At 68.6% G+C, this 57,671-nt stretch carries 49 protein-coding genes (1 of these 49 running past the window's edge); 23 read left to right on the forward strand and 26 right to left on the reverse strand.

What is annotated here, in order from left to right; translation table 11 throughout:
* Positions 1-227 precede the first annotated feature (227 nt).
* Positions 228-1,019, forward strand: coding sequence for an SDR family oxidoreductase (locus HWX25_RS27260; protein WP_175911553.1), 792 nt, complete (start codon positions 228-230; stop codon positions 1,017-1,019).
* 282 nt (positions 1,020-1,301) lie between these two features.
* Here the strand turns inward: HWX25_RS27260 and HWX25_RS27265 are convergent, their stop codons facing one another.
* Positions 1,302-2,282, reverse strand: coding sequence for an NAD-dependent epimerase/dehydratase family protein (locus HWX25_RS27265; protein ID WP_175911555.1), 981 nt, complete (start codon positions 2,280-2,282; stop codon positions 1,302-1,304).
* Between the two features lie 99 nt (positions 2,283-2,381).
* Between HWX25_RS27265 and HWX25_RS27270 the strand changes: the two genes are divergently transcribed.
* Positions 2,382-3,281, forward strand: a complete 900-nt coding sequence (locus tag HWX25_RS27270; protein ID WP_175911557.1) for a LysR family transcriptional regulator — start codon at positions 2,382-2,384, stop codon at positions 3,279-3,281.
* Between the two features lie 40 nt (positions 3,282-3,321).
* On the opposite strand, the gene HWX25_RS27275 is transcribed toward HWX25_RS27270, so the two are convergent.
* Together HWX25_RS27275 and HWX25_RS27280 are read right to left on the reverse strand one after the other, a co-directional pair.
* Positions 3,322-3,642: a hypothetical protein gene (locus HWX25_RS27275; RefSeq protein WP_059692167.1), complete on the reverse strand. Its 321-nt coding sequence runs from the start codon at positions 3,640-3,642 to the stop codon at positions 3,322-3,324.
* A gap of 196 nt (positions 3,643-3,838) precedes the next feature.
* Complete coding sequence (locus HWX25_RS27280) at positions 3,839-4,711, reverse strand: LysR family transcriptional regulator (RefSeq protein ID WP_059509127.1); 873 nt, start codon at positions 4,709-4,711, stop codon at positions 3,839-3,841.
* A gap of 137 nt (positions 4,712-4,848) precedes the next feature.
* Here HWX25_RS27280 and HWX25_RS27285 point away from each other — a divergent pair, with 137 nt between their 5' ends.
* On the forward strand, positions 4,849-6,309 hold the full coding sequence (locus HWX25_RS27285) for an MFS transporter (protein WP_175911558.1): 1,461 nt from the start codon (positions 4,849-4,851) through the stop codon (positions 6,307-6,309).
* A 69-nt stretch (positions 6,310-6,378) separates the two neighbouring features.
* Here the strand turns inward: HWX25_RS27285 and HWX25_RS27290 are convergent, their stop codons facing one another.
* Together HWX25_RS27290 and HWX25_RS27295 are read right to left on the reverse strand one after the other, a co-directional pair.
* Positions 6,379-6,576, reverse strand: coding sequence for an oxidoreductase-like domain-containing protein (locus HWX25_RS27290; RefSeq protein ID WP_059819387.1), 198 nt, complete (start codon positions 6,574-6,576; stop codon positions 6,379-6,381).
* Between the two features lie 177 nt (positions 6,577-6,753).
* Complete coding sequence (locus HWX25_RS27295) at positions 6,754-7,467, reverse strand: SDR family NAD(P)-dependent oxidoreductase (protein ID WP_175911560.1); 714 nt, start codon at positions 7,465-7,467, stop codon at positions 6,754-6,756.
* 297 nt (positions 7,468-7,764) lie between these two features.
* Here HWX25_RS27295 and HWX25_RS27300 point away from each other — a divergent pair, with 297 nt between their 5' ends.
* Positions 7,765-8,442 (forward strand): dihydrodipicolinate reductase C-terminal domain-containing protein, encoded by a 678-nt coding sequence (locus tag HWX25_RS27300; RefSeq protein WP_059819389.1) that lies wholly within the window; start codon positions 7,765-7,767, stop codon positions 8,440-8,442.
* A gap of 83 nt (positions 8,443-8,525) precedes the next feature.
* Here the strand turns inward: HWX25_RS27300 and HWX25_RS27305 are convergent, their stop codons facing one another.
* A complete protein-coding gene (locus tag HWX25_RS27305) occupies positions 8,526-9,335 on the reverse strand; it encodes an SDR family oxidoreductase (protein WP_175911562.1) in 810 nt (269 codons plus the stop codon).
* Positions 9,332-10,165 (reverse strand): molybdenum cofactor biosynthesis F family protein, encoded by an 834-nt coding sequence (locus tag HWX25_RS27310; RefSeq protein WP_175911564.1) that lies wholly within the window; start codon positions 10,163-10,165, stop codon positions 9,332-9,334. The genes HWX25_RS27305 and HWX25_RS27310 overlap by 4 nt, the downstream gene beginning before the upstream one ends.
* A 170-nt stretch (positions 10,166-10,335) precedes the next feature.
* Between HWX25_RS27310 and HWX25_RS27315 the strand changes: the two genes are divergently transcribed.
* From HWX25_RS27315 to HWX25_RS27325, 3 genes are all read left to right on the forward strand, one after another.
* Positions 10,336-11,130: an AraC family transcriptional regulator gene (locus HWX25_RS27315; RefSeq protein ID WP_175911566.1), complete on the forward strand. Its 795-nt coding sequence runs from the start codon at positions 10,336-10,338 to the stop codon at positions 11,128-11,130.
* A 213-nt stretch (positions 11,131-11,343) separates the two neighbouring features.
* A complete protein-coding gene (locus HWX25_RS27320; RefSeq protein ID WP_175911568.1) occupies positions 11,344-12,267 on the forward strand; it encodes a DMT family transporter in 924 nt (307 codons plus the stop codon).
* Between the two features lie 151 nt (positions 12,268-12,418).
* Complete coding sequence (locus HWX25_RS27325; RefSeq protein ID WP_059819391.1) at positions 12,419-12,967, forward strand: hypothetical protein; 549 nt, start codon at positions 12,419-12,421, stop codon at positions 12,965-12,967.
* A 90-nt stretch (positions 12,968-13,057) separates the two neighbouring features.
* Here HWX25_RS27325 and HWX25_RS27330 read toward each other — a convergent pair whose 3' ends face one another.
* Positions 13,058-13,192, reverse strand: a complete 135-nt coding sequence (locus HWX25_RS27330) for an entericidin A/B family lipoprotein (RefSeq protein WP_059449563.1) — start codon at positions 13,190-13,192, stop codon at positions 13,058-13,060.
* Between the two features lie 235 nt (positions 13,193-13,427).
* Here HWX25_RS27330 and HWX25_RS27335 point away from each other — a divergent pair, with 235 nt between their 5' ends.
* From HWX25_RS27335 to HWX25_RS27360, 6 genes are all read left to right on the forward strand, one after another.
* Positions 13,428-14,723 (forward strand): aspartate carbamoyltransferase, encoded by a 1,296-nt coding sequence (locus tag HWX25_RS27335; RefSeq protein WP_059819392.1) that lies wholly within the window; start codon positions 13,428-13,430, stop codon positions 14,721-14,723.
* 440 nt (positions 14,724-15,163) lie between these two features.
* A complete protein-coding gene (locus HWX25_RS27340) occupies positions 15,164-17,407 on the forward strand; it encodes a TonB-dependent siderophore receptor (RefSeq protein ID WP_175911570.1) in 2,244 nt (747 codons plus the stop codon).
* 3 nt (positions 17,408-17,410) lie between these two features.
* Positions 17,411-18,166, forward strand: a complete 756-nt coding sequence (locus tag HWX25_RS27345; RefSeq protein WP_175911572.1) for a tetratricopeptide repeat protein — start codon at positions 17,411-17,413, stop codon at positions 18,164-18,166.
* On the forward strand, positions 18,163-18,846 hold the full coding sequence (locus tag HWX25_RS27350) for a Fe2+-dependent dioxygenase (RefSeq protein ID WP_175911573.1): 684 nt from the start codon (positions 18,163-18,165) through the stop codon (positions 18,844-18,846). Before HWX25_RS27345 ends, HWX25_RS27350 begins: the two co-directional genes overlap by 4 nt.
* A gap of 367 nt (positions 18,847-19,213) precedes the next feature.
* Positions 19,214-19,798: a nucleotidyltransferase family protein gene (locus HWX25_RS27355; protein ID WP_059526676.1), complete on the forward strand. Its 585-nt coding sequence runs from the start codon at positions 19,214-19,216 to the stop codon at positions 19,796-19,798.
* A 200-nt stretch (positions 19,799-19,998) separates the two neighbouring features.
* Positions 19,999-20,142 (forward strand): hypothetical protein, encoded by a 144-nt coding sequence (locus HWX25_RS27360; protein ID WP_006752960.1) that lies wholly within the window; start codon positions 19,999-20,001, stop codon positions 20,140-20,142.
* A 64-nt stretch (positions 20,143-20,206) separates the two neighbouring features.
* Here the strand turns inward: HWX25_RS27360 and HWX25_RS27365 are convergent, their stop codons facing one another.
* From HWX25_RS27365 to panE, 8 genes are all read right to left on the reverse strand, one after another.
* Entirely contained in the window at positions 20,207-20,965 is a 759-nt protein-coding gene (locus HWX25_RS27365; protein WP_175911574.1) for an SDR family oxidoreductase, read from the reverse strand.
* Positions 20,962-22,509, reverse strand: a complete 1,548-nt coding sequence (locus HWX25_RS27370; RefSeq protein WP_175911575.1) for an FGGY-family carbohydrate kinase — start codon at positions 22,507-22,509, stop codon at positions 20,962-20,964. Before HWX25_RS27370 ends, HWX25_RS27365 begins: the two co-directional genes overlap by 4 nt.
* A 34-nt stretch (positions 22,510-22,543) precedes the next feature.
* The gene (locus HWX25_RS27375; protein ID WP_059819399.1) at positions 22,544-23,632 is read right to left on the reverse strand and encodes an alcohol dehydrogenase catalytic domain-containing protein; all 1,089 of its coding nucleotides are present in this window, start codon (positions 23,630-23,632) and stop codon (positions 22,544-22,546) included.
* A gap of 46 nt (positions 23,633-23,678) precedes the next feature.
* Positions 23,679-24,686, reverse strand: coding sequence for an ABC transporter permease (locus HWX25_RS27380; RefSeq protein ID WP_175911576.1), 1,008 nt, complete (start codon positions 24,684-24,686; stop codon positions 23,679-23,681).
* Entirely contained in the window at positions 24,673-26,193 is a 1,521-nt protein-coding gene (locus HWX25_RS27385) for a sugar ABC transporter ATP-binding protein (RefSeq protein ID WP_175911613.1), read from the reverse strand. The genes HWX25_RS27380 and HWX25_RS27385 overlap by 14 nt, the downstream gene beginning before the upstream one ends.
* Before the next feature lie 62 nt (positions 26,194-26,255).
* Complete coding sequence (locus HWX25_RS27390; RefSeq protein WP_175911577.1) at positions 26,256-27,197, reverse strand: ABC transporter substrate-binding protein; 942 nt, start codon at positions 27,195-27,197, stop codon at positions 26,256-26,258.
* A gap of 118 nt (positions 27,198-27,315) precedes the next feature.
* Complete coding sequence (locus HWX25_RS27395) at positions 27,316-28,275, reverse strand: AraC family transcriptional regulator (protein ID WP_059819402.1); 960 nt, start codon at positions 28,273-28,275, stop codon at positions 27,316-27,318.
* A 286-nt stretch (positions 28,276-28,561) separates the two neighbouring features.
* Positions 28,562-29,500 (reverse strand): 2-dehydropantoate 2-reductase, encoded by a 939-nt coding sequence (gene panE / locus HWX25_RS27400; RefSeq protein WP_175911578.1) that lies wholly within the window; start codon positions 29,498-29,500, stop codon positions 28,562-28,564.
* Positions 29,501-29,757: 257 nt separating this feature from the next.
* On the opposite strand from panE, the gene HWX25_RS27405 reads away from it, so the two are divergent.
* Positions 29,758-31,311, forward strand: coding sequence for a methyl-accepting chemotaxis protein (locus HWX25_RS27405; protein ID WP_059526701.1), 1,554 nt, complete (start codon positions 29,758-29,760; stop codon positions 31,309-31,311).
* A gap of 28 nt (positions 31,312-31,339) precedes the next feature.
* Here the strand turns inward: HWX25_RS27405 and HWX25_RS27410 are convergent, their stop codons facing one another.
* Entirely contained in the window at positions 31,340-32,017 is a 678-nt protein-coding gene (locus HWX25_RS27410) for a response regulator transcription factor (protein WP_175911579.1), read from the reverse strand.
* Between the two features lie 373 nt (positions 32,018-32,390).
* Between HWX25_RS27410 and HWX25_RS27415 the strand changes: the two genes are divergently transcribed.
* Positions 32,391-32,882, forward strand: coding sequence for a hypothetical protein (locus HWX25_RS27415; RefSeq protein ID WP_059468385.1), 492 nt, complete (start codon positions 32,391-32,393; stop codon positions 32,880-32,882).
* A 98-nt stretch (positions 32,883-32,980) separates the two neighbouring features.
* On the opposite strand, the gene HWX25_RS27420 is transcribed toward HWX25_RS27415, so the two are convergent.
* The 8 genes from HWX25_RS27420 to HWX25_RS27455 all read right to left on the reverse strand — a co-directional run bounded on the left by HWX25_RS27420 (position 32,981) and on the right by HWX25_RS27455 (position 40,040).
* Positions 32,981-34,402 carry a sigma-54 dependent transcriptional regulator gene (locus tag HWX25_RS27420; RefSeq protein WP_059819405.1) on the reverse strand — a complete coding sequence of 474 codons (1,422 nt, stop codon included), beginning with the start codon at positions 34,400-34,402 and terminating at the stop codon, positions 32,981-32,983.
* Positions 34,403-34,514: 112 nt separating this feature from the next.
* Positions 34,515-35,099 carry a hypothetical protein gene (locus HWX25_RS27425; protein WP_175911580.1) on the reverse strand — a complete coding sequence of 195 codons (585 nt, stop codon included), beginning with the start codon at positions 35,097-35,099 and terminating at the stop codon, positions 34,515-34,517.
* Between the two features lie 161 nt (positions 35,100-35,260).
* A complete protein-coding gene (locus tag HWX25_RS27430; protein WP_175911582.1) occupies positions 35,261-36,967 on the reverse strand; it encodes a chemotaxis protein CheA in 1,707 nt (568 codons plus the stop codon).
* A 44-nt stretch (positions 36,968-37,011) separates the two neighbouring features.
* Positions 37,012-37,293 (reverse strand): hypothetical protein, encoded by a 282-nt coding sequence (locus HWX25_RS27435; protein WP_082750668.1) that lies wholly within the window; start codon positions 37,291-37,293, stop codon positions 37,012-37,014.
* Between the two features lie 75 nt (positions 37,294-37,368).
* Positions 37,369-37,959 (reverse strand): hypothetical protein, encoded by a 591-nt coding sequence (locus tag HWX25_RS27440; protein ID WP_175911584.1) that lies wholly within the window; start codon positions 37,957-37,959, stop codon positions 37,369-37,371.
* A 111-nt stretch (positions 37,960-38,070) separates the two neighbouring features.
* Positions 38,071-38,397, reverse strand: a complete 327-nt coding sequence (locus HWX25_RS27445) for a hypothetical protein (RefSeq protein WP_059819692.1) — start codon at positions 38,395-38,397, stop codon at positions 38,071-38,073.
* 1,119 nt (positions 38,398-39,516) lie between these two features.
* On the reverse strand, positions 39,517-39,849 hold the full coding sequence (locus tag HWX25_RS27450; RefSeq protein WP_175911586.1) for a hypothetical protein: 333 nt from the start codon (positions 39,847-39,849) through the stop codon (positions 39,517-39,519).
* 26 nt (positions 39,850-39,875) lie between these two features.
* Positions 39,876-40,040, reverse strand: coding sequence for a hypothetical protein (locus tag HWX25_RS27455; protein WP_175911589.1), 165 nt, complete (start codon positions 40,038-40,040; stop codon positions 39,876-39,878).
* Between HWX25_RS27455 and HWX25_RS27460 the strand changes: the two genes are divergently transcribed.
* Positions 40,039-40,293 (forward strand): hypothetical protein, encoded by a 255-nt coding sequence (locus tag HWX25_RS27460; RefSeq protein ID WP_175911590.1) that lies wholly within the window; start codon positions 40,039-40,041, stop codon positions 40,291-40,293. The genes HWX25_RS27455 and HWX25_RS27460 overlap by 2 nt on opposite strands.
* Positions 40,294-40,305: 12 nt before the next feature.
* Here the strand turns inward: HWX25_RS27460 and HWX25_RS27465 are convergent, their stop codons facing one another.
* Positions 40,306-41,232 (reverse strand): AraC family transcriptional regulator, encoded by a 927-nt coding sequence (locus tag HWX25_RS27465; protein ID WP_059692145.1) that lies wholly within the window; start codon positions 41,230-41,232, stop codon positions 40,306-40,308.
* Between the two features lie 183 nt (positions 41,233-41,415).
* Between HWX25_RS27465 and HWX25_RS27470 the strand changes: the two genes are divergently transcribed.
* The 7 genes from HWX25_RS27470 to HWX25_RS27500 all read left to right on the forward strand — a co-directional run.
* Positions 41,416-41,877 carry a (2Fe-2S)-binding protein gene (locus tag HWX25_RS27470; RefSeq protein WP_059468378.1) on the forward strand — a complete coding sequence of 154 codons (462 nt, stop codon included), beginning with the start codon at positions 41,416-41,418 and terminating at the stop codon, positions 41,875-41,877.
* 2 nt (positions 41,878-41,879) lie between these two features.
* Positions 41,880-44,090 (forward strand): xanthine dehydrogenase family protein molybdopterin-binding subunit, encoded by a 2,211-nt coding sequence (locus HWX25_RS27475; protein WP_175911591.1) that lies wholly within the window; start codon positions 41,880-41,882, stop codon positions 44,088-44,090.
* A gap of 449 nt (positions 44,091-44,539) precedes the next feature.
* A complete protein-coding gene (locus HWX25_RS27480) occupies positions 44,540-44,938 on the forward strand; it encodes a winged helix-turn-helix domain-containing protein (protein WP_059526731.1) in 399 nt (132 codons plus the stop codon).
* A gap of 359 nt (positions 44,939-45,297) precedes the next feature.
* Entirely contained in the window at positions 45,298-46,476 is a 1,179-nt protein-coding gene (gene sctQ / locus HWX25_RS27485) for a type III secretion system cytoplasmic ring protein SctQ (RefSeq protein WP_175911592.1), read from the forward strand.
* 3 nt (positions 46,477-46,479) lie between these two features.
* Positions 46,480-47,154 (forward strand): type III secretion system export apparatus subunit SctR, encoded by a 675-nt coding sequence (gene sctR, locus HWX25_RS27490; RefSeq protein ID WP_044847619.1) that lies wholly within the window; start codon positions 46,480-46,482, stop codon positions 47,152-47,154.
* Positions 47,151-47,945, forward strand: coding sequence for a lytic transglycosylase domain-containing protein (locus HWX25_RS27495; RefSeq protein ID WP_175911593.1), 795 nt, complete (start codon positions 47,151-47,153; stop codon positions 47,943-47,945). Before sctR ends, HWX25_RS27495 begins: the two co-directional genes overlap by 4 nt.
* A gap of 234 nt (positions 47,946-48,179) precedes the next feature.
* Positions 48,180-57,671, forward strand: partial view of an LWXIA domain-containing protein gene (locus tag HWX25_RS27500; protein WP_175911594.1) — the 5' portion only. The gene runs 3,948 nt beyond the window's last position; 9,492 of the gene's 13,440 nt are visible here — the first part of the coding sequence; it begins with the start codon at positions 48,180-48,182; its stop codon lies off the right edge, out of view.

Genomic DNA, 57,671 nt, shown 5'->3' on the forward strand with positions numbered 1-57,671 from the left:
ACGCCCTTCACGGCTTCCCCTTCGCAACCGAGACTCCCCGTACCCTAAAATGCAGCTTCCTTTAACGACCATCCAGCTCCAAGTACTCCGCTCCCGCCAGGCTCCTTTTGGTTTTGGAAAGTACTGATCCGGCCAGTCGCCCCGGTGCGCGTTCATCCTTTCGGCGGATACCGGCGTGCGTCGGTGCCGCCTAAAGTGACCGGAAACGACACCTTCCGGAGAACGCCATGACGCACCCGCAACCCCGCACGATCGCCATCACCGGCGCCGGCACCGGCATCGGCGCCGCGTGCGCGCGCCGCTTCGCCGCCCGCGGCGATCGCGTCGTGCTGATCGGACGGCGTCGGGCGCCGCTCGACGCGCTCTCCGCCGAGACGGGCGGCCTCGCGCTCGCCGGCGACGCCGCGAGCACGGCCGACTGGGCCCGCTTCCTGCCGGAGATCGCCGCACGGTTCGGCTCCGTCGATGCGCTCGTCGCATGCGCGGGCGGCCACGGTCTCGGCCGCGCGGACGAAACCGACGACGCGCAATGGCGCGACGCGCTGCATGCGAATCTCGACACCGCGTTCGTCAGCGCACGCGCGTGCCTGCCCGACCTGATCGCGCGGCGCGGCAGCATCGTGCTGGTCGCGTCGATCGCCGCGCTGGCGGCCGGGCCCGGCGTATGCGGCTACACGGTCGGCAAGCATGCGCTGCTCGGGCTCGCGCGTTCGCTCGCACGCGACTACGGGCCGCACGGCGTGCGCGCGAATGCGGTGTGCCCGGGCTGGGTCCGCACGCCGATGGCCGACGCGGAAATGGCACCGCTGATGTCCGCTCACGGCGATACGCTCGACGGCGCCTATGCGCGCGTCAGTGCCGACGTGCCGCTGCGGCGCGCGGCCGATCCGGACGAAATCGCGGCCGTGTGCGCGTTCCTGGCGTCGCCCGACGCGTCGTTCGTGACCGGCGCGACGCTCGTGGCCGACGGCGGCGCGATGGTCGTCGATGTGCCGACGCTCGCGTTCGACACGCCGTGACGCCGGGAGACACGCAGCCCACGTGACACCGCATTGCGGACGCCGCGCAACGTCGAGCGCGCGTGCCGTCCGGCATTCGGACGGCCGCCTTCACCCCCGCACGTCGCGGTATCCAGCAGATGCGCGCGAAACCGCTCGGCCGCGTTGCGTGGCGCCTCGATCCGGTGCGCGGGCGCTGTCTTCGGCACCGGTATGCGGTCGAGGTAGTGCCGGTCGTCGCAGGATGCAAGGTGGCCGGTGCGCATGCGATCGAGCGCATGAACCGCATGCGGGGGCCCGCCATCATCGCAAGCAGCCCAGCCCCGCGAGCGCCGTCTCCACCGCGGTATCGAGCGGCGTCACCGGCTCGCGGCCCAGCACCGCCGTCACCCGCGCATTGTCCATCCGGAGCGGCTCGCGCCACAGATAGCGCATTTCGAGCATCTCGCGCATCGTCGTGACGAACGGCGCCGCGGCCCACACGAGCCACCACGGGAAGCGCCGCACCGTCGGCCGCATCCCGTGCCGCTGCGCGACGCGGCGCACGGCCTGCGCCATCTGCGTGCCGTCCGCGTCCCAGTGCCCGCCGAAATGGAAGCGCGCGAACGGCTCCAGCGTGTCGCGTCGCTCGAGCAGCTCGATCATCGTGCGTGCGACGTCCGGCAGGTACGCCCATTGATGGCCGACGCCCGGCCGGCCCGGCACGCTGATGGCCGCGACGGGCCGCCCGGCCTTGACGAGCCCCTGCCCGAACCAGTTGTTGCCCGCATGCGCCCCGAAGAAATCGCCGGCCCGCACGATGATCGTCCGGACGCCCTGCGCGGTCGCCGCCTGCAACCGCCGCTCCATCTCGACGCGGATCGCGCCCTTGCGCGTCACCGGATGCTGCGGCGCGTCTTCGCGCAACTCGGGAAACGCGTCGGGGCCGTAGTTGTAGATCGTCCCCGGCAGCACGACGGTCGCCTGCGCCACCGTCGCCGCCGCGATCGTGTTGTCGAGCATCGGCAACACCTGCGTCGACCAGTTCCGGTAGCCGGGTGGGTTCACCGCATGCACGATCACGCTGCAGCCGCGCGCCGCGCGGACCACCGCGTCGCGGTCGAGCGCGTCGCCACGCATCCATGCGATCCCGTCGCGCTCCACCGTCCCGGCGTCGAGCCCGCGCTTGAGCGCGCGCACCTGCCAGCCGGCATCGCGCAACTGACGCGCGACCTCGCCGCCGATGCCTCCGCTCGCGCCGAGCACGAGTGCCTGTCGTTGCGTTCCGCCTGCGTTTGCCGTCATGGCCGTTCTCCGTGAATGAACCGTTGTCTGCACGCATTCTGGCGCGGAGCCGCCTAACAAGGAATTGCCAAACCCAATCGATCAGCTATACATTTATGTATGACCATCGATCTGAACTGGGAACGCTACCGCACCTTCCTCGCCGTGCTGACGGAAGGCTCGCTGTCGGGCGCGGCGCGCGCGCTCGGCATCACGCAGCCAACGGCCGGCCGTCACGTCGCGGCGCTGGAGACCGCGTTCGGCCAGACGCTATTCACGCGCTCGCCGTCGGGGCTGCTGCCGACCGAGGCGGCGCTCGCGCTGCGTGGTCATGCCGAGGCGTTGCGCAGCGCGGCGGCCGCGTTCGAGCGCGCGGCCGCGAGTCACGGCGCGGGCGTGCGCGGCACCGTGCGGATCTCGGCCAGCGACGTGATCGCGGTCGAGGTGCTGCCGCCGATGCTTGCGCAGTTGCGGCGCGATCATCCGGGGCTCGTCATCGAACTGGTGCCGACCGACCGCATCCAGGACGTACTGAAACGCGAGGCCGACATCGCGGTGCGGATGGCGCCGCCCGCGCAGGAAGCGCTCGTCGCACGGCGCATCGGCGAGATCGACGTCGCGCTGCATGCCCGCGACGACTACCTGGCGCGCAACGGGACGCCATCGTCGACGGACGAACTCGCGCATCACGCGCTGATCGGTTTCGATACGGTGACGCCGTTCATCCGTTCGGCGGGACGCGGGATGCCGCTGTGGAAGCGCGATGCGTTCGCGCTGCGCACCGACAGCAATCTCGCGCAGCTCGCGATGATTCGCGCCGGCTACGGGATCGGCTTCTGCCAGAACCGGCTCGCGCAGCGCGATGCGCGGCTCGTGCGCGTGCTGCCGGACGGGCCCGCGATGAAACTGGAAACCTGGGTGGTCATGCACGAGGATCTGCGGGCGAGCCCGCGTTGCCGGGCCGTATTCGATGCATTGGCGAACGGGCTGCGCGCATATGCCGAAGGGACGGCCGACTAGGCCGTTCCAGCCCGCCGCGCCCGCGCATCGCCGCGACGCGCTATTCGTAGATCTTGCCGGCGAACAGGATGTCGGCCATGCGCCGCCACGGGTTGTCGGGCAGGTCGTAGCAGCGCAGCCCGTCCTCGGACGCCTCGGCCCAGTCGACCATCGCCTCCAGGTACTCGCCGATCGAGCGGTTTTCCCAGCCGAGCGCGGCGGCCGCGAACGGCGACGGCGGCACGTCGGCGTCGAGCTGGCGCTCCTTTTGCCAGTCGTGGCCGAGCACGCGCAGGAAGTGGATCAGCGAGCGCTCGTCGACCACCCGCTCCAGCGCGTGCTGCAGCCGCGCGGCCATCTCGCTTTTCAGTTCGTCGTTCATGCGTCTCGCCCCCTGCTACGCAACGTTCGGAAAGCTTCCACCTCGCACCAACCGGGATACGTTTCCTCGACGATGAAGAAATCGTCGAAATGGACCAGCCCGAGCCGCTCGAACGATGATCCCGAAATCTCCCGATATTTTCATCGGTACCGACTCGCGTCGAATACGTGCCTCTGCGCCGATGCGCATGCCTGCTTCACATCAGCAACTGCCGCGACAGCACCTCGCGCGCCTGCGTGACCGTCTCGCGTTCGCCCGGCATCGGCGGCGTCAGCGAGAACACGGCGTCGGGCAGCGCCGGCAGCCGGTATTTCGCGCCGAGCCGCACGAGACCCTCGCCGATCGCCGATGCGCACAGGCAGCCGACGCCGAGCCCCGCCGCGAGCATCGACTGCAGCCCCGCGACACCCGACGCGCTGTGCACGAGCACATACGGCGCGTGCTGCTCGTCGAGCGAGCGCACGGCGATCTGATGCATCATGCAGTCGTCCGGCAGCAGCACGAGCGGCAACGGCTCGGGCAACTGCTCGGCGAGCGCGGGCGATGCGACCCACGACAGCGGCTCGCGCCGCAGCACCCAGCGCGTATCGGCCGACGCGGGCCGGAACGGGCCGCTCGACAGGTTCATCACGACACCGAGGTCGATCTGTCCGCGCGCATGCGCGGCTTCGATCTCCGCGCTCTTCATCGCGCTCACGTGCAGGCTCAGTTGCGGGTAGCACTCCCGCAACCGCGCGAGCAGGCCCGCGACTTCATGCGTCCGGTAGTAATCGGTGATCGCGACGCGCAACTCGCCCTTGATCGCCTGTCCGCGTACTTCGTCGAACGCGGCCTCGTTCAGCGCGACGATGCGGCGCGCATGCTGCAGCAAACGTGCGCCGGCCGGCGTCGGCTCCACGCCGCGCTTGCTGCGCACGAACAGCGGCACGCCGGCGCGCGATTCGAGCTTGCGCACTTGCTCGCTCACCGTCGACTGTGACAGATGCAGCAACGGCGCGGCCGCCGTAAGGCTGCCCGCATCCGCCACCGCCGCGAAAGTGCGCAACTGATCCAGATCGAAACCGCGCATCGCCTTCTCCATCCATCGAATAACCCGATGGATGCTACCACTAATTCCCGCTTTTCCGATTCATCGGCAATCCGCAGAATGTTGGTTCAACGGGTTTCGACCTACGGTGCGGCCCTCATTCTTCCGGACTTCCGTTCATGACCGACAACACCCTCGCCCCTTGCGCGCCGGCCGGCACGGCCGCCGCGGCGGCGCCGCGCAGCCATCACGGCTGGGCGCTCGTGGTCCTGCTGGTCGGCGCCATTCTGCCGCCGCTCGACTACTTCATCGTGAATCTCGCGCTGCCGGCCATCCGCGACGGCATCGGCGCACGACCGTCCGAGCTGCAGCTCGTCGTGTCGGCCTACGCGTGCGCGAACGCGGTCGTGCAGATCACCGGCGGGCGTCTGGGCGACCTGTACGGCCGCAAGCGGATGTTCATGATCGGGATGGCCGGCTTCGTCGTCGCATCGACGCTGTGCGGGCTCGCCGGCAGCGGCGCGGTGCTGGTCGGCGGCCGCGTGCTGCAAGGCCTGTTCGCCGCGATCCTCGCGCCGCAAGTGCTCGCGACGATCCGCAGCGTGTTCAGCCCGCAGGAGCAGGTGCGCGTGATGGGTTTCTACGGTTTCGTGTTCGGCCTCGCGGCCGTGATCGGCCAGCTGGGCGGCGGCGCATTGATCAGCCTGCATCCGTTCGGGCTCGGCTGGCGCGCGATCTTCCTGGTCAACGTGCCGATCGGCATCCTCGCGCTGCTCGGCAGCCGGCGCTTCATCCCGGAAAGCCGGCCACCGCGCGGCCAGCGTATCGACGTGCCAGGCACGGTGCTGCTGTCGCTGTCCCTGCTGATGCTCGTCTATCCGCTCACGCACGGACGCGAGGCAGGCTGGCCGCTGTGGATGGTCGCGTGCATCGCCGGAGCGCTGCCGATGCTCGGCGCGCTGCTGGCGGTCGAAGCGCGCCGGCTCGCCGGCGGCCGCGATGCGCTGCTCGACGTGCGCCTGCTGCGCAATCCGGTCGTCGCGCTCGGGCTCACGCTCGCGTTCCTGTTCTACATGCTGAGCGCGTTCTTCCTGAGCTACGGGATCTATCTGCAGGGCTGCTTCGACTGGTCGCCGCTCGCGTCGGGGCTGGCGATCCTGCCGCTCGGCATCGGCTTCCTCGCGAGCCCGCTGCTGATGCCGCGCCTCGTCGACCGGTTCGGCGGCCATCGCGTGCTCACGCTCGGCTTCGCGATGCTCGCGGCCGGCGTCGCGACCGCCGCCGCACTGGCCGGCGACCACGCGCCCGGCCCGGGCTTTTACGCGGGCATCGCGGCGATCGGCATCGGGCAAGGCCTCGTGCTGCCGTCGGTCGTGCGGATCGTGCTCGCGGAAGTCGACGCGGCGCGCGCCGGGGTCGCGTCGGGCATGGTCAGCACGATGCTGCAGATCGGCGCGGCCGTCGGGGCGGCGACACTCGGCGGGCTGTTCTTCGCACGGCTCGGCGCGCAACCGGGCGCGCTCGACTACGTGCACGGGTTCAGGACGGCGATGTGGGCGCTGACGGTCGTGCTGCTCCTGTGCGTCGCGTTGTCGGCCGCGCTGGGGCCGATGCATCGCCGGGCGCGGGCCGGCGCGTGACGACGCGGGTCGGACGACACATCGCCGGCAGCGAATCGGGGCATGCGCGATCGCTTGCCGGCATCGAGCTCACTTGGGGTGCCTGGGTTGCGCGTGCCGCGCTTCCCATTCGGCCAGCTCGACGCGATAGCGCGCCAGCGCTTCGTCGTACAGGTCGAAAACGCACGGCGAGCAGCCGCTGTTGCAGCAGTCTTCCAGTTCGGGTTGTTCGGGCGGGGTGGGACGCGGATCGTCGGCGAGCGTTTCCGCGGAGGCAGGCTTGGTCACGGCTTCAGTCACATGATGTCGAACGTTCAGTATACGGTGATGGTCCGTTGCATGCAGGCATGCCGACCGTATGCAACCGCGCCACCTGCTGATCGAAATCGCGACGATCGCGCAAGCGCCGCGTGCGCGATTTCGCATGCCCTGACGTCATACGCGAGTGCGACCGTCCGCCATCCGCTACGCCACGCGACCGCTCACGGGAATCGATGCACCGGTGATCGCCTGCGCGTCAGTCGACAGCAGGAACCCGATCGTCGCGGCGATCTGTTCGGGCTGGACCCAGCGCGTGAAATCCGCGTCGGGCATGTCCGCGCGGTTCGGCGGTGTGTCGATGATGCTCGGCAACAGCGCATTCACGGTCACGCCGCGATCGAGCAGTTCCGCCGCCAGCGCCTCGGTGAGTCGCGCGACGCCCGCCTTCGCGGCCGCATACGCGCCCATTCCCGCGCCTGCCTTGAACGCCGCGCCCGCGCCGATGTTGACGATGCGGCCCGCCGGGCTCGCCACCAGATACGGCAGCGCGGCCTTCGACGCATTCAGCGCCGTCTTCACGTTCAATTCGTACATGCGGTCCCACGTGGCCGCGTCGCCATCGGCGATCGTCTGCCACACGAACGCGCCTGCAATGTTCAGCAGCGCGTCGACCCGGCCGAATTCGCGATTCACGGTGTCAAGCGCGCGCGCAGCCGCCTGCGGATCGACGAGATCGATGCCGCCGAGGCGCAACGCATCGGCCGGCACGCCGGGCAACGCCTGCGCGTCCGGCGCCGTGCCACGGCCGATCAGCGCGACGTGAGCGCCGTGCCGGCCGAGCCAGGCGGCGGTTGCGACGCCGAGATGGCCGAATCCGCCGGTGATCGCGACTGCCTTGCCTTTCAGGTCGTGTTCCATCGATGTGCTCTCCTGAGTCGAAGGGGGTTGGATGATACGCGGTTCGGTGCAATGCCGGCCGCGACACGGGCGTGCCCGGCCGGCGTTTCGACAGCGTAGCGCCGTTCACGCCTCCATGCGCACGGCGACACAGGCGTCGCCGCCGACGAAGCCGATCCGTCGATCCGCCGCGGCGGTGCTGGTGCACACCACGCGTGACGGCGTGGCCGGGCATAATGCGCGATCACGGCGCGCCGCACGATGCACCGTCATCGCGCCGTTTGCGTACCGAACCCCGAACCTCAACCCGTCTATCCCATGCAAGTACTCGTCGTTGGCACCGGCAAGCTGGCAACCGAACTGCTCGGCTCGCACCGGCTCGACCCGGCAACCTGTCGCGTGATGGCCTGGTCGGACCCCGCACGTGGCGACGTCCGTTCGATCGTCGTTCACGCCGGATCCGGCCGCGAGCTGCCTGCCGCGATCGAATTCTGCCGCGCAACGGGGTCGCCGCTCGTCGAGCTGTCCACAGGCTCAGACCTCGAAACCGGATCGCACGACTTCCCCGTCGTGCTCTGTCCGAATACGAACATCCTGATGCTCAAGTTCATGAGCATGCTGGAAACCAGCGGGCATCTGTTTCGCGACTGCCACATCAGCGTGACGGAATCGCACCAGGCCAGCAAGACGTCCGTGCCCGGCACCGCGGTCGGCATCGGCCAGTCGCTCGGCGTTTCCGCGCAGGACATCCACTCCGTGCGGGACCCCGCCGAGCAGCGCGACGCATTGCAGATTCCCGACGACCAACTCGGCCGCCATGCGTTCCACCGGATCCGCATCGAGGACGGCGCATGCAGCCTGCAATTCGAATCCCGCGTGTACGGCGCGTCGCCCTACGCGGATGGCGTGTCGCGGATCGTCGAGGCCGTCCGGCAGCACGAGCTCGAACCTCGCCGGTACTCGATCGTCGAGTTCATTCACAACGGTTGGCTGTAAGCACAACGATGCGCGCGACGCGTCGGCGAGGCCCCCGCCGGCCCACTCGACGGCCCTGATCGCACGATCGCGCACGCGCCCTCTTAGCCGTCACCCAGCACGGCCCCGCTTTCCGGCAACGTCGCCCCGCCGTCGACGACGATCGTCTGCCCGGTGATGTACGCCGCATCGGCCGACGCGAGAAACAGCATCGCGTTCGCGATGTCCTCCGGCTCGCCCATTCGCGCGAGCGGAATGTCGCGCGCGATCTGCGCGGCGACCGACGCATCGCCGAGATTGCCGGCCGCCGGCGTGCGGATCATCCCCGGCTCGACGCCGTTGACCGTCACGTTGCGGCGCGCGAGTTCGAGCGCCGCCGCGCGAATGAAGCCGTTCACGCCTGCCTTCGACGCCGCGTAGTGCGCGAGCCCCGGATAGGCGACGCGCGGCCCGGTCACCGACGACGTGACGAGCAGCCGCCCCGCCCCCACACGCTCGAATGCCGGCAGCGCGGCCTGTGCAAGCCAGAACAGCGCCGACAGGTTGACCGACAGCGTGCGTTCGAGCATCGGCGCATCGATCCGCTCGAACGGAGTCAGCGGGAAATACGCGGCGTTGTGAACGACGACGTCGATCCGGCCGCCGTCGCGCTCGACCGCGTCGACCAGCGCGACGAGTTCGTCGCGGCTCGCGGCGTCGACGCGATACGCGCACGCAGCGCCGCCCGCGCTGGCAAGCGCGTCCGCCTGCGCGGCAGCGGCATCGCCGTTGAGATCGGCGAGCGCGACGAACGCACCGGATTGCGCGAAACGGCGCGCGATCGCCGCGCCGATTCCCTGCGCCGCGCCCGTGACGAGCACGACACGGCCACTGAAATCCGCACGCAGGCGGCCGCTGCCTGGCACGGCATTCATCGTTGCGCCTCGCCGGCGAGCGGATACACGGTTTCGTTCAGCACCTGCGCATGCGCGCCGATCGGGAAGTTCGACAGCGTGCCGAAATCGCCGCCCTGGTATCCGAAGATCTTGCCGTCCGTCTTGCGTTGCGCGAGGTCGATCAGCACGACGCCGAGCGTCGGCACCACCTTCTCGCGCCATACGAACAGATACAGCTGCTCGGCGATCCTGAAGTAATGGCAGCGGTCCACGTCGGCCAGCCCGCCTTCGACGCCCTGCAGGCACTGCCACGCGTAGAAGTTCTCGTTCAGGTAGATGTGCTCGTAGCATTCGGTCGGGCTGTAGCGATACATCGTGCGCTTGCCGACCAATTCGCGCGTGGGCCCGTGCAGCGGGCCCGGCCGCGCATGGCCGCCGAGCGTGCCGTGCCTGAATGTCGCATCGACGCCCGTCAGCGGCAGCCCGCGCGCGACGCGCGTGAACGCGTCGACCTGCGTGTCGGCTTCGGTCGGCAGCGTGCCGATCACCGACGTCCACACGCCGCCGCCGACGTCGATCACGAGACTGACCGACGTCGCGCGCGCTGCCGGGTCAATGTAATCGACGAAGTACAGGTCGTCGCGCAGCCGCGTGACACGGCACGGCGCACGGCCGCCCGCGTCGGTCGCCGCGTCGCGCCATTGCAGCGCGCCCGCCTCGAACGTATAGACGCGCCATGCGCCCGATGCGTCGCCGAGGGCCAGCGATCGCCCGACGAGCTCGTCCACGGGCGCGAGGACGTTCGCGTTCGGCGCGAAGCCGTCCGCGAGCGCGCCAACCTGAATGAATACCGGGTCCTGTCGTTCCACCTGCCGTCTCCCGCGCAGCCTCAGGCCCGGCGGGCCGTGTACGCTGCTCATGTGCACATGGTGCGGGCTGCGCGCGCCGCGCGGTATCGGCCAAAAGGATGAAGGGCGCGCGGCGCCGGAACGCGCTAAAGTGCACGTGATCCGCGCCGCTGCCGGCGCGAGGAGCGCCCATGCACCGTGTCACCCATTACCGACGCACCGATGAAGGCATCGAGGCGATCAGCCTCGAGTCCGACCGCACGTTTCCGCGGCACGCGCACGACGAATTCGGGGTCGGCGTGATCGTCAGCGGCGCGCACCGGTCCTGGAGCGGCCGGGGGCAGGTCGATGCGCTGGCCGGCGACGCGATCATGGTCAATCCCGGCGAGATGCACGACGGCATGCCGATCGAAACGGGCACGGGCCGGCGTTGGCGGATGCTGTACCTCGCGCCCGCACTGGTCGCGGGCGTCGCGGCGGAAGAAGGCCTCGGCGGTGTCGAGCTCGCGCACCCGGCAGTGCGTGACGCGCGGCTCGCGGCCGCGTTCGGACGGCTGCATGCACGGCTCGTCGCAGGAGACACGCTGCCGCTCGCCCGCGACGAGGCGCTCGTCACGCTGGTCGCCGGGCTGCTTGCGCGGCACTCGAACCGCGCGCTGCCGCCCGCCGGCGTCGCACCGGCGATCCGCGTCGCCCGCGAGCGACTCGATGCGGCGCCCGCTGCACCCGTTTCGCTGGCGGAACTCGCCGGCCTGAGCGGCGTGAGCCGCTTCCAGCTGCTGCGCGGATTCGCGCGCGAACTCGGCATCACGCCGCACGCCTATCTGATGCAGTCACGCACGCGGCTCGCGCGCGCACTGCTCGCGAGCGGCCGGCCGATCGCGGATGCCGCGGCCGAAGCCGGTTTTGCCGACCAGAGCCACCTGACGCGCGCATTCGCACGCCAGTTCGGGATCACGCCGGGACGATTCACGCAGGCAGGCTGACGGGCCTCGCCTCGCAGCGTGACCATGCGGTGCGCGCCGATGTCGATCGTCGCCGTCCGGCAGCAACGGCTCCGGATGACGGCGCTACCGGTCAACCGGAGGTGCCGGATACATCGCCGTTCCCGCTCACCCGCCCCGCTCACCGACGCCGCGGCAATTTCCGCTGCAATTTCGTTCAAGACGCCCGCGCCGCCGCACGCGACGATGCGGCACATGAAGACACGACTGATTGGCTATCTCTATCTCGCCGCCGCAATGGCCGGCGTCGGCAGCACCGTCATCGCGAGCCGCCTCGCGGCCGGCGGCCTGCCGCCGTTCGCGGCCACCGCGCTGCGCTTCCTGATCGCAACCCCGCTGCTGTTCGCGCTGATGCGAGCACAGCGAATGCGATGGCCGCGGGTCTCCGCACGCGACGCCGTGCTGCTCGTCGTGCAGGCCGCGGCGGGCGGTGTCGGCTATACGGTGCTGCTGATCAGCGGCACGAAGCTGTCGTCGCCCGTCGATGCAGGCGTGATGCTCGGCACGCTGCCGGCGATGTCGACGCTGATCGCGGCGGTCGTGCTGCGCGAACGGCAGACGCCGCGCGACTGGGGCGCGGCCGCGCTGGCCACCGCCGGCGTGCTGTTCGTCACGTTCGCGCCCGGCCAGGCCATGCCGTCGCTCCGGACACTCGCTGGCGACGCGCTGGTGCTGGCCGCCGTCGCTTGCGAGGCCGTGTTCATCCTGCTCAACCGGCGGCTGTCGGCGCCGTTGCCGCCGCTCGCGCTGTCGACGGCGATGTCGGGCCTCGGCTTCGTGCTCGCGCTGGTGCCGGCCGCGTTCGAATGGCATGCGCTCGCGACCGGCTGGAACATCGGCGCGGTGTCGGCGATCGCGTACTACGCGCTGGTGCCGACCGTGCTCGGCTATCTGTGCTGGTACGCGGGTTCGGCTCGCACGAGCGGCACCGAAGCCGCGCTGTTCACGGCGGTCGCGCCGGTCTCGGCCGTGCTGTTCGCGGTCGCGCTGTTCGGTGAGACGCTCGGCGGCACGCGATTGCTCGGCATCGCGCTCGTCGTCGCGGGGATGCTGGTGGGTGCGACGCAGCGGCGCGAGCCGCCGGCACGCATCGCGTCAGCCGGTTGTCTCGATGGCTAACCCGTTCGTCGATCGATGGCCGTCATCGCGCGCCATAGACGACTGTAGGAATGTGTCCGCACGCGGCAAAATCGTTGCGTACCGTCGCGCAAGATGCAATATTCGCGTGGCCGGGCCATTTGACAACCATCGAACAATAATTCGCATTGCCATGAACAAGAAGGAAGCCAAAACAAGAATCGCGGCGCTGCTGTCCGCGGGCGCGAGGAAAGCCGACGTGCTCGCCGAGCTCGCCGGACAGGGCCTCAAGGATCGCGTGCTCGCGCGCCTGATCGCGTCGCGCCCCGACCCCGAACTGTGCCGAAAGAACAAGGTGCATACCCGGATCCTGATCGCGCTCGGCATCGCGCAGTTGCTGATCAGCCTCGCACTCGCCTATCTGCTCCTGGTGGACGGGCTCAGCATCGGCGCCGCGGTGCTGTTCCTCGCGTTGACGGTGCCGCTGTCGCTGCTGTTCATCTGGGGCTTCGCGACTCATCGCGTTGGCGCGTATCACGCGTTCATCGTTCTGTCGCTGCTGCAAGTGCCGAGGACCATCGCCGATCTCGGCCGCGATCCGTCGGCCGCGCTGCCGACCCTCGGGGTGACGGTCATCCTGGTCGGCTACGTCTGGTTCGTCCGCAACCGGCTGTTCCCGGACTTCGGCTGGTTCACGCCGCGCAAGGTCGAGGGCCGTTACGCGTTCGTGGAAAGCGCCTGACGCTGTCGACCGCGCGCCATGAAAAAGGCGCCGGGCCGCCCCGCGATCGCGGGACGGCCCGGCGCCTTCTGCATTCCGGAATCCGGTGGCTTACTTGGCCTTTTCGGCCGTATCGCTAATTGCCTGGCCACCCTTCGAAATGTCCTGCCCCATGCCTGCAACGGTATTGCAACCGGCGAGCGCGGCGGTCACCACCAGCAGCACTGCAGCAATCGTACGCGTCATTCTCATTCTCCTTCGAGTCAACATGCCCGACCGGGCGAATCGTATGCGGCGTCGATGCCCTGCGGCGCGCAGGACACGGGGCCTGACCTGATTATACGGAGACGGCCGCCGCGCGCCAGTGTTCGCCGGGCCGGGCGTAACCCAGGCCACACGGGCCGTCGCGCAGATTTTCCTTGACTTCGGCGGGCCTCGAACTAATATACGCACCGCGTATATTTCTCATCAGGTGCCGCCGATGACCGTTCCCCAACAAGCCTTCCTGCGCGACGCGATGCGCCGCCTCAACATGACCCGCGAAGCGTTCGCGAACCGCATCGGCGTAAGCCGTCGTGCGCTGGACACGTGGCTGTTGCCCGACGACTCGCAGGAATCGCGCGGCATGCCCGAGATCGTCGAGCGCTTCGTGTCGGAAATCGTCGAACGCCCGGCACCGGATGGCGGAGACTATACGCAAAGCGTAGAAAAGCAGGGGCTCGCGAAGCAATTCCTGTTCGAAGGCAAGCCGCAACTGATTTCCGTGGACCAGTTTTCACGGGATTCGGTCGAGGCGCTGTTCCGCGTCGCCGACGTGATGCAGCCGATCGCGCGCCGCCACAAGATCTCGCGCGTGCTCGAAGGCGCGGTGCTCGGCAACCTGTTCTTCGAGGCCAGCACGCGCACTCGCGTATCGTTCGGCGCGGCTTTCTGCCGGCTCGGCGGCTCGGTGTGCGACACGACCGGGTTCACGTTCTCGTCGATGGCCAAGGGCGAATCGATCTACGACACGAGCCGCGTGATGGCCGGCTACGTCGACGCGCTCGTGATCCGCCACCCGGAGAAAGGCTCGGTTGCGGAGTTCGCGCGCGCGACCAACCTGCCGGTGATCAATGGCGGCGACGGCCCGGGCGAGCACCCGAGCCAGGCGCTCCTCGATCTCTATACGATCCAGCGCGAGTTCTCGCGCCTCGGCAAAATCGTCGACGGCGCGCATATCGCGCTCGTCGGCGACCTGAAATACGGCCGCACCGTGCACTCGCTCGTCAAGCTGCTCGCGCTGTACCGCGGGCTCAAGTTCACGCTCGTGTCGCCGCCGACGCTCGAAATGCCCGCATACATCATCGAACAGATCGCGACGAACGGCCACGTGATCGAGCAGACGAACGACCTCGCGGCCGGGCTGCGCGGCGCGGATGTCGTCTATGCGACGCGGATCCAGAAGGAGCGCTTCACCGACGAGTCGTTCGAAGGCTACACGCCGGATTTCCAGATCAACCAGGCGCTCGTCGACTCCGTCTGCAAGCCCGACACGCTGATCATGCACCCGCTGCCGCGCGACAGCCGGCCCGGCGCGAACGACCTGTCGGTCGACCTGAACCGCGATCCGCGCCTCGCGATCTTCCGGCAGACCGACAACGGCATTCCGGTCCGGATGGCGATCTTCGCGGTGCTGCTCGGCGTCGAGAATCTGGTTCAACATTCGATGCGCGACGCCACATGGCGCCCGCCGGCGTACCTCGGGCCGGAGGATGCGGTGTTTCACGGGATCGATTGACCCGCGGACGTAACACACGCAACGCGCCGTCTTCTACGGCGCGTTTTTCATTTTCGATGCGGATGATGCGGGCGCGGCCGGCCCCGCGTCAGCTGCCCCATGGATCGATCACGCGCAGGCCCGCCGCTTCGAACGGCGCGACGTCGTGTGTGGCCACGACACCCTGTTGTTACTCTGAACGAACGAAGATGCGACCACTGTAATCGGTCCGCCACGCCCATCACACTCGGCCATTCGGCCATCCTGCCCCTCCCCGCAAGCGTTCAAGCCCCCTGCAACATTCGTCAACATTCTCATCACAAATGCGAACAAGAACGCTTCTCATTTAAAGAAAAATTACATAGAATGCCGCCTGAAAACAAATCGTAATAATTCCCGGCGGCGTGCACATTTCCGTAGCGCGTCGTTCCAGGGGCCACACTGCGAGGTCGAAGCGCATCATGAAGTCCCGTCCTGAAGAGCTGAAGCTCGGCAAATTCACCACCCTGTGCAGCGTGCTCGCCGCGAGCCCTGCGTTCGCCGACGGCACGCCGCCGCCCGCACCGGTCAGCACCGAAGGCCATCTGGCGCCGATCGAGGTCCAGGGCAAGGCCGAGCACAGCTACAAGGCCGACTTTTCCGCCTCCACGAAATTCACCGCGCCGCTCGTCGACACGCCGAAGTCCGTGACCGTGATCCCGCAGGAGCTGATCCAGAGCAGCGGCGCGGCAACGCTGACCGAGGCGTTGCGCACCGTGCCGGGCATCACGTTCGGCGCCGGCGAAGGCGGCAACCCGCTCGGCGATCGTCCGTTCATCCGCGGCTACGACACGCAAGGCAGCATGTTCGTCGACGGGATGCGCGACACGGGCGCGACCACGCGCGAGATCTTCAACACCGAGCGCGTCGAGATCACCAAGGGCTCCGACGGCGCATACGGCGGCCGCGGCGGCGCGGGCGGCAGCATCAACCTGATCACGAAAGCGCCGCACCTCGGCACGACGGCGGCCGCGAGCGCCGGCCTCGGCACCGATCGCTACCGCCGCTTCACCGCCGACGGCAACTGGCAGTTCGCCGACCACGCGGCGTTCCGCCTGAACCTGATGAGCCACAACAACGACGTCGCGGGCCGCGACGCCGTCAACAACGAGCGCTGGGGCGTCGCGCCGTCGATCGCGTTCGGTCTCGGCACGCCGACGCGCGTGACCGCGAGCTACTACCACCTGTCGACCGACGACATGCCCGACGGCGGCATTCCGTACTTCTACACGACGTCGAACAAGCCTGCGAACGTCGACACGATCTATCCGGCGCCCGTCGACCGCCACAATTTCTACGGCCTGATCGACCGCGACTTCCGCAAGACCACGTCGGACATCAGCACGATCAAGATCGAGCACGACATCACGCCGAATCTGACGGTGCGCAACACCACGCGCTACACGGAGTCGACCCAGGACTACATCTGGACGCAGCCCGACGACAGCCAGGGCAACGTGGTCAACGGCAAGGTCTGGCGCCGCAACAACAACCGCAACAGCTCGGTCAACAGCCTCGCGAACCTGACCGAACTGTTCGGCGAATTCCGCACCGGCCCGTTCAAGCACAGCTTCTCGACCGGCATCGAGCTGTCGCGCGAATGGGGCAAGCGCGATTCGTACACGGTCGCGACCGACAAGGGCACCATCTGCCAGCAAGGCATCGGCGCGCCGTCCGGCTACAACTGCACGAGCCTGTGGTCACCGAACCCGAACGATCCGTGGGCCGGTTCCGTCACGCGCAACAACGACTATGCGCATGCGCGCACCACGACCAAGTCGATCTACGGCTTCGACACGATCGAGCTCACGCCGCGCTGGCAAGTGAACGCCGGCGTGCGCGTCGACGACTATTCGACCCGCTTCACCGACACCAAGGCCAACGGCAGCAAGACCTACACGCGCGACGACACGCTCTTCAACTGGCAGGCCGGCCTCGTGTTCAAGCCCGCGCAGAACGGCAGCATCTACGCGTCGTATGCGACGTCGTCGACGCCGGCCGGCATGCTGCTCGGCGAAGGCAGCGAATCGCAGTCGCTCACGCCGGGCCGCGGCGGCGTCGGCCCGAATGCCGATCAGATGGCCCCCGAGAAGAACCGCAGCATCGAACTCGGCACGAAGTGGAACGTGCTGAACGACAAGCTATCGCTGACCGCCGCGCTGTTCCAGATCGACACGACGAATGCACGCGTGACGCTGCCGAACAACCAGTACGCGATGGTCGGCAACAAGCGCGTGCAGGGCCTCGAACTCGGTGTCGCCGGGCAGATCACGAAGCAGTGGCAGGTGTTCGGCGGCTACACGTACATGAAGAGCGAGCTGCGCGACAACGGCAAGGATGCCGCGAACAACGGCCACCGGTTCCCCAATACGCCGAAGCACAGCCTGACGATGTGGTCGAACTACGACGTGACGCCGAAATTCACCGTCGGCGGCGGCGCGTTCTACATGTCGGAAGTGTTCGGCGATCCCGCGAACCTGCGTGCGGTGCCGTCGTACTGGCGCTTCGACGCGATGGCGCAATACCGGATCAACAAGAAGCTCGACCTGCAGCTGAACGTGAACAACCTGTTCAACCGCACGTACTTCGATCAGGCGTATCCGGCGCACTACGCGTCGATCGCGCCGGGCCGCTCGGCGTTCATCACGCTGAATGCGCGCTACTGATCGATGGAAACCATCTCGCTGAAGGCGCTCGCGTCGGTGTCGCCGCGCGCGTTCGCCGACATCCTGGCCGGCCCGCCCGAGCGCGCCGCCGCGTGGGTCGCGGCGGCTGCCGACAACGGGATCGTCGACGCGCAGGCCGTCTACGGCCAGTACCTGCTCGACGGGCACGGCGTCGCGCGCGATCCGGCCGCTGCATTCGGCTGGTTCCGACATGCGGCGCGGGCCGGTCACCCGATGGCGATGAACATGCTCGGCCGCTGCTACGAGTTCGGCTGGGGGACGGCCGCCTGCGCGCCGGTGGCCGTGTACTGGTACCGGCTCGCCGCGCAGGCCGGCCTCGACTGGGGCATGTACAACCTTGCGACGGCGCTCGCGCTCGGCAACGGCGTCGCCGAGGATCGCGCCGCCGCGCTCGACTGGTTTCGCCGCGCCGCCGCGCTCGGCCATGCGAAATCGATCAACCTGATCGGCGGCTTCTACGAGGACGGCTGGGTCGTGGCCGTCGATGTCGACGCCGCGTTCGACCACTATCGCCGCGCCGCCGAGGCCGGCGATTTTCGCGGCCAGTTCAACTACGCACGGCTGCTCGCCGATCGCGGGCGCGTCGACGAAGCCCTCGTCTGGTTGGCGCGCGTGCCGGCCACCGCCACCCCCGCGTTCGTCGCGAAGATGCGCGCGTATCTCGCGTCGTCGCCGCTCGACGCGTTGCGCGCGGCGGCGCTGCAGTTGCCGTCTCATGGCATGGAATCCGAATCATGATGCTTCATATCCCCGGCGTGCTGACCCAGGCACAGGTCGCGCAATGCCGCGAGATGCTCGATGCCGCCGACTGGGTCGACGGCAACGCGACGTCCGGCACGCAGTCGGCGCTCGCGAAACGCAACCGGCAGTTGCCGGAAGGTTCGCCGGTCGCGCGCGCGGTCGGTGATGCCATCCAGGATGCACTGGCCCGACATCCGCTGTTCTTTTCGGCGGTGCTGCCGCTGAAGGTGTTTCCGCCGCTGTTCAATCGCTACGAAGGCGGCGAGGCGTTCGGCACGCATGTCGACAACGCGATCCGGCTGCTGCGCGGCACGGATTTTCGCGTGCGTAGCGACCTGTCGGCGACGTTGTTTCTCGAAGAACCGCACGCGTACGACGGCGGCGAGCTGTGCGTGGAAGATACGTACGGCGTGCATCGCGCGAAGCTGCCGGCGGGCGATCTCGTGCTGTATCCGGCGTCGAGCCTGCATCACGTGACACCCGTGACGCGCGGCGAGCGTGTCGCGTCGTTCTTCTGGATCCAGAGCATGGTGCGCGACGACGGCGATCGCACGCTGCTGTTTCAGCTCGATACGCAGATTCAGGCGTTGTCGGCGGAAAAAGGCGCGAAGAATCCGATGGTCATCTCACTGACGGGGATTTATCACAACCTGTTGAGGAAGTGGGCGGATGCGTAGTCGCGGCAATCACGCCCGCTATGCACGCGCCATGCGCAAGTGCACGGGCCATCGCCCCCTTCCCGTGCCGGCATTCATCTAACGAAATCGCCGATGACGGACGACGCGCCTTGCATCGCATTCACCGGCGACGGTTTCATCGATTACCGTCGGAATGGTTGGCATGGGTCGTCCGGCGAGCGCCATTGGACCGTGATGCAAGTTGAATCGCCCGCGATATGACGCGTCGTCCAGGGAACCTTCCCCAACGAACGCCCCCGCCGACATTCTTTCCGACGACAACGCCCCCGCATCGGTAACATCCGCACTTGCCGATCCCCGCCCGCTCCCGCACAATCGGGCCACCTGCCTTCCTCCCCCCGCGCCGATGTCCTATGCGTCACTCGCCACCGGCGTCCTGCTCGCCGGCGGTCTCGGTCAACGCTTCGACCCAAGCGGTCTGCACAGCAAGCTGCTCGCGCTGCTTCCCGACGGCACGCCGGTTGCGGTCGCGGCCGCGCGTCGCCTCGCCGCGGCCACCGCCGACGTGATCGCCGTCGTGCGTCCCGGCGCGGAAAAACTCGCGATTCTGCTGAACGAAGCCGGCTGCCAGGTCGTCTATGCGCCCGACGCGATGCGCGGCATGGGCGCGAGCCTCGCAGCGGGCGTCCGCGCGACGCCGGAAGCAACCGGCTGGCTGGTCGCGCTTGGCGACATGCCCTGGATCGCGGCATCCACCTACGAAGCGGTGACGCGCGCGCTCGACGCCGACGACGCATCGATCGTCGCCCCCGTTCATCGCGGCGTGCGCGGTCATCCGGTCGGCTTCGCCGCGCACCATTACGATGCACTGGCCGCGCTCGACGGCGATACGGGCGCCCGCGCGTTGTTCGCGAGCGCACCGGTCAACCTGCTCGGCGTCGACGATCCCGGCATACTGCGCGACGTCGACACGCCCGCGGATCTGCGCTGACATCGGCGCGCGCCGGCCGCACCGCACATCGTGGATGCCGGCCTTCGCGCGATCCGGCGCGATACCTGCAGAGGCTCGCATGTCGCCGGCAATCCGCATGCCGCCGCGAGAATCCCGCTGCAAACACCCGCCCGATTGCCTATAACGGAGACGAGGCGCGCCCGCCGCGCCACCGCCGCCACGCATTGCGCGAGTTCCCCATGGACCACACGACCCCGATGCCCGAGCCCCCGGCCGACCCGAACCGCGATCCGGAAGACGATCCGTTGTCGCCGCCACCACCGGGGCATCCTCACGACAACCCGCAGCAACCCGACGGACCGCCGAGCAAGGACCCGGTCTAGCCGGCGTCCGCCCCGACCCGCGACGGCCACCGGCCGTGCCGGTGCCGCCGCGAGCGTCCGTCCGCTACCGCGCCGTATATCCGCCGTCGATCGCCAGCGACACGCCGCTGATCATCGACGCCGCGTCGCTGAGCAGGAACAGGATCGGCTCGACCACCTCGTCCGGCTCCGCGAAGCGCCCGAGCGGAATCGCCGCGAGCATCGGCGCGCGCTTCTCCGGCTCGCTCCACGCGAACTGCGCCATTGGCGTGAGCGTGACGGTCGGGTTCACGCTGTTCACGCGAATTCCGTGCGCGCCGAGTTCGATGCAGAGCACGCGTGTCATCGCGTCGAGCGCCGCCTTCGATGCGCAATAGCTCAGATGCGCGGGCAGGCCGACGAGCGCGGCCTGGCTCGATACGTTGACGATGCTGCCCCGCGCGCGTGCCGCGCCTCGCCCCGCACGTTCGATCATCTTCCGCGCGACGGCCCGCGCGACCAGCGCCGCGCCGCGCGCATTGACGGCCATCACGCGATCGAAGTGCGCCGCACTCACCTCGAGCGCCGGTTCGAGCGACGCGATCCCCGCGCAGTTGACGAGCCCGTCGAATGCATCATGCACGGCGAGCGCCGCATCGATCGCGTGTTCATCGCCGCCGATATCGATGCGCAAGGTTTCGCATGCGATCTCGCCAGCCAGCGAATCGAGCGCGGCCACATCGCGCCCCGCCGCGACGACCCGCGCGCCGGCATGGGCCAGCGCAACCGCGCAAGCGCGCCCGATGCCGCTCGACGCACCGGTGACGAGCACCCGCGCACGGCTGAAATCGAATCGTGTCTTCATGATGACGCGCGCAGTTCGTGCATGATCGGCTTGAGTGCCGGATACAACGCCGTGTAAAGTGCGAAGCGCGCCGCATACGCATTCGCGCGCGCGGCATCGGGACGCGCGCGTTCGACGAGCGTGACCCAGCCGCCTTGCGCGTCGTCGTGCGACACCAGCCCCGCGCCGACGCCCGCGAGCAGCGCGGCGCCCATCGCGGCTTCGACGTCCTGCTCGATCGTCCACACCGGAAAACCGGTCACGTCCGCGATGATCTGCATCCACAGCGCCGAATGCGCGGCGCCGCCGACGACGATCAACCGGTCGTCCAGCGCCGCCGCGCCGCGCCGGCCGGCCTCGATGTTGTGCCGCAGCGCGAACGCGACACCTTCGAGCACCGCGCGATACAGGTGCGCGCGCGTGTGCGCGAGGCTCAGCCCGACGAATGCGCCGCTCGCCTTCGCGTCCCACACCGGGCTGCGCTCACCCATCAGATACGGCAGGAACAGCACGCCGTCCGCGCCGGGCGGCACGCTTTCGGCCGCTTCCTCGAGCAGCACGTGCGGGTCGCCGTGCGGCAGCAATCGCGCCGCATCGATCTCCGCATGGCAGAACTGATCGCGGAACCACGCGACCGATGCACCGGCCGTGATCGCGCCGCCGAACACGTACAGGTCGCGCTGACCGTTGAACACGTGCGGCATGCTGACGAGCCCGTGCCGCGCATCGACGTGCTGGTTCACGTAGCCCCAGCACATGCTGGTGCCGATCATCGCGACATGCTGGCCGGTGCGCGTCGCGCCGGCCGCGAAGGTCGCGACGGCCGCATCCACGCCGCCCGCGACGACCGGCGTGCCGGCCGGCAGGCCGAGCCGCTCCGTCCATTGCGACAGCAGCCCGCCGACGACGTCGGTCGATTCGACGAGCCGCTCCGGCATCATCGTCGCGGGGATGCCGAGCATGTCGAGCGCATCGTCGGACCACTCGCGGCGCGCGACGTCGTACACGCCGCCGATGTTGCCGGCCGAACTGTGGTCGACCGCGACTTCGCCGGTCAGCAGATAGATCACGTACGCGTTCGGCGGCAGAAAATAACGCACGTTCGCCCACACGTCCGGGCGCTGCTCGCGCAGCCACAGCATCTTGGTGAACCCGTAGTAGCTGTCGACGCCGTTGCCCGTGATCACGCGCAGCCGCTCGACGTTCACGTTCTCGTTCACCCAGTCGACCTCCGCGGTCGCGCGCCGGTCCATCCAGATCAGGCACGGGTGCAGCGGCCGCATGTCGCTGTCGACCGGAATGCCGGAACCGCCATACAGGCTGCTCACGCACACGGCGCGGATCGCATCGGCCGGCACGCCGTGCGCGCGCGCGTCGCTCACGCAGCCCGCGATGCAGTCGAGCACCGCATCGAACCACACCTGCGGCCACTGCTCGGCCCACAGCGGGCGCGGCGTGTCGGGCTGGTAGCCGGCCGAACGGCGCGCGACGATCGTGCCATGCCGGTCGACGAGCAGCGCCTTGGTGCTCTGCGTGCCGATGTCGACGCCTATCACGTATTCCATGATGTCTCCGGTGAGAGATCGCACGAGCCCGCGTTCAACGCGCCGGCTTCAGCAGCACCTTGATCGATTCGGGCGACTTCGCGACGCGGATCGCTTCGTCCCAGTCCTCCAGCGCGAAGCCGTGCGTAACGATGCCTTTCGACGTGACGAGCCCGCGCGCGAGCAAATCGATCGCGACCGGATAACAATACGGCCCCAGGTGCGCGCCGCGCACGTCGAGCTCCTTGCGATCGCCGATGATCGACCAGTCGGCGGTCGTGTCCTCGCCGAACACGCTGAACTCGACGAACCGGCCGAGCTTGCGGATCAGTTCCAGCCCCTGGTTCACGCCGACCGGCGCGCCCGTCGTCTCGATGTACACGTCGCATCCGTAGCCGTCGGTCAGCGCGCGGACGATCTCGCGCGCATCGTCGCGCGTCGGATTGATCGTCACGTCCGCGCCGTATTGCCGCGCAAGTTCGAGCCGCTCGTCGATCAGGTCGATCACGACGAGCTTCTTCGGCGTCTTCAGGTGCGCGACCTGCGTCATCATCAGGCCGAGCGGGCCCGCGCCCGCGATCACCACGACGTCGTCGAGCTGAAGGTCGCCACGGTTCACGGTATGGATCGCGCACGACAGCGGCTCGATGATCGCCGCATCCTCGAGCGACACGCCGAGCGGAATCCGGTGCACGATGGCCGTCGGCGGAATGCGCATGTACTCGGCCATCCCGCCGTCGGCGACCTCGCGCTGGAAGCCGAAGATGTTGTGCACCTCGCACATCCAGTACTGGCCGGACTTGCAGTAGCGGCACTTGCCGCACGGCACGATCTGTTCGGCGATCACGCGATCGCCCAGTGCGACGCCGAAATGCTCGGCCGCGCCGTCGCCGAGCGCTTCCACGTAGCCGAAGAATTCGTGGCCGGGAATCACGGGCGCCTTCACCCACGGGCTCGGGCCGCCCCAGAACATCTTCGCGCCCGTATAGCATTTGCAATCGCTCGCGCAGATCCCGCACGCGGCGATGCGGATCACGAGCTCGTTCGCGCCCGCGCGCGGCTGCGCGACCTGCTCGACGCGGTAATCCTCGGGGCCGTGGCAAACCACCGCGGTCATGCGCGGCTGGGCTTCGGGTGTCGTCATGAGTTGTCTCTTCCGTTGATGATTCGGATGTCTGATGAATGAATCGTTACCGCGACCGTTCGCGGCTGATGTAGATCGCGAGCAGGATGATTCCGCCCTTGATCACGTTCTGCACATACGGGTTCACGCCGATCATGTTCAGCCCGTTGTTGAGCACGCCGAGCAGCAACGCACCGACGAGCGTGCCGAGGATCGCGCCGCGCCCGCCGGAGATCGACGTGCCGCCCATCACGACGGCCGCGATCGCGTCCAGTTCGAAGCCGACGCCTGCGTTCGGCTGCCCGCTCATCAGGCGCCCGGTCAGCACGATCGCGGCAAGCGCCGACGTGAGCCCGGCCAGCGTGTAGACGATCAGCTTCACGCGCGCCACGCGCACGCCGGTGAGCCGCGTCGCCTGCTCGTTGCCGCCGATCGCATACACGTAGCGGCCGAACGGCATGCGATCGAGCAGCAGCCACGCGATCGCATAGACGACCAGCATGATCAGCACCGGCGCCTGGATGCCGAGCACCTTGCCACTGCCGAAGAACGCGACCCAGTCGGGCAGCCCGTCGATCGGATAGCCGCCCGTATAGATGAGCGCGAGGCCGCGCGCGATGCCCATCGTCGCGAGTGTGACGATGATCGGCGGCATCCCCGCGAACGCGACGAACACGCCGTTCAGGAAACCGAACCCGAAGCCCACCGCGATGCCGATCGCGAGCGCCGCGACCGCATTCACGCCGGCGACCATCAACCCGGCCGCGAGCGTACCGGACAACGCCATGACCGAGCCGACCGACAGGTCGATCCCGCCGGTCAGGATCACGCAGGTCATGCCGACCGCGATGATCGCGTTGATCGACACCTGGCGCAGCACGTTCTCGAGATTCGCGGCGGACAGGAAGCTCGGGCTCGCGATCATCATCGCGATGCACACGACGATCAGCCCGACGAGCGGATAGAACAGCGTCGAGCGCCGCAGTTGCGTCCACATCGCGCGCGGCGGCGGCATCTCGCCGGCCGCGGCCGCGAGTGTCGGGGAAGACGGGGAAGAAGAATCATGCAGGTTCATGGGTCGCTCCTCGCGTGCCGGCCGTGGCATGGGTCATGACCGTGTCGGGATCGATCTCGTCGCCTTCGAGCGTCGCCTCGATGCGGCCCTGCCGGAACACGGCGACGCGATCGCACATGCCGACGATCTCCGGCAGCTCGGACGAGATCATGATGATGGCGTAGCCGCGCGCGGTGAGTTCGCGCATCAGCCCGTAGATTTCCGCTTTCGCGCCGACGTCGATGCCGCGGGTCGGCTCGTCGAAGATCAGCACCGTCGCGTGATGATTCAGCCAGCGCGCAATCACGACCTTCTGCTGGTTGCCGCCGGACAGCGTCGCGACCTCGGTGTGGATCGACGGCGCCTTCACGCCGACGCGCCGCATCACGTCGTGCGTCGTGCGCGCTTCGCCGCGTCGATCGATCAGCCAGCGGATCGACCGGTACTTGCCGAGGTTGTTCAGCGAGATGTTGTCGCGAATCGAGAACGACGTGACGAGCCCTTCCGTCTTGCGGCTCTCCGGCAGAAGGCCGATGCCCGCGCGCAGCGCGTCGGCCGGATCGGCGAGCTTCGCCGCCGCGCCGCGCACGCGCACGTCCTTGCGGTGCGCGCGCGTCGCGCCGATCACCGCGAGCGCGGTCTCGGTTCGGCCCGAACCGACGAGCCCCGCGAAGCCCAGAATCTCGCCCGCATGCAGCGCGAAGCGGTTGACCGGGCCGTCGCGCTCGATCTGCAGCGCCTCGACTTCGAGCACGGCGGGCGCATCGGCGGCGCGCGCCGGCTTCGGCGGGAAGCTGCTTTCGAGCCGGCGGCCGACCATCATCCGCACCAGCTGCTCGACGTCCGTGCGCGCGACGTCGGTGGTCGCGACATACTGACCGTCGCGCAGCACCGTGATGCGATCGCACACCGCGAAAATCTCGTCGAGGTGATGCGAGATGAAGATCATCGCGACACCCTGCCGCTTCAGCTCGCGCATGATCGAGAACAGATGTTCTGCCTCCGCCGGCGTGAGCGTGGCGGTCGGTTCGTCGAGGATCAGGATGCGCGCGTCGAGCGACAGCGCCTTGCCGATCTCGACGAATTGCTGCTGCGCGACCGACAGCGTGCGTAGCGGCGCGTCGAGATCGATCGTCACGCCGAGCCGCGCGAAGATGCCGGCCGCGACGCGCCGCATCCGCGTGCGATCGCGCACACCCCAGCGGGTGCGCAGCTCGCGGCCGAGGAACAGGTTGTCGACGGCATCGAGGTGCGGAATCAGGCTGAATTCCTGGAACACGATGCCGACACCGGCCGCGACCGCGTCGTGATAACTCGCGAAATGCCGCGCGCTGCCGTCGATCTCGATCGTGCCGGTATCCGGCTGGTGGATCCCGCAGAGGATCTTCATCAGCGTCGACTTGCCGGCCCCGTTCTCGCCGAGCAGCGCATGAATCTCGCCGCGCGCGATCTCGAGGTGAATGTCCGACAGCGCCTTCACGCCCGGAAAGCTTTTCGTGATGTGACTGAGCGTCAGTATCGTGTCCATCGGCTTCTCCGTGCGAAGGGCGTCGGCCGGGCCGCCGCCCTTCGCGTAGCGTTGCGCGTCGCTCACCAGCTGAATCCCTTCGCATTGCCGCGATCGACGACCTTCACGTCGACCGGAATCGCTTTCGGCACCGTCGCGCCCCACTTGCGCGCGATCGCGATGCCGAGCGCGATGCGCACCTGATCGGCCGGGAACTGCGCGGTCGTCTCGATGAACTTCGAGTTCGGCTTCTGGATCGCGGCGATCGCCTCAGGCGCGCCGTCGACGCTGGTCAGCTTGATGTCCTTGCCCGATCCCTCGATCGCGGCGAGCGCGCCCATCGACCCGCCGTCGTTCACGCTGAAGATGCCCTTCAGGTTCGGATGCGCGGAGATCATGTTCTCCGTCACCGACAATGCGGTCGCGCGCTCCTGCTTGCCGTTCTGCGTGTCGACCAGCTTCACGTTCGGGAATTTCGCGAGGCCGGCCTTGCAGCCGCGTACGCGTTCGAGAATCGGCACGACCGGAATGCCGTCGAGGATCGCCACCTCGCCGCTGCCACCGATCGCCTTCGCGAGGTATTCGCACGACATCACGCCCGCGTCGTAATTCTTCGAGCCGACAAACGAATCGACCGGGCCGTTCGCGTTCGCGTCGACGGCCACGACCACCGCGCCGGCCTTCTTCGCCTGCGTGATCGCCGACTGGATGCCGGTCGAATCGGTCGGATTCACGAGCAGGATGTCGATCTTCTTCTGCAGCATGTCCTCGACGTCGCTCACCTGCTTGCTGACGTCGTGATGCGCGTCGGTCACGACGACCTGCGCGCCGATCGACGCGGCCGCGTCGTTCAACGCCTTCTGCATCGTCACGAAATACGGATTGTTCAGCTCCTGGAAGGTCATGCCGATCCGCAGCGGCGCCGCATGCGTGACCATCGGGAACCAGGTTGCGACAGCTGCCGCGGCAACGGCCGCGATGCGTGCGGCGCGGCGGCGGGATGAAGCGGGCGATGCGTGCGTCATGACGGTGTCTCCGGATATGTGCGGTTTTTTCGTGGGTGAGCGAGCCCCTCGCGACGCGAACGGCGCGATGGGCTGGGTGAAACGGCAAGGAAAAGTCAGTCGGGCGAACGCCCGGCGATCATCCCGGCTGCGGTACGAGCCCGCGTGCATCGGGCGTGACCACGCGCGGCGGCATCGGGTTGCCGGTGGGCGCCGCATGCAGCGCGAGCTCGCGGCTGCGTGCGTTCAACCGCTGCAGCGCGCGGAATTCGGTCGGCGCCATCCCCTTCACCGCGCGGAACTGGCGGTTGAAGTTGGACACGTTGTTGAAGCCGGCCTGGAAGCAGATGTCGGTGATGTTCGCGTCGTCGGCGAGCAGCATCTGGCATGCGGATTCGATCCGCAGCCGGTTCACGTACTGGACGAACGGCAACCCGGTATGGCGATGGAACGCGCGCGAGAATGCGCTGACGCTCTGCCCGGTCAATTGCGCGAGATCGGATTCGCGCAGCTCGGACGCGAGATTCTTGCCGATATACGACAGCGCGTGGCTGAGCCGCGTGGGCGTCACGTGCGCCTGGTCGTACGCGGGGCTTGCGAGCAGCGTGCGTTCGGCCGCGCCGCACAACCGCTCGAGGATCGTCATGAACAGCGCGATGCGACGCATCCCGCGCGCGGTCAGCAGCTCGTCGAACAGCGGTGCGATCGCGGCGCTCGTGTCGTCGTCGAAGCCGACGCCGCGCCGCGCGTCGTCGAGCAGCGCCTGCGCATCGCGGCATTCGGGAAACGCGTCCATGCAGCGGCGCACGAACGACGGATCGAACTGGATCACCAGATTGCGGCGCTCGACGGTTTCGCCTTCGGCCATGTCGCTGACCCAGTTGTGCGGCAGGTTCGGGCCGAGCAGCACGAGATGGCCGGGGCCGAACGAGCCGATATGGTCGCCGACGAAATACTTGCCGCTCGTCGCGACGATCAGGTGCAGTTCGAATTCGGGATGGAAATGCCAGCGGATCGTGCGGTACGGATAGCCGTGCGACCAGACCTTGAACGACTCGTCGCGTCGCACGTCGACCACTTCCAGATCGGGATGCATCATCCTGGCGTCTCCATTCCCATGTCTCGCTGGCCGGGCCGCTCGGCGGTTCGCCGCGTGAGTCGTGCGGCAACGCGACCGGTCGCATGGGAAGCAATGTAGGTCGATCGCGTGCGCGGCTCCACCAACTTTACGCCTGATTTTCGATACTTTTTTGCGGGTTGCGGGTAGAAAGGGGCGCGAAACGCAAAATTGTGCAGTGCGGCACCTCGCCGACCGAGCGCCGGCGGGCAGTACGCGCGCGCCGCAACACGGCCGCCGGGCGGGTCGACGACGGCCGCTGCCGCGGCTACGCCGCCGCGCTTTCCCGCGCGACACGCACCTCGTACGCCTTGAGGTGGTTGTACGCGATCCGCAGCAACGACAACGCATCCGCCGCCTGCGGGTCACGGCGGGCAAGCAGGTCGCCGATCACGTGATCGGCTTCGACCCGTGCGCGGTTTTCGACGTCGCGCAGCATCGACGCGGTCAGCGGCGACGGCGTCAGCACCATCCGCTGCATCCGCTCGACCGCGGCGGAATCGGGCCGGTAGCCATTGTGCGCGGCGATCGCGCTGCATTCGTCGAGCATCGTCTCGAGCAGGCGGCGGCCGTCCGGCGCGGCGAGAATGTCGCCGATCGAACCGCGAAACAGCGACGTGCTCGCCGCGAGCGTCGCGAGGAACACCCACTTGTCCCACATCCGCGCGGCGATGTCGTCGCTGAGCGTCGCATCGAAACCCGCGCCGCCGAGCACGTCGCCCACCGCGCGCACGCGCGCCGATTCTCCGCCGGCGAGTTCGCCGAACGACAGCCCTGCCGTGTCGTTCAGATGCACGATCCGCTGCTCGCGATCGAGCGTCGCCGCGATCACGCAGAGGCCGCCAAGCACCTGCGCGGCATCGAACCGGTCGCGCAGCACGTCGAGATGGCGCATCCCGTTGAGCATCGGCAGGATCAGCGTCGACGGCCCGACGAACGGCGCGAACGATGCGATTGCATCGTCGAGGCTGTACGCCTTGCAGCTGAGCAGCACCAGGTCGAACGGCGCGGCCGCGTCGCTCGCGCGCAGCGTCTGCACGTTCGCGAGCGTCAGGTCGCCGCGCGGGCTGCGGATCAGGAGCCCGTCGCGCGCGAGCGCGGCCGCCCGGCCGTCGCGCACCAGAAACGTCACGTCGCGCCCCGCCGCCGCGAGCCGGCCGCCGAAGTATCCGCCGACCGCGCCGGCCCCCACCACCAGAATTCGCATCGTTGCCTCCTTTCGGGTTGGTTCGACGCCGCCGCCGTTCGCCCGACCGTCGGGCACGACGCGCAACCGCCATCGCCCGACAGTATAGCGACGCCGAATATGTATATGCATAGATACCCGCACCGCGCTCGGCGGTATCGCGGCGCTGCCGTTTCTAAGGGATTTCCCGCCTACGGCAACGTTCGTTTCACGCCGTCAAAGAATTATCCCGTCACGCCGTTCCGGCGCGCTTGTTCGACCGACCGACCTCACTACCCATGCGCACCCTTTCCCTGAACCAGAAACTCGCCTCGATGATCGTCATCCTGTGGCTCGGCCTGCTCGTGATCGCCGGCATCGGCGCATGGCAGACGCGCGCATCGATGATCACGGATCGCCGCGACCAGCTTGCGTCGCTGGTCGCGCAGGCGACGAACGTCGCCGACCATTACTACAAGCTGTCGCAACAGAACGCATTGCCGGAAGCCGACGCGAAGCAGAAGGCGCTCGAGGCGATCGCGGCGATGCGCTACGGCACCGACGGATATGTCTCGATCAACGATTCGAAGCCGGCGATCGTGATGCATCCGATCAAGACCGAGCTCAACGGCAAGGACGTGTCGAATTTCACGGATCCGAACGGCAAGCATCTGTTCGTCGAGATCGTGAAGGCCGGCAACGTGGACGGCGGCAAGGGTTTCGTCGAGTATCTGTGGCCGAAGCCAGGCGCCGACAAGCCGCAGGACAAGACCAGCGCGGTGCAGCGCTTCGCGCCGTGGGACTGGTATCTCGTGACGGGCATGTACATGGACGACGTGCGTTCGGCCGTGCTCGCGAGCGTCGGCCGCTGGCTCGCGATCACGGCCGTGCTCGGCGCGATCGCGACCGCCGTGATGGTGCTCGTGCTGAAAAGCGTGCGCGCGAACCTCGGCGGCGAGCTCGAAGTGGCGCTCGACGCCGCGCAGCGTATCGCGCAGGGCGACCTGACCGCGCGCGTGAGCGTGAAGCAAGACGACCGCGGCAGCCTGCTGCATGCACTGCATACGATGCAGAACGGGTTGATCGACATGGTGTCGCGCGTGCGGACGGGCACGGAGAACATCAACGTCGGCGCGAGCGAGATCGCGTCGGGCAACACCGATCTGTCGCAGCGCACCGAGGAACAGGCGGCCGCGCTCGTGCAGACCGCGTCGAGCATGGACCAGATGACCGCGAACGTGAAGCAGAACGCTGACAGCGCCGCCCAGGCCGCGACGCTCGCGGGCCAGGCCGCGCAGGTCGCGACGCGCGGCAGCGAGGTGGTCGACGATGTGGTGCGGACGATGAACGAGATCACCGACCGCTCGCACAAGATCGGCGACATCATCGGCGTGATCGACGGCATCGCGTTCCAGACCAACATCCTCGCGCTGAACGCGGCCGTCGAAGCGGCGCGCGCGGGCGAACAGGGCCGCGGCTTCGCGGTGGTCGCGGCCGAGGTGCGCTCGCTCGCGCAACGCTCGGCGACGGCCGCGAAGGAGATCAAGTCGCTGATCGTATCGTCGAACGAAACTGTCGAACACGGCGCGACGCTCGTCACGCACGCGGGCGAGACGATGGCCGAGATCGTGCAGTCGGTGCGGCGCGTGAACGAGATCCTCGACGAGATCAGCCATGCGTCGCGCGAGCAAAGCGCGGGGATCGAGCAGGTCAACCGCGCGGTGGGCGAGATGGATCAGGTCACGCAGCAGAACGCGGCACTCGTCGAGGAGGCCGCGGCCGCCGCGCATTCGCTGCGCGACCAGGCCGAGGCGCTGCGCGACGCCGTCACGCGATTCGCGTTGCCGGCCTGACGTCGCCTCTTCCGCGCGTCTTCCACGCTTACCCCGCTCCGCCCGGCCGGCTCAGGGTCATGAAACCGCCGAACCCCATCCCGGCCGCCCGCTGGACCAGCTCGATGTCGTTGGTCGCGCCGAGTTTCTTCATCGCGCTGATCTTCTGCGCGCTGACCGTCTGCTTGCCTTTGTTCAACCGCTGCGCGATCGTCTTGATCGGCAGGCCGGCCAGATAAAGGCGCATCACCTCGATCTCGCGCGTCGACAGTTTCACCGATGCCTGGTCGTGCTCGGCGACCGCATCGAGCGCGCGCCGGACGAGCGGCGACTGATAGCGCCCGCCGCTGTAGCTCGAATGGATCGCGGTGACGATGTGACCGACTTCGTCGAACTTGCTGACGAGGCTCGCGCCGCCCTTCGCGAGAATCGAGCGAAAAATCACCGGATTCTCGTTCCCCACCAGCGCGACGACCCCGACGTTCGGGCGCGTGCTGTGCAGCCAGTCGAACAGTGCGATACCGTCCATCTGCACGTCGCCGCGAATCGGATAGTCGACCAGCACGATGTCGCAGTCGACGCTGCCGAGCGCCTCGATCAGATCGCCCGGGGTCCGGGAGACGCCGACCAGATCGATCGCGCACGCGTCGCCGGCAATGTGCTCCATGCCCGCGAGCGTCAGCGGCGAGTCGTACGCGAAAACAGTGCGAATTCTGAATTTCCCCATGCGCAGTCCCAGAAGTTTCGCCGGGCCGCACGTCGCGGAATGCGTGCGCGGCGGATCGGCATTGAATCAACGTTTGGGATATTTTTATCCCGGACATCATTCTAGGCAGCAACGCACGGCCGGGATATGGGGCGCCGTCTGAATTGGTCCGTGCTTGCGTGATACGAGTTTGATATCGGCGCCGGTCAGACCGTCCGGCGGCAGCCGGGGTCGGCCGGACGGCCGACGTTGCGGGTCGCGCGGGCCGCACGGACGGCCCGCGGGGTAAAATTGCGGCCTTTGCATGCCACTCCGGGCGACCGGCCAGGGGCAGCGCGCCATTCCCGGCCGCGCGCCCGCCCGTTCGCCGGCTGCCCGTACTCCCGCTTTTCCCATGACCGAATCCGATCTGCAATCCGACGACACCACCATCCACGAAGACGGCCTCTGGCGCGACAACGGCTGGACGGCCCGCATCATCAAGAATGAGGACGACGACGGCTGGGCCGTCGAGATGATCAAGGACGGCGAAGCCGAGCCCGCGCTCGTCGGCCCGTGGACGATGGGTCGCGACAAGAAGAATCCGAAGCCGATGGACGCGAACGCGTTCCGCACGCTGGTGAAGACCGCGACCGAGGTGTTGATGCGACACGAGCAGCAACGCCGTGCGATGCTGCACAAGGAAGTGACGGTGCAGGACGACGACGGACAGGATGTATCGGTCACGCTCGACATCGTGCCGGACGAGTTCGAGCCGTATGCGCAACTGAAGGCGTTCGACCCGTACGGCGAGCTGCTGGCCGACGCGAAGGTCTCCGCCGGGTTCAAGCTCAACAAGGCCAGTGCCGCACGCTGGGTCGAATCGGGCTTCGAACGGCCGGCCTGACGCCACGGGCCGGCACCCGCGCGATGCCGGCCACCTGCCCGCGCGATGCCGGCCACCTGCCCGCGCGTGCGCAATCCGCGCTACCTGCTCAATCCGCGTCAGCCGTGCAGGCCGTGCGCGGTCATCAGGCGGTACAGCGTCGCGCGCGAGACACCGAGTTCCGCCGCGACGTCGGCATGCTGACGCCGATGCCGCAACAGCGTTTCCTCGATCGTGCGCCGCTCGGCCTGGCGGCGTAATTCCGCGAGCGTCGGCGGCCGGTGCGACGTGTACTGGTTCAGTTCGAGATCGACGGCCGAGATCAGCGGGCCATTCGTCATCACGACCGCGAAGCGGATCCGGTTGATCAGTTCGCGCACGTTGCCGGGCCATGCATAGTTGTGGATCGCCTCGATCGCGCACGGCATGAAGCCGCGAATCCGGTGCGCGCTGTCGCCGCGATAGCGCCGCAAGATGTGATCGGCGAGCAGCATGATGTCGCGGCCGCGCGCGCGCAGCGGCGGCTCGTCGATGCGCAGCACGCACAGCCGGTAATACAGGTCCGCACGGAACCGTCCCGCCTGCATCGCGGCCTCGAGATCGACGTGGGTCGCGGACACGATCCGCACATCCACCGGAATCGACGTGTGTCCGCCGAGCCGCTCGATCTTGCCCTCCTGCAGGAACCGCAGCAGGCTCGCCTGGCTCTCGAACGGCATGTCGCCGATTTCATCGAGGAACAGCGTGCCGCCGTGCGCGGACTCGATGCGGCCGATCTTGCGCTGATGCGCGCCGGTGAACGCGCCGCGCTCATGACCGAACAGCTCGGCCTGCAGCAGCGTCGTCGGAATCGCCGCGCAATTCACGGCGACGAACGGCGCGTCGGCGCGCGACGAATGCTGATGGATCGCCGACGCGGTCAACTCCTTGCCGGTGCCGGATTCGCCGGCGATGAAGACGGTGGCCTCGGTGTTCGCGACCTTGCGGATCGTCGCGAACAGACGGCGCATCGCGTCGCATGCGCCGATCATCGTACCGCCGGGCGGCGCGGCGTCGACGGCCGGATCGCCTTCCGCCAGTTTCAGCATCCCGTACGCATGGCCGACGAGATAACCGATCGTCGTATCGGCCGTCGCATCGCGGGCGTAGCCGAAGCAGCACTGGCGGATCAATCGCGCGATGGTGGCATCGCGCAGTCGCTCGTCGTCGGCGATCGCGACCCAGCCGATCCGCGGATCGCGCAGCAGCGCCTCGAACGACGCAACGTCGGGCGACGCGAAATCGTCGAAATCGACGATGCCCGCATGCAGGCGGTTCGCCTTCACGAGATTGAGTGCGTCCGCAACTGATTTCGCGCGCCACACGTCCCAGCCGCGCGACGCGAGACAGTCGACGAGCCCCGCATCGGGACACGGCGACAGATACACGAGCGGGCGTGACGGCACGCCATGGTGACGCCGGACCGCGACGAACGGTGGCGTGCATGGCGCCCGCTCACCCTCCTGCGGGCCTGACAGTCTGATCGGGCAGCAATGGTTCACGATGGCCTCGCCGCATGGGGTTGTCTGGCGGAACGGGCGGCGCGAAACGATGCGCGGCAGGCCTCCCTGCCCACGCGCGACGCTGCCTGCATGTCCGCTCGGGAAAGTTTCGTCATCGGCAGAACACGACGCGCTGCATGTAGATCTGCGGTTCGACGACGGGCCGCGCGGCCTGGTTGAGGTCCTCGCGATAAGCACGGTAGGTCTTGCCGTTCACCGTCACTTCCGTCGCAGGCGCCGTCTCGATCGTGTTCAGCCCTTTGCGCTGCCAGTCGCTGACCCGCGCCGACGCCGACAAGCTCGACTCGCCGGCGATCTTCTGCGTGATCGCGCTGCTGTCGCTCCACGGCTGCGTCTGCATGTCCTCCGCGTGCTGCATCGCGCCGATCGTCTTGCCGGTCGGCGTCGGCCCGTTCTGCGCGTCGAACGGCGCGCCACGACCGTACACCGGCGATTGCCACGACGGTGCGTGCCCCTCCGCCGGCATCATGTAGATCATCTGCGGATCGCCGACCATCATCATCGGCACGCATGCCGTGTTGTCCGGGCGGCCGAGCGTCGTCAGCGCCTGCTGGACGCTCGCGGCATTCGCGAGGGTCTGCTCGCTCAGGATGACAAAGACCGCAGGGTTCTGGAAAACCGACTGCGCGGCGGCTTGTGTGCCGACCAGCAGCAGCGCGACCAAAAAGATCCTCATGATTGAGGCCTCCTTGTACCCTCGTCAGGCAAAAAGAGGTGTTGACCTCGGGGAAGGGACCAACACCCGTCAAACTTGCGACGTGCGTCGCGTCGCGTCGCGGATCCCGGCGGCGCCCGTGCGACCGGCATGCCGAGCGCACGGGCGCCTTGTCCGCATGCTTACGACGACGTGCTCGTCGAGATGACGGTCGGCACCGGCATCACCGGCGCGGCCGGGGCGGCCTGCTGGTCAACCGTGGCCGGCATGTCGGCGGGCGGTGCGGGCGTGGCAGCGGATTCGACCGCGTCCGTCGCCTTCGCGTCGGCAGCCGGCGCGTCGGCAGCGGCCGCTGCGGCGGGCTGCGCGGCTTCCGGTGCGGGCGCCTCGGCTGCTGCCTGCGATGCCGGTTCGGCGGCCTTCGCATCGGCTGCGGGCGCGGGCGTTGCGGCGTCCGCGGTCCGCGATGCGGCGTCGGTCGCCGTCGGTCCGGATTGCGCGATGTCCGGCGTCTTCGTGTCGGCGGCGGGCGCTGCCGCGGCTTGCGCGGCGGTGTCGGTTGCAGACGGTGCAGGTTCCGGCGCCTTGTCGGCAATCGTCGGCGCGGGTTGCTCCGGCGCCTTCGTATCGACCGCAGGCGTCGCCGCGGCTTGCGCCGTGGTGTCGGTTGCGGCCGGCGTGGGTGCCGGCGCCTTGTCGGCAACCGCCGGCACGGGCTCCTTCGCCTTCGTATCGACCGCAGGCGTCACCGCGGCTTGCGCCGTGGTGTCGGTTGCGGCCGGCGCGGGTGCCGGCGCCTTGTCGGCAACCGCCGGCGCCGCAACGATGGCGGCAGCCGGCACCGTACTCACCGCGGCAGGTGCGACGGCAGGCGCGGCACTCGTCACGGCCGGTGCGGCGGTCGGTGCAACGGCAGGCGCGGCACTCACAGCCGGTACTGCCGCCGCAACCGGTGCGGCAACGGCGGCAGGCACGACGGCAGCCGTTTGCGTCGCCTTCACGGCGGCCGCCTGTGCTGCGGCAGGCACCGCGCCGACGGCCGGCGCGGCGATCGACGGCGCGGGCACCGGCACCGGGATCGGCGCCGCCTGGACCGCGGTCGTCGCCACCGGGCGCGTCTGCACGGGCGCGGCGGCGTCCAGCGGCGGCAGGCCCATGCGGCTGCGCACGATCGGATCGCGATACTTCACATCGTCGGCCACGGTCGCTTCGACGGCGGGCGCCACGTTCGAGCGCGCGAGCGGCGCGGTCGTGCCCGGGCACAGGTGACCGGTCGCTTCCACCGCACGCCGGTTCGCATCGCTCTGGCAAAGCAGCGCGAGCGCGACGTCGGTCAGCCCCATCGCGCGGAATTCACGCGCGTCGAGACGACGCACGCATGCCTGATCGACCAGGGTCGTGCCGCCCGTCGCGCCGAAGCCCGGAAACGACACGCCGACGCTCACCGAGCCCATGCAGGTATCGGACAGCGTGGTCGTGAGACCCGGCGCCTGGATCGCGGGGTTCGTCTTGATCGTCTGGGTACCCGAGTAGTTGACGTTTTCCGACGTCTGGGTGTTGAACGGATTAGTCCCAGGCGAGCCCGCCGACTGGAGCGAGCTCACGCTCTGCGGTGTCACGTTCGAGCCGCCGCTCGTGGAAGAAGGCAAGTTCAAGTTCACCTGCACGCTCGAATTGCCGCTGCCACGCACCCCGCTGCTGCTGGTGGCGCTCCCGCCGCGCGAACTCGTGGTGTTCGTGTTCATGCTCGAGCCACCGCCCTGGCTGATCGCCGTCGACGACGTCGAGGACTGCGCGCTTGAAGTCGAGTCGGCGGTCTGCGCTTGGGCACCGATCGTGGCCATCGCGAACATCGCCGCACATGCCACCCTGATCTTGTTGCTGTTCATTTCAATCTCCGGACGTGGTTTGACCTCCCACCCAGGCAACCGTATTAATTCCCCTGAATTCCTTCAGTTTTGCCTGCTTCCCCGAACTGCTTCCAGCCACTGCCCAGCTGGGACCATGAACCGCCCGACATGCCCGGCCATTGCGGGGCCGCCGATGCGCCGATGGCACTGCCCGACGAAAGCGTGTGTTGTTGTGACGGTTTGGTTGTCTGGTCAGGGTTGTTTGACGTTTGCACATTCGATTGCACGTCGTCGGCAGCACGGTCAGCGCCATACGCCGTCAGAGACGCGAGCATCAGAGCGGCGGCAATCAGTTTCTGCTTCATGCCAACTCCTTACGGTGACAACAAGGTGAGGAAAGAGACCAGCGTCGTAGGGAAGCTGGCCCCCCGACACCCGGATCAGGGACTGCCGGCGGTCGCGCCGGAACTGCCCTGGCTGCCGCCCGATGCGAACGGCGATCCGGCCGGACCGGTGCCCCATACCGTCGACGAGTTGAAGTGGTTCGAGCCCGCGACCGTTCCCGACCACCCACTGCCCGCCATGCCGGCGGCACCTGCGTTGGCAATGCCGTTGTCGTTCGCGCCGGTTGCCGTGTAGTGGTTTGCGCCGAGTACGATCGTGGCGGTCACCCCTCCCGACAGCGCATTGGCGTTCTCGCTCGTATTGCCGGTTCCACCGAACGAGCTTGCGGCACCGATACCGCCGCCTGCCGCGAACGCGCCTCCGTTCGTGCCCCAGCCGCTGGCCGTCGAAGTCGAGTCGTGATAGGCGGATGCCGTGCCGATGGAGCCGGCGGGTGTCACGGTACTTCCGGCGTTCGCGCCCGCCACCGAAGTCGAGTTGCTCGTGTAGCTGCCGGTACCGACCAGCACCGAACCGGAGACGCCTGCCGCGACGGATTGCGTCTGGTTGAATGTCGTCGGACCTGCCGCCAGCACGGCTGACGATAGGACGGTGAGCGCTGTCGCTAAAATGACGTTGGCTTTCATAGCAATTCCTTGCTGTGAGGAAGTTCGGTGGCCGGGTCGCCGGGTCCGCCCTCGCGGGACGAAACCCGGCATCCGTGCCACCTGTCCATGACGAACGCTATGCGCCGCGGCTTAGTAGTGATACATCGTCCAGCCGGTCGAGCCGGCATTCGCACCGCTGGACCCGCCAGCTTGTGCGCCGCCGAAGCCGAAGCCGCTCACCGTCGACGTGTTGATGTGGTTCGTGTACGAGATCGAGCTGCTCGCGCCGCCGCCGGCCGTTGCACCGGCGGCGCCGAGCGCCGCGCCCGAATCGGTTGCGGTGAAGTGACCGAACCCGACAACACCGGCCATCGTCTGGCCACCGCTCGACGAGTTGCTGGTGGAGGTCGTGCCGCTCGCTGCGAACGCTGCACCCGAAACCGCCATCACTGCTGCTGCAATCAGAAGCTTCTTCATGGTCGACTCCATAACGGCGTGGACGGAACAAGCGAGGAAAGCTGCACGCCTTCAACTTCCCTGCCTCGAGCAATCCCTAAAAATAAGGATCACTATCCAATCACAAAGCAACGATTCATCTCGAATCCGAGACCACGTAACCTTTGGCCAGTCGAAGTTCAGGTTAGTATTTTTTAGTTTTCCGAATTTTTTATATAAATTCTCGATATCTCATATCGATTTTTAAAAATCAGAAAACAAATCGCTTCACGCACCCGAATGCAGGCATTCGACATCCAGAACTGGTTTTTTCGAAATTCGCACCCGCGACACACCGGCACACGGCATTCGCTTCAGCGATCGAAAATGCGTGAAAATGGTTAAGTACCGAAAATGCAGCGCCATCCAAAACATGCACGTCATCGTGGCGATAACGGGCCTGCATGACGGTCAGTCGGCATCGCCTCTCCCTGAGCTATCGATCAATAATCTTCCGGGTCATCCGGCCATCGGATATTCGAGCGAGTCCGGCGAGCGCCGGCATTTGCCCGGCGCACTCGATACGGCCCTGCACGGTCGAAGTCGAGTCGGGGTCAAGCTGTCCGGCACGAACAGCCCGGTCCACCCGGACGCGCTGAATGAAAGGGAGCACCGCTGTCGGCCGGTTGTCATGCGGAACGACAGGCGTTCCAGCACGTGCAACACGCGGATGCCGGGAAACCGGCAACGAACCCGCGAGGCTGGCACTGCATCGCGAGCCGTACTCCGAGCTGTCCGACTACCCCACGGATGCGCAAGGAATGCGCGGAACGAATGACTGCTTCTGGTCTTCATCGCTGTTTCCCCGACTGCTTATTGACGAACGCGTCGCCCCCCATCTTTGTCGCATCAGGTCGACCGCTCGCCGGTGCGTCCAATGTCGCAAGCGGCATGCCATGCGTGATTCCACCGACGGTTACTTGACGCGTACCGTCCGCGACGCCCGGCCATGTCGCCGGGAATCGCATTTTTTGTTTCAGGAATGTATCGCGACAACCGTGGGCGGCTTGCGCCGATCATTGAATGCCGCGAAGCAATGCCGGAAAAGGCGGACGAATGCGGCCTGCGGGGCGTCGCGCAAGGGGGTGACGAACGGGTGTTTCATACTTGAGAAGTGCGGGGTCGCAGATTGCGGCCGATCCGCACATCGGCCCCTGCCAAACCGCCTGCTGCGGCTCGTTCGACAGCGTTCGCATACCTGAGAAACGACGAATCGAAACGCGCGGCACCCGATGCAGCGGAGCCTGCACGGCGGATATCGCCAAGCTTCCGGCTGTGCACGCCGGCCGCCGCGAAACGCAATTGATTCATCCGTGAAAATACCGACGGGATCAAGCGTCGACCGACAATGTGAACGCGCGGCAAAAAACGGCAATTTCGGTGCAGGCCGACATGGCGTTCGCGCTGCCGGCATATCGGAAAAGATGACAGCATGTGCCGCACGAACCCTTCAACACCCTTTATCCATTTTTACTGGCGTCATTCAATTCGGCGACATTCGATGTCGATAACCGCCGCGCGCCAATCGCCGGATAAGGACGCACGATGCGCGCGAGAAACATTTCCGATGCGATATCGGCCGCGAATCTCATCGCTGAAACATGTTCGTGCAAAGCGTGATTCATGAAGAACATTCGTGACGGCGCGACTTTTTTGCGCGTTTCGACCGGCCGGTTCGAATGCTGCCGGCAGTTGCCACACCGGTTCACGCAATCCACGGATGCATGCGTGAAACAGAAGTTCGTGCGCGCCGTGGCAGCGCCGTCCGCTGCTCCCTCGCATCCGCATGCGGCAACCCTGGCACGCCGCTTGAATGTCGTCCCGATTCGGCACGCCGCGCAGCGCGCGACGAAGCCACGCGCGATGCAATCGAAATGAACCGCGCCACCGCTATGTGCCGAGCAATTCCTTCTTGCGCAGATGCACGACGTCGCGCATCGGCGGCGCGCCGAACAGCCGGCTGTATTCGCGGCTGAACTGCGACGCGCTTTCATAGCCGACGGTCGCGGCCACGGACCCGACGTCGCCGCCCTGCCGCAGCAATAGCCGCCGCGCTTCGTGCAGCCGCAGTTGCTTCTGATACTGCAGCGGGCTCAGCGTAGTCACGTGCTTGAAGTGATGGTGTAGCGACGACACGCTCATGTTGACCGCCTGCGCGAGCGTGTCGACGCGCATCGGCTCCGCGTAGTGATCGCGGATCCATTCGATCGCGCGTGCGATCCGGTGCGTCTGGCTGCCGGCGACTGCCATGTGCCGCAGCCGCGTGCCCTGCCCGCTCGTCATCAGCCGGTACAGCAGTTCCTTTTCGATCAGCGGCGCGACCACCGGAATGTCGGCCGGCGTATCGAGCAGCCGCAACAGCCGCAGCGCGGCATCGAACAGCGGCGGCGTCAGCTCGGCAAGCGCGATGCCCTCGCCTTCGGGGCCGGCATCCGGCTCCGGCAGCCGCATCTCGGCCGCGAGTTCGACGATGCGCTGCGGATCGAGCGTGAGCGACAGGCACAGGTAAGGCGCGTCCGGCGACGCCTGCGTGACGCGCGAGAGAATCGGCAAGTCGATCGACGCAATCAGGCAGTTCCGCGTGTCGTATTCGTAAGCCTGGCCGCCCACGATCACACGCTTCGCGCCCTGCGCGGCGATCACGAGCGCGGCGCGCGACACGCCGCAGCCGAGATCGACCGGATGCCCGTGCCGGTGCAGCATCAGCGCCGGCACGGCCGTCGAGTGGGAGCCGTCGGTCGGCGCGAAGCGGGCGATCAGCGATGCCAGTTCGCGCCGCCCGGATTCGCGCGACGCCGCGATATCGGTCATGTCCATGACGGGTTCCTCGCTTCGTTTCCCTGAATCGCGCGAGCATAGCGAATCGCTCGCCGCCGCGCCGGGGACTTGCAGGATTGTTCAATAAATTTGCAGGATTGGGTAGACGCAAAAAACGCGCGCTCGCGCACACTGCCCGCTAACCGGGCGCATGCCGGGTTTTCCCCATGGAGACATACCAATATGCCTACCTCGTTTGTCCTCAACGGCAAGAACGTTACGCTCGACGCCGATCCGTCGATGCCCGTCCTCTGGGCGATCCGCGAGCACGCGGGACTGACCGGCACGAAGTTCGGCTGCGGCATGGCGCAGTGCGGCGCGTGCACCGTCCATCTCGAAGGCCAGGCGGTGCGCTCGTGCGTGCTGCCGCTCGCCGGCATCGCGGGCAAGCACGTCACCACGATCGAAGGCCTGCAGAGCAAGCCCGCGCAGGCCGTGCAGGCCGCCTGGGTGAAGCTGCAGGTGCCGCAGTGCGGCTATTGCCAGTCCGGCCAGATCATGTCGGCCACCGCCTTGCTCGAACAGAACCCGAAGCCGACCGACGCGGACATCGACGCCGCGATGAACGGCAACATCTGCCGCTGTGCGACCTACGCCCGCATCCGGGCCGCGATCCACGACGCGGCCGCGACGCTGGGAGCCTGACCATGACGATCGAACTCGACAATCGCGATTCGGTGCGGCCGTCGCGCCGCACATTTCTGAAGGCCGCGGGCGCCGCGGCCGCCGTCAGCCTGACGATCGGTTTCGAATGGGCCGGCCTCGGCCGCCGCGCGCTCGCCGCGACGGCCCCCGCCGCCGACTTCGCGCCGAACGCATTCCTGCGCATCACGCCCGACGGCGCGGTCACCGTCATCGCGAAACACGTTGAAATGGGCCAGGGTGCGTACACGGGCATCGCGACGATCGTCGCCGAGGAGCTCGACGCCGACTGGTCGAGCGTACGCGTCGAAAGCGCGCCGGCCGACGCGAAACGCTACGCGAACCTCGCGTTCGGCACGATGCAGGGCACGGGCGGCAGCTCGGCCATGTCGAACTCGTGGCAGCAACTGCGCGAAGCGGGCGGCAAGGCCCGCGCGATGCTCGTGTCGGCCGCGGCGGCGCGCTGGAAGGTGCCGGCCGGCGAACTGACCACCGCCGACGGCGTCGTCACGCACGCGAAGAGCGGCAAGACGGCCGCCTACGGCACGCTGGTCGCCGACGCATCGAAACTGCCGGTGCCCGACAAGGTCACGCTGAAGCAGCCGGCCGACTTCAAGCTGATCGGCCATCGCATTCCGCGCGTGGACGGGTCGGCCAAGTCGAACGGCACCGCGCATTTCACGCTCGACACGACCTTCCCCGGCATGCGCGTCGCGCTGCTGCAGCGCCCGCCGCGCTTCGGCGCGACGGTCAAGTCGTTCGACGCGACGGCCGCGAAGGCCGTGCCGGGCGTGGTGTCGGTCGTGCAGGTGCCGGGCGGCGTGGCGGTCGTCGCGACCGGCTTCTGGGCCGCGAAACAGGGCCGCGACGCGCTGAAGATCGACTGGGACGAAACGAACGCCGAGAAGCGCGGGTCGGCGGAGATCATGCGCGAGTACCGGCAGCTCGCGGCGAAACCCGGCGCGTCGGCGCGCAAGGATGGCGACGCCGATGCGGCGATCGCGGGTGCCGCGCGCAAGGTCAGCGCGACGTACGAATTCCCGTATCTCGCGCACGCGCCGATGGAGCCGCTCGACGCGGTCGTCAAGCTGACCGCGAACAGCTGCGAGATCTGGGCCGGCGACCAGTTCCAGACGGTCGACCAGGGCAACGCCGCCCGGGTCGCGGGCCTGAAGCCCGAGCAGGTGCAGATCCACACGCTGTACGCGGGCGGCAGCTTCGGCCGGCGCGCGAACGCGTGGTCGGACTACGTGGTCGAGGCCGTGTCGATCGCGAAGGCGCTCGGCGCGGACGGCAAGCCGGTCAAGCTGCAGTGGACGCGCGAGGACGACATCCAGGGCGGCTTCTATCGCCCGATGTACTTCCACAAGCTCGACGCGGGGTTGACCGCGGACGGCAAGCTGGTCGGCTGGCGCCACCGGATCGTCGGCCAGTCGATCCTCGCCGGCACGCCGTTCGAGGCGTTCATGGTCAAGAACGGGATCGACGCGACGTCGGTCGAGGGCGCGGCGAACCTGCCGTACGCGGTGCCGAACGTATCGGTCGAACTCACGACCACCAAGGTCGGCCTGCCCGTGCTGTGGTGGCGCGTGGTCGGCAGCTCGCACACCGCCTACGCGGTCGAGGCGTTCATCGACGAAGCCGCGCACGCGGCCGGCAAGGATCCGTACCTGTTCCGCCGCGACCTGCTCGAGAAGGAGCCGCGGATGCGCGCCGTGCTCGAGCTGGCCGCGCAGAAGGCCGGCTGGGATCCGGCGAAGCCGCTGCCGAAGGGCCGCGGGCGCGGGATCGCGGTGGCCGAGGCGTTCAAGAGCTATGTCGCGCAGGTCGCGGAAGTGTCGATCGACGCCGACGGCAAGGTGAAGGTCGAACGCGTGGTGTGCGCGGTCGACTGCGGGATCGCGATCAACCCCGACATCGTCGCCGCGCAGATGGAAGGCGGCATCGGCTTCGGGCTCGGCGCGGCGCTGCATAGCGCGATCACGCTGAAGGACGGCCAGGTCGAGCAGCGCAACTTCGACGGCTATCACGTGCTGCGGATGGCGGAGATGCCGAAGGTCGAGGTGCACATCGTGCCGTCGGCCGAGGCGCCGACCGGCGTCGGCGAGCCGGGTGTCGCGCCGGTAGGCCCGGCGGTCGCCAACGCGATCTTCGCCGCGACCGGCAAGCGGCATTACGTGCTGCCGTTCGATTCGGGCGATACGGCGAAGGCTTGACGGGCAAGTGAAACGCCGGCCGCGCGGCGGGAGTGTCGCGCGGCCGGCTTTCTTTCTGCCGGGGCAGGTCCCGATGGCGCTTTCGAAATCGGCGAAAAGCTGCCCAACCCGTTGATTCGACGTGGCAATCCGTCCGGCGCGGGACGGTTCGATGCCGGTTTCACCGTCCGGCCGTTGCCCGGCTTGATCGGCCTAAGTCTCCGCCCCCACGTAACACCGCCCGTAACGCCCGTAACGTTCCCCCCGGATGCTACGTAACAATCCTTCAATGTTGCTCCGACCCTTCCGAAGCCCGCCGCGCATCCCGCGTTAAAAATTCTTTTAGATTCAAGGCCGGCGCGCCGCCAGCCCCGCCCCCGCCCCCCATCGACGCCCGACGGACCATCCCTGGCCCGGAAGTTGCGGTACATGACCCGCAAACACTCCTTTACGGACATGCGAGGGCCAACATGGATTGCAAATACCTGTACATCGACAATATAAAAATCAACTTCGTGCGCCGCACGATCGAAATCGACAACAAAGTCGTCGACGTCACGCCGCGTGAATTCGACGTCGTCGAATTCCTGCTCGACAACATGAACAAGATCGTGCCGCGGCAAGCGATCCAGGAAGCGGTCTGGGGCCGCGAGCTCGGCGTGTCGTCGCGCACGCTCGACACCCACATCTCGCGCATCCGTTCGAAGCTGCAGCTCGATCACGACAAGAACCTGCGGATCATCCCGATTTATGCGGTCGGCTATCGGCTGGTGCTGTTCGGCGCGGCCATGACGCACGTCGAGCGCCACGACGCGGCGCCGATCCTGCGCGCCGCGCCGCAGCAGGCGCTGGCTGCCGACTACGCGTAACGCGTCACGGCTCACCCGCGCGCCGCCACTGCGCGGCGCGCCGGCAAGACTCCCCACCGCGCCGCACGTCCGCCGTGCGGCGCCGCGCGGCCCGGCACGCGTGCCCCGCCGCGCCACGACCGCCGCCTCCGGGCGGCGGTTGCCTTTGTGCGCGCGACGCGCCGCACGCGGCCACGCCGCCGCGCAGCAGGCTTCGTAGCTCGCCGCCGCCCGCGCGGCCGGCGGATGCGCGCGACTACGGATTCCGGCGCGGCACGCGGCCGGCGCCGTCCCTACAATCGACGCAGCAGCCGCGCGCCCCCTGCGCCGCCGGCCACAACAACCCGTCGAACCAACGCCGAATCCGCCCCGATCCCGCCGTGCCTGCGCTGTCCCTGACGAATGCCGACGCCGGCGACGCCGCGAACCGGGCCTCGCCCGCCGCTGCCACCCCGCCCGCCGCGGCGCCCGCCATCCCGCCCCCGCCGGCCGCGGTCGCGCTCGACGCGTCGCCGTGGCTGCCGCGCCTGTCCGCCGCCGCCGCGCGCGGGCTGTCGCATGCGTACGGCGCCACGGGCGCGGTCCCGGTCACGCTCGGCGAACACGCGTACGAGGTGCGCTGGCGCGTCGACGCCGAACCGGCCGCCGACGCGCACGCGTACCGCTTCGTCATCGGCCCGGCCGCCGGCACGCTGTGGATCGATCCGGTCGCGGAAAACGCATGGCTCGGCGACGCGGCCGACCCGGCCGTGCCGGCCGTGATCCGCGCGGCGCTGCTCGCCGACCTCGCCGCGCCGCTCGCGGCGGTGCTGCAAGCCGCGACACGGCAGCGCGTGGAACTGCTGCCGCCGCCGGCGAGCGTGCCCGCATGGCGCACCGCGCCGGCCGCGCTGCGCTTCGAACTGCGTCGCGCCGACGGCGCATGGCGCTGCCACGGCGCGCTGCTGTTCGATGCGCCGGACGCGCTCGCGGTGTTCTTCGCGGCGCCGGCGGCCGCGCGGCCCGACACGCGCGCCGCGTATGCAAGCCTGCCGGTGCCGCTGGTTTTCGAGATCGGCCGGACCGAGCTGACGACGGCCGAGCTGGCCGACGTCGTCAGCGGCGACATCATCGCGATCGAGCGCTGGCGCGCGCACGAGCAGAACCTGCTGTGCGTGGCGCGGGTGCCGGCCGCGCCGGCGTGGGAGATCACCGGACGGCCGTCGGGGAACCGGCTGACCGTCGAACGAATCAGGGAGATGCCTTTGGAACCGACCCGCACCGACACCCCGCCCGCCACCGCGACCGCGCACGATGCGTCGCCCGACGATGCGCCGCGCTCGCTCGACGGCCTCGCGGTCGACCTACGCTTCGAATTGCCGCCCACGTCGATCCCGCTCGGCGAACTCGGCACGCTGCAGCCCGGCGCGGTGATCGAACTGCAGCAAGGCATCAACCAGAGCGTGATCCATCTCGTCGCGAACGGGATGCTGATTGGCACCGGCCATCTGATCGCGGTCGGCCAGAAGCTCGGCGTGCGCGTCGTCACGCTGACGCAGCCCGCGCCGCGCGAGCGCTGAACGATGGGCAGCCTGCCGAATCCGGTCGCGCTGATCGCGGTGATCGCCGCGCTCGGCATCGCGCCGTTCGCGGCGCTGATGGTGACGAGCTACACGAAGCTCGTGGTCGTGCTCGGCCTGCTGCGCTCCGCGCTCGGGATCCAGCAGGTGCCGCCGAACCTCGTGCTCAACGGCATCGCGCTGATCCTGTCGCTGTTCATCATGGCGCCGGTCGGGATGTCGATCCGCGACGCGCTGCAAGCCCGCCACTTCGACGCATCGGGACAATTGTCGACCGCCGACATCGGCGCGCTCGCCGATGCCGCGCTGCCGCCGGTCAAGGATTTCCTGGTGTCGCACACGCGGCAGCGCGACCGCGAATTCTTCGTGCGCACCGCGACGTCGGTCTGGCCGAAGAACCGCGCGGACGGCATCAAGGACGACGACCTGCTCGTGCTGGTGCCGAGCTTCACGCTCGCCGAGCTGACGAAGGCATTCCAGATCGGTTTCGTGATCTACATCGTGTTCATCGTCGTCGACCTGCTGGTCGCGAACATCCTGCTCGCATTAGGCATGCAGATGATCTCGCCGACGACGATCTCGGTGCCGTTCAAGCTGCTGCTGTTCGTCGCGCTCGACGGCTGGTCGCTGCTCGTGCACGGGCTCGTGCTGTCGTATCGCGTGGCGGGGGCGGGATGAGCGCGCGCGGCCCGCGCGGCGTCGTCGCGAGCCTGTGCGCGATGCTCGCGCTGACGCTCGCATGCGCGGGCATGCAGCCGCGCGGCGCGCACGCGGCGGGCAGCGCCGCGGGCTTCGCGCAGCTCGCGCGCGCCTGCGCGCCGAACGTCGATCCCGACACGCTCGCCGCGCTCGTGCGCACCGAATCCGGCTTCAATCCGTATGCGATCGGCGTGGTCGGCGGCCATCTGACGCGCCAGCCCGCGTCGCTCGACGAAGCACGCGCGACCGCAAGCGAGCTGGCCGCGCGCGGCTTCAGCTACAGCGTCGGCCTTGCTCAGGTTAACGAACGAAACTTCGCGAAATACGGCCTCGACGACACGACGATGTTCGAACCGTGCCGCAACCTGCGGGCGGGCGGCGCGATCCTGACCGAATGCTTCGCGCGCTCGTCGAACACCGGCCGCTCCGCGCAGGCCGCGCTGCGCGCGGCGCTGTCGTGCTACTACAGCGGCAACTTCACGACCGGGTTCTCGAGCGGCTATGTGAGCCGCGTCGTCGCGAGCGCGCAGCGCAACGCACGCGAAGGCGGCGTCGAACCGATTCCGGTCGTGCGCGACATGCCGCCGCCCGCGCGACAACGGCGCATGGACGCGGCCGCCACCACACCGCCCGAGCGCGCGCGCAGGCTCGCGTCGCCCGCGGCCTCCGCCGACGCGCCGTCGTGCCATGCGCGACCGGTCGTGATGATGTGTCGCGGATTGTCGGCGAGCCAGGCGAAGCGGCTGTGCGTGCGGTGCCTCGACCAGTAACGGCGCGCGGCCCGTTTTCCGGGGCGGGAACATCGGCCGCGCAGCCCCAGGCACGCCGCCGGCGCGGGGCCGCGCGCGTCTCGTAGCGCACCGTAGCCGTGCGCGGCGGCCGGCACGCCGCGCTACGAAACGGCGAGGATCCGGCCGCAATTCGTCTCCCTACACTCGTCGGATCGCATCGTGGCGCACGTGGCGCCGTGCGGGACGCGCATCGCGCGCGTAAGGGAGACGAGCATGCTGTCGATCGACGGAATGGGACTGGGCGTCAACTGGCAACGCTTCCTGTCCGACACGCTGGACCCGGTCGTCGCGCCGCCTCCCCCGCCGCAAAAGGACGATTCGTCGACCGGCCCGGCCAACCCGACCGTGGCGCCGCCGATTCCCGTGACGGCCACGCCGTTCACCGACCCGTCGAAGCCGACCAACCCGGAAATCGCATCCGCGACGTCGCTGATCCAGAACATGGCCGCGCAATACAGGCCGCCGCCGCCCGACATCACGGTCGAGAACGACAAGACGCGGGCGGTGCAGAAGGCGATCCAGGACGCGCAGACGCAATACGACACCGCATCGCAATCGCTGCAGGGCGCGCAGAACGTGCTGCACCTCGCCAACCGCGACCCCGAGTCGACGCCCGACGAACGCAATGCCGCCCAGGCCAGCTACGCGAAGGCGCGTGCCGCCGCCGACGATGCTCAGCGCAACCTGAACGTCACGACCGACGCGGGCTACATGATCCTGTACGGCGAACAGGCGACGAACGACATGCCTGCCGGCATGGTGCAGTCGGATACGGGCGAAATCACGAATCCGGGCGACGCGCGCAATCTCGCCGACCAGAAGCTCGCCGCGCTGCAGGCGCTGTTTCCCGACTCCCCGCACGATCCGAACGACAAGAACTGGGCGCCGCAGGCGAGCGACTGCAAGACACCTGTCCAGATCCGCGCGTACGACGACTGGCAGACCGCCGACGCACATGCCGCCGCGGGCGAGGCGAAATACTACGCGGATATCGCGAACTCGAATCTCGCCTATACGCAGTTTCAGTCATACCTTGCCGATCCCGACTACAAGGCGGCCGTCGACGCCGGCGTCGGGAAGCTGAACGACGCGCTCGCGCCGCTGAACCTGGAGGTGTCGCTGCCGGATGCACCGGCGTCCATGGACGCCGCGCAGCAGGCCGTCACGACCGCCGCGAAGGACGCGAACTACGCCAATGCCGCGCTCTCGGCGGCAAACGACAACGTGACGCTCGTGCAGGCGCAGCAGCAATCGGACGCGGACCACGGCAAGGAAGGCCCGACGGTCGTCGCGCCCGGCGCGATCGAGAAGGACAAGACCGTGCTCGATCGCGCGCAGACCGCCGCAGGCACGAGCAGCAGCTATCTGCAGATGTTGTCCACGCAACAGCAGGCCGACACGCTGCAGGCAAACTTCCGCGGCAAGCATGCGAGGATCGACGACGATCCGAGCGACCCGTACACGCAACTGCAAATGGCGAAGCAGCAGGCAAGCATCGCGCACGATGCGTTCGTCGTCGCGTATGGCGGATCGCTCGCGCAGCAGTACGACGACCAGGCCGCGCAGATCGAGGCGACGGTGAAGGCGACGGCGAAGCCGCCGACCATGTGCCGCGTGCAGCCGAACTGGCTGAATGCGTCGCCGCTGTTTTCGCCGCCGTGGAGCACGGCCGCGAACGGCACGGCGAACCTGCCCGGCGCGGCGCCGCTGTTCGCATCGCCGTTTTCGGCGGCGAACCCGGCAGCGAATCCACTTGCGGGCGGCACGCCGTCGCTCGACACGTCGCCGTTCGTGACGAACCCGCTCCAGCCCGCGCAAAGCGATGCGACGGCGACCGGCACGGCGGACGCCGGCCCGACGCTGGCCGATGCGCAACGCCTGCGCGTCGTCGCGGGCGCGATCCGGGCGGCCGACGATCGCCTGTCCGATTCGGTCAACGAGCGCGCCACGAACGCGGCGCTCGCCCAGGCGCGCGACCTGCAATCGCAGAAGCACGACTCGCTGACGAATATCCAGCAGAAATACGACGACTGGCAGGCGTCGCATCCGGCACCGCCGCGCTTCCGGCAAGTCGCCGACGGCGACATCCTGCCGGCCTTTTCGCCGCCGCTGCCGAACCCGCACCAGAGCGAGCTCGACCAGGCGAAGCAGGACGCGCAGAACGCGGACAACACGGTGCAGCGGCTGCAGTTGATGGGCGAACTGGCGCATCGACAGGTGCTGATGGACCAGTTCGATGCGGGCCTCGACGAGCGCCTGCGCTACGTGACGGACGATCACTCGGACGCGTACAAGGACTACCAGAAGGCAGCGCGCGACTTCTATTCGGCGCATCGCAGCGACATGTCGAACACGCTGCTCGACGTCGCGGGCGCGAACACCGGCAACGGCGCGACGATCGATTTCGGCAAGCTGAGCGACACGCAGCAGCGCAACCTGATCGGTGTCGCGCTCGGCATGTCGCCGGATGTCGGCGGCGATCCTTCGTCGACCTCCTCGGTCGCCAACGACACGCAGACGCACTTCACCGACAAGGACAAGCTGTCGGCGATCGACGGCGTGCGCAACACGCTGCTGAAGATCGGTGGCGGCGCCGGCACGCAGATCAGCGTGCGGCCGATCGTGTATGCCGCGAAAGACATCGGCATGCAGACGACCGCGCTCTTCGAAGTCAAGGACACCAAAGGCGTCACGCAGTTCGTGGACGAGACGGGCAGCACGTACCACGACATCAACGACTACATCGACAACAACGAACTGTCGTCGGACGGCACGGTGGACATCGCGACCGGCCACAACGCGGACGGCACGCTGCAGATCGTGTCGCGCGCGGCGCACCACGACAGCGGCTTCGACAGTTTCCTCAACACGCTGACGGGCACCAAGCTCAATCTCGGGATGCTGATCGGCGGGATGGTGCTCGAAGGCATCGGCGGCGTGCTCGACGCGACGGTGCTCGGCCTGCCGCTTGGCGCGACGCTGAACGTCATCGGCACCGGCATGGCGTATACGTCGATCGCCGCGACGATGACGAGTTCGGCGCTCGACCTCGCGAACCGTGCGGACCATGGCCGCAGCTTCAACCCGTTGAGCGACGCGGGAGCGCGCTCGGATTTCATCAACCTGATACCGATGGGCGCGGCGGGGGCGTCGAAGCTCGTCGGCAGCAAGCTGTTCATGCGCGGCGTCACGGGGCTGACGCGCATGCCGAAAGTGGCGTCGTTCCTCCGCGGCGCCACGAAGGTCTTCGCGGTCGGGACCGGCGTGGCCGGTGCGACCGAGTCGTTCTTCGAGGCCGGGGCCGACTACCTCAGCGGCAATGCCGACGCGGGCAACAAGGCGCTCGTCGGCGGCCTCACGAACGTCGCGCTGATCGCCGCGGGCGGGCTCAAGGCGCGCGCGGTCACGGGCGTCGTCAATCGCACCGGCATCGTCGCGCGCACGACGGACGGCAAGGCGGTGACGATCGACGGCCAGACGATCCGGCAACTGCTGAACAACGGCGGCGACGCGTCGCTCGCGGCCGGCCGCAATCGCGCGACCTTCGACGGCGAGCGCGTGACGGTGTCGCACGACGGCACGCTGATGGTCGGCGACAACGTGCTGACCTATGACGGCAAGCCGATCCGCATGCTCGACAACGCGTCGCGCAAGGCGTTGCCGACGGGCGAATCCGTCGTGCTCGGCGCGGACGGAAAACTGTCGCTCGCTTCGGTTTCCGACAAGAACTGGACCAACGGCACGCGCATCGACTCGCTGACCGACACGGGCGAAAGCCTGTCGTTCGGCCCGGGCGGCCGGATGAGCACGACGCCGAAGATAGCGGCGAGAACGCGGCTCGATCTGCTCGACAGCGCGTTGCAGCAGGCGCGCGACGCGTACACCGCCGAGAACGGCGGCGAACAGACGGCACGCAGCCTCGCGCAGACGACGACCCAGGACGACACGGCGAGCGCCGCGACCGACGCGCGCAGCACGCGGCGCACGAGCGAGGAACGCGCACGCATCGACGAGCAGCGCGACGAAAGCGATGCCGATCACGCGACGAATGCAGGCAGCAACCGGCGCAGCGCCGACGCGCACGCGATGCGGTATCGCCCGTTCGACACCGATACGCCGGCCGGCGCCAGCAATCGCGAGACGCCCGGGGCCGCGCGACCGCGCGTCAACGTCCGGGTCGTCGATCTCGCGGACGAGGCGCCCGCCACCCGTCCGGCGACGTCCGACCCGGCCGGCATCGCGGTACCGCGCGGGCCGCGCGCGGAACCGATGAAGATCGGCGACCGCACGGTGTACATCGTCCGCGACGGCGCCGAAGCGGACGCCCCCGCCGTCGGCGGCGTCCGCCCGCAGGACCTCGAGGAACCCGTCATCGTCGTCGCGGGCGAACACGACGGGCTACTCGCGCCCGAACTCGCGAACCGCTGGCAGAAGGCCATTTATGCGGCCGCGCCCGACGCGTTCGGCACCGACGGCCAGCTGCGCCCCGATGCGCGCGTGCTCCGCTTCGACCCGGCGCCGGAAACCGGGGCGGCGGCCGGCCATGTGGCCGCCGACGAAACGCCGCACGCAAGTTCGCCACGCGACCCGCGCGACGATACGGTGATCGCGCTCGCCGGCAGGCGCGGCCCGAACGAGCCTGCGGTGCCGCAACCCGCCGCGACGCGTCAACCGGTGAACGCGCTCGACGGCAGGTTCAGCCCGCCGAACCGGGTGCTCGTGCTGATCCGCCCGGAACGCACCGATGCGGCGCAGCGTGCGCCTGCCCGCGACGGGACGGCACCGGACGAATCCCGCACGGCGCCCGCCGCGCGCGCGGACGGCGCAAAGCCGCGATCCGCAACGACGAGCGACGCCGCGGCGCTGACCGATACCGATCTCGCGGCGGCGCACCCGGAATTGACGGAAGCCGCACCGCCCGAAGCGGCCGCGCCGGATAAACCCGGCCGCTACACGCAGGTGCAGTTCCGTTTCGGCGGCGCGCCGCTCCCCGAGGCCGTGCAGGCGCTCGCGATGCAGTCGGCGACCCTCGTGACGCAACTGCGCATGCTCCACGACGCCGGCTGGCGCGTGAAGGTCGGCAAGCGAGGCGGCGGCAGCTACATCGATCCGCGCAGGCGCCGCATGACGATCGACGGCGCGCTCAAGGATCCCGGCGGCATCACGTACACGCTCGCCGGCGAGGCGCGACAAGCGGTGGAAGCGATGCACGGAGTGCTGAAGCCCGACTATGGCGACCGCGGCCGTTTCACGCGCAAGGCCCTCGAAGCGGAGGCGCGCGCGCAGATCAACGCGTTCGAGGCACGCTACGAGATCGCCCTCTCGAGCGGTGTCGACATCGCCGAACACGCGCATCTGCCCGAAGGGATCGCGCGCGAGGGCGTCGACTGGCAGCGCACGTCGGGCGATTACACGGGAACGGTCGGGCGGCTCGCCGACCTGTTCGCCGATGCGCCGGTGTCAGGACGCGACGGGCAGACCTTCAGCGCGTTCTACGACGACGTTTGGGCGCACCAGAAGCGCCGCGGCGACATTCCGCGCCGCATGCCCGCGCCGCGCATGCACGCCGCCGGCGACGCGCCGGACGGCAGGCAACATCTCGACGCGCGCACCGCGTGGAGCCACGCGCATGCGGTGCTCGCGTCGCCGTTCGGCGACGGCCGCCCGGCACCCGACCCGGCCGACCTGCACGCGCGCCGCGACGGGCACATGGCGCGATTGCCGGACCGCAACCTGCTCGTGCTGCACGCGGACACGCTGCCGGACGGCACGCTGCTCGTCGACGGCGAGCCGGCCAATGTGCACGAATACACGCTCGCCCAGGCGCCGTGGAGGCTGGTCAAGGACGCCGACACGATCGTGCTGTCCGCGAAGCACGGCGGCAATGAAACCGCCGCGCGGCTCGCGAACGTGTTGCAGCGCGCCGTCTACGCGCCGCCCGAGCGTGCCATCGGCGACGACGCGGCCGTGCTCGACACGCGCGTGTTCCACCGCTTCGACCCGGCGCCCGCTGCGCCGCACACCCTCGGCGAACTCGCGGCCGACGCCGAGGGCGTCCATCTCGCCGGCGACCCGGGCACGCGGATCGACGTCGAGCACAACGTCGGCGCACTGCTTGGCGCGGGCGCGCGCAAGACCGCGTTCACGCTCGGCGACGACGCGGCGCTCGTCACGGTCGATCACGGCCCCACGCCGTTGGCGCCGCTGGAGGCGCCCGAATCGCTCGACGCACGGCGCGCGGCCGACGAGCAGCTCGTGAACGCCGAACGTCAGGCGCTTCAGGAACTCGAAGCGCTGGGCGTACGCACCGTGCAGCTGCACGGTCCGTTTCGCTCGCTGGGCGGCATCGTCTCCGCGCTGGTCCATCCGCTCGGCGTGTTCCACAGCGACGCGTTCGCGACAGGCGCCCTGCCGTCCTACATCTCGCGCGCGGGAATCCAGAACATCCTGCGGCTGCACGATGTGCTCCACCAGTCCGACATCGGCTTCGACCTGCAGGGCATCTTCACGCGCTCCGGCGACTTCCTGGTCAGCGATCCCGGACGGATTCGCCGCGACGACTACGGATCGCACCAGATGTCGCTGTCGCGGCTCGCGGAAATCGAGCGCGGCGTCGTACGCTGGCTCCAGTCGAATGAAACCGGCACCACGCTCGCGCAACGTGACGGAGGGCTGCCGTCCGACGCGTTCGTGCAGAAGCCGTCGCCGATCACGCGCGTGCGGATGCGCGTCGGCGGCGTACCGCTGCCCGACGCCGTCACCACGCTCGCGCTGCAGTCGGACACGCTCGCGGCGCAATTGCGCATGCTCGACGCCAACGGCTGGCGCGTGCGCGTCGGCAAGCGCGGCGGCGGCAGCCGGATCGATACGAAGCACAGGCGCGTGACGATCGACGGTGCGCTGGCCGACCCCGAATCGATGACGTACGTGCTCGCGCACGAGACCAAGCATGCGGTCGAGGCGATCGAAGGCACGCTCGGGCTCGACTACAGCGACCGCGGCCGTTTCTCGCGGACGGCCTTCGAAGCCGAGGCGCGCGCGCAGATCAACGCATTCGAGGCACGCTACGAAATCAAGCTGACGAGCGGCATCGACATCGCCGCGACGGTGCGGTTGCCCGATGCGCTGCAGCGCGAAGCCGACGCGTGGCAACCGTCGACCGATCCCGCCGTCGCCGTCGCGCGGCTCGCCGATGCATTCGCCGATGCGGCTGTGTCGGGCACCGGCGGCAAGACGTACACGGCGTTCTACGGCGACGCGCACGCGCGTGCAAAGGCACGCGGCATGCGCGCGATGCCGGCGCCGGAAACACGCGCCACGCGCGGCGACGCGAACGACGGGCCGCACACGATGCGCGAGATCCAGGCGCAGCGTGCGGCGTGGTCGCAGGCCAACGCCGCGCGCGACGCGTCGCCGTTCGGCGCCGGCGGCCCGCCGCCGCTCGATACGCTGTCGTTCCTGCGCGACGGCCGCATCCTGATCGATCCGGTCACGCGTCTCGCGATCGTGCCCGCCGAGACGCTGCCCGACGGCACGCTGCTCGGCCCCGACGGGCAGCCCGTCGATCCGCACACGTTCACGCTGCTCAATCCGCCGCCGTCCGACCCGGGCTATACGACGATCCTGTCGGCGCGGCACGCGAACGAAGGCGCGGCCGCGCAGCTCACGAACCTGTGGCAGCGCGCGATCTACACCGCGCATCCGGACGCGGTCGGCGCAGCGGGCGCGTTGACCGACCTGGTCGGAATGAACCGCTACGTGCCGGCCGCGTATCGCCAGCCGTCGCTCGGCGAGCTGTCGGTCGACCCCGTGCACGGCCACCTCCATCTCGGCGGCGATCCCGCCAGGCGCGCCGATCCGGCGGATTTCCTCGGGCCGGTGCTGGGCTCGGGAGCGGACAAGACCGTGTTCGACGGCGGCGCCGGACAGGCGATCGGCGTGTACCGCGACGACTCGGCCGACGGCGTCGCCGACGCCCATGCGGCGGTCGATCTCGAACAGAGCGGGCTCGCGATGCTGCGCGACGTCTACGCGTTGCCGACCAGCACCACCGACGGGCCGTTCACCGTCGGGAATCGCGTCGCGGTCGTGCTGAAGCCGTCCGCGCAGCTCAGCAGCGTCGACGTGGAGCTCGACATCGGCCTGCCGAGCGTGGTGTCAGGCAAGGGTCTGGCCGACCTCGAGCGGATCCGCCGCGTCACGCAGACGCACCATCTGCTGTACGACTTCCAGGTGCTGTTCGGCCGCAACGGCGACGTGATGCTGCACGATCCCGGCCACCTCCGGCCCGGCGCCGACCCGGACGGCAGCGTGCTCGGGCGAATCGACGAAGTCGCCGCGAAGATCCACGACGGGATCGAGACCGGCCGTATCCGGCTCGCGCATCCGGCGTTCGTCGAAGCCGGCGCGTATGCGCCGCGGCCCGGCGCGATCGGGCGCGTCGTCACGACCTTCCGCGGCATCGTGCTGAAGCTGCACGCGCACGCGCTGGCCGCGCGTTCGCCGACGCTGCGGGCGCAGATGCGGCTCGCGCGGTGCGACGGGTGGAAGGTGAAGCTCGGCGCCCCCGGCGGCGGCCAATACGTGGACGCGGCGCGGCGCGTGATCGTCCTCGACGGCAACACGCGTCGCGCCGGCACGCTGGTGTTCGCACTCGCGCACGAGGCGCAGCACAGCGTCGACATCTCGACGGACACCCTCGGCATCGACCGCAGCAGCCCCGAAGCGTATGTGAGGAGCCTGCTGCTCGCGGAAGCGCGTGCGCAACTCAACGCGTGTCGCGTGCGCGACGAAATCCTGGCGGCCGGCGGCCCCGACATCGCCGCGCACGCGCAACTCCCGGAGACGCTCGCACGCGCGGCGGAGCACGCGTTCGCGAGCGGCGACGAGGCAGCGCTCGATGCGCTCGCCGATACGTTCGGCGACATGCGCACGTCGCTGCCCGGCAAGCCGACCTATCGCACGCTGTACGCCGGGCAGGCGCGCGCCGAATTCGCCGGCCGGCCGGCGCCGGCGAAGCTCGCGGCACCGGCGCGCGGCGGCGCTCGGCGCGGCCGCTACGCGATCGACAGCGCGGAAATGACGCGGGCGCGCGCGTGGCTCGACGAACGCGGCATGCGCACGCTCAGACGCGTCGACGGCACGCATGCGCCGTCGCTGCGCGCACTCGTGCGGCAAACCGGCGTCGATACCGAACTGCTGATTGCGCGCGCCGGCCCGGTGACGCCCGACGCGGCGCCCGAATTCGTCGCTTCCGCGCGCATCGATGCGAACGGCGCGATCAAGCCGCCGAAATTCGTCGGCAACACGCTCACGCAGGACGAACGGGAATTGCTCGGCGCCGCGCTGGACACCGCGCTGGACGCGGCCGATCCCGCGCAGGCCGCGGCCGCCCGCCAGGCCTTCGCGTTCCATGCGTCGCCGGTGTCGCTCAACGAACTGCGGTCGCTCGGCGGGGTCGCGAAGATCGAGCCCGTGCGCGACGGCAAGCCGGTGACGTTCACGCAGCCCGGCCGCGTGACCCACCGCTACGTCGCCGCGATCCTCGCGCTGGACAATACGAAGCACTACCGCAGCGCGCACAAGGCGATCGCGGCGGCCGCCGAGTCCGACACGATCTACGCGGTCGACCAGGCAAGCGGCGAGATTCGCGGCCACGCACGCTACGACAGCAGCCACGGCGTCTGGCAATACCAGGAGAACGCG

The sequence above is a fragment of the Burkholderia sp. BCC1640 genome (assembly GCF_902833125.1).
GTDB classification, from domain to species: Bacteria; Pseudomonadota; Gammaproteobacteria; order Burkholderiales; family Burkholderiaceae; genus Burkholderia; species Burkholderia diffusa.

Coding starts and splice junctions, on each gene's coding strand:
- HWX25_RS27260 (WP_175911553.1), top strand. CDS start 228: ATGACGCACCCGCAACCCCGCACGATCGCCATCACCGGCGCCGGCACC.
- HWX25_RS27265 (WP_175911555.1), bottom strand. CDS start 2,282: ATGACGGCAAACGCAGGCGGAACGCAACGACAGGCACTCGTGCTCGGC.
- HWX25_RS27270 (WP_175911557.1), top strand. CDS start 2,382: ATGACCATCGATCTGAACTGGGAACGCTACCGCACCTTCCTCGCCGTG.
- HWX25_RS27275 (WP_059692167.1), bottom strand. CDS start 3,642: ATGAACGACGAACTGAAAAGCGAGATGGCCGCGCGGCTGCAGCACGCG.
- HWX25_RS27280 (WP_059509127.1), bottom strand. CDS start 4,711: ATGCGCGGTTTCGATCTGGATCAGTTGCGCACTTTCGCGGCGGTGGCG.
- HWX25_RS27285 (WP_175911558.1), top strand. CDS start 4,849: ATGACCGACAACACCCTCGCCCCTTGCGCGCCGGCCGGCACGGCCGCC.
- HWX25_RS27295 (WP_175911560.1), bottom strand. CDS start 7,467: ATGGAACACGACCTGAAAGGCAAGGCAGTCGCGATCACCGGCGGATTC.
- HWX25_RS27300 (WP_059819389.1), top strand. CDS start 7,765: ATGCAAGTACTCGTCGTTGGCACCGGCAAGCTGGCAACCGAACTGCTC.
- HWX25_RS27305 (WP_175911562.1), bottom strand. CDS start 9,335: ATGAATGCCGTGCCAGGCAGCGGCCGCCTGCGTGCGGATTTCAGTGGC.
- HWX25_RS27315 (WP_175911566.1), top strand. CDS start 10,336: ATGCACCGTGTCACCCATTACCGACGCACCGATGAAGGCATCGAGGCG.
- HWX25_RS27320 (WP_175911568.1), top strand. CDS start 11,344: ATGAAGACACGACTGATTGGCTATCTCTATCTCGCCGCCGCAATGGCC.
- HWX25_RS27325 (WP_059819391.1), top strand. CDS start 12,419: ATGAACAAGAAGGAAGCCAAAACAAGAATCGCGGCGCTGCTGTCCGCG.
- HWX25_RS27330 (WP_059449563.1), bottom strand. CDS start 13,192: ATGACGCGTACGATTGCTGCAGTGCTGCTGGTGGTGACCGCCGCGCTC.
- HWX25_RS27335 (WP_059819392.1), top strand. CDS start 13,428: ATGACCGTTCCCCAACAAGCCTTCCTGCGCGACGCGATGCGCCGCCTC.
- HWX25_RS27340 (WP_175911570.1), top strand. CDS start 15,164: ATGAAGTCCCGTCCTGAAGAGCTGAAGCTCGGCAAATTCACCACCCTG.
- HWX25_RS27345 (WP_175911572.1), top strand. CDS start 17,411: ATGGAAACCATCTCGCTGAAGGCGCTCGCGTCGGTGTCGCCGCGCGCG.
- HWX25_RS27350 (WP_175911573.1), top strand. CDS start 18,163: ATGATGCTTCATATCCCCGGCGTGCTGACCCAGGCACAGGTCGCGCAA.
- HWX25_RS27355 (WP_059526676.1), top strand. CDS start 19,214: ATGTCCTATGCGTCACTCGCCACCGGCGTCCTGCTCGCCGGCGGTCTC.
- HWX25_RS27360 (WP_006752960.1), top strand. CDS start 19,999: ATGGACCACACGACCCCGATGCCCGAGCCCCCGGCCGACCCGAACCGC.
- HWX25_RS27365 (WP_175911574.1), bottom strand. CDS start 20,965: ATGAAGACACGATTCGATTTCAGCCGTGCGCGGGTGCTCGTCACCGGT.
- HWX25_RS27370 (WP_175911575.1), bottom strand. CDS start 22,509: ATGGAATACGTGATAGGCGTCGACATCGGCACGCAGAGCACCAAGGCG.
- HWX25_RS27375 (WP_059819399.1), bottom strand. CDS start 23,632: ATGACGACACCCGAAGCCCAGCCGCGCATGACCGCGGTGGTTTGCCAC.
- HWX25_RS27380 (WP_175911576.1), bottom strand. CDS start 24,686: ATGAACCTGCATGATTCTTCTTCCCCGTCTTCCCCGACACTCGCGGCC.
- HWX25_RS27385 (WP_175911613.1), bottom strand. CDS start 26,193: ATGGACACGATACTGACGCTCAGTCACATCACGAAAAGCTTTCCGGGC.
- HWX25_RS27390 (WP_175911577.1), bottom strand. CDS start 27,197: ATGACGCACGCATCGCCCGCTTCATCCCGCCGCCGCGCCGCACGCATC.
- HWX25_RS27395 (WP_059819402.1), bottom strand. CDS start 28,275: ATGATGCATCCCGATCTGGAAGTGGTCGACGTGCGACGCGACGAGTCG.
- panE (WP_175911578.1), bottom strand. CDS start 29,500: ATGCGAATTCTGGTGGTGGGGGCCGGCGCGGTCGGCGGATACTTCGGC.
- HWX25_RS27405 (WP_059526701.1), top strand. CDS start 29,758: ATGCGCACCCTTTCCCTGAACCAGAAACTCGCCTCGATGATCGTCATC.
- HWX25_RS27410 (WP_175911579.1), bottom strand. CDS start 32,017: ATGGGGAAATTCAGAATTCGCACTGTTTTCGCGTACGACTCGCCGCTG.
- HWX25_RS27415 (WP_059468385.1), top strand. CDS start 32,391: ATGACCGAATCCGATCTGCAATCCGACGACACCACCATCCACGAAGAC.
- HWX25_RS27425 (WP_175911580.1), bottom strand. CDS start 35,099: ATGAGGATCTTTTTGGTCGCGCTGCTGCTGGTCGGCACACAAGCCGCC.
- HWX25_RS27430 (WP_175911582.1), bottom strand. CDS start 36,967: ATGAACAGCAACAAGATCAGGGTGGCATGTGCGGCGATGTTCGCGATG.
- HWX25_RS27435 (WP_082750668.1), bottom strand. CDS start 37,293: ATGAAGCAGAAACTGATTGCCGCCGCTCTGATGCTCGCGTCTCTGACG.
- HWX25_RS27440 (WP_175911584.1), bottom strand. CDS start 37,959: ATGAAAGCCAACGTCATTTTAGCGACAGCGCTCACCGTCCTATCGTCA.
- HWX25_RS27445 (WP_059819692.1), bottom strand. CDS start 38,397: ATGAAGAAGCTTCTGATTGCAGCAGCAGTGATGGCGGTTTCGGGTGCA.
- HWX25_RS27450 (WP_175911586.1), bottom strand. CDS start 39,849: ATGCTGTCATCTTTTCCGATATGCCGGCAGCGCGAACGCCATGTCGGC.
- HWX25_RS27460 (WP_175911590.1), top strand. CDS start 40,039: ATGAAGAACATTCGTGACGGCGCGACTTTTTTGCGCGTTTCGACCGGC.
- HWX25_RS27455 (WP_175911589.1), bottom strand. CDS start 40,040: ATGAATCACGCTTTGCACGAACATGTTTCAGCGATGAGATTCGCGGCC.
- HWX25_RS27465 (WP_059692145.1), bottom strand. CDS start 41,232: ATGGACATGACCGATATCGCGGCGTCGCGCGAATCCGGGCGGCGCGAA.
- HWX25_RS27470 (WP_059468378.1), top strand. CDS start 41,416: ATGCCTACCTCGTTTGTCCTCAACGGCAAGAACGTTACGCTCGACGCC.
- HWX25_RS27475 (WP_175911591.1), top strand. CDS start 41,880: ATGACGATCGAACTCGACAATCGCGATTCGGTGCGGCCGTCGCGCCGC.
- HWX25_RS27480 (WP_059526731.1), top strand. CDS start 44,540: ATGGATTGCAAATACCTGTACATCGACAATATAAAAATCAACTTCGTG.
- sctR (WP_044847619.1), top strand. CDS start 46,480: ATGGGCAGCCTGCCGAATCCGGTCGCGCTGATCGCGGTGATCGCCGCG.
- HWX25_RS27495 (WP_175911593.1), top strand. CDS start 47,151: ATGAGCGCGCGCGGCCCGCGCGGCGTCGTCGCGAGCCTGTGCGCGATG.